General features: G+C 62.0%; 53 protein-coding genes (2 of these 53 cut by a window edge). 27 read left to right on the top strand and 26 right to left on the bottom strand.

Annotated elements, in window-relative coordinates; all coding sequences use genetic code 11:
- Positions 1–583, top strand: the 3' portion of a protein-coding gene (locus GYH35_RS01105) for an imm11 family protein (RefSeq protein ID WP_161827450.1). 158 nt of this gene lie to the left of the window's left edge; only the last 583 of its 741 coding nucleotides appear in the window; the start codon falls outside the window, past its left edge; it ends in the stop codon at positions 581–583.
- A gap of 282 nt (positions 584–865) precedes the next feature.
- Positions 866–1,864, top strand: coding sequence for a sugar phosphate nucleotidyltransferase (locus GYH35_RS01100; RefSeq protein ID WP_161813996.1), 999 nt, complete (start codon positions 866–868; stop codon positions 1,862–1,864).
- On the opposite strand, the gene GYH35_RS01095 is transcribed toward GYH35_RS01100, so the two are convergent.
- Positions 1,827–4,361 carry a cation-translocating P-type ATPase gene (locus tag GYH35_RS01095; protein ID WP_161813997.1) on the bottom strand — a complete coding sequence of 845 codons (2,535 nt, stop codon included), beginning with the start codon at positions 4,359–4,361 and terminating at the stop codon, positions 1,827–1,829. The genes GYH35_RS01100 and GYH35_RS01095 overlap by 38 nt on opposite strands.
- Before the next feature lie 163 nt (positions 4,362–4,524).
- Here GYH35_RS01095 and GYH35_RS01090 point away from each other — a divergent pair, with 163 nt between their 5' ends.
- Both GYH35_RS01090 and GYH35_RS01085 read left to right on the top strand, forming a co-directional pair.
- Positions 4,525–5,241: a c-type cytochrome gene (locus GYH35_RS01090; RefSeq protein WP_161827449.1), complete on the top strand. Its 717-nt coding sequence runs from the start codon at positions 4,525–4,527 to the stop codon at positions 5,239–5,241.
- A 184-nt stretch (positions 5,242–5,425) separates the two neighbouring features.
- Positions 5,426–5,992, top strand: coding sequence for a DUF2087 domain-containing protein (locus GYH35_RS01085; protein WP_161813999.1), 567 nt, complete (start codon positions 5,426–5,428; stop codon positions 5,990–5,992).
- Here the strand turns inward: GYH35_RS01085 and GYH35_RS01080 are convergent.
- Positions 5,966–6,859: a LysR family transcriptional regulator gene (locus tag GYH35_RS01080; RefSeq protein ID WP_161814000.1), complete on the bottom strand. Its 894-nt coding sequence runs from the start codon at positions 6,857–6,859 to the stop codon at positions 5,966–5,968. The genes GYH35_RS01085 and GYH35_RS01080 overlap by 27 nt on opposite strands.
- Positions 6,860–6,962: 103 nt before the next feature.
- Between GYH35_RS01080 and GYH35_RS01075 the strand changes: the two genes are divergently transcribed.
- The 4 genes from GYH35_RS01075 to GYH35_RS01060 all read left to right on the top strand — a co-directional run bounded on the left by GYH35_RS01075 (position 6,963) and on the right by GYH35_RS01060 (position 10,166).
- Positions 6,963–7,823, top strand: a complete 861-nt coding sequence (locus tag GYH35_RS01075; protein WP_161814001.1) for an NmrA/HSCARG family protein — start codon at positions 6,963–6,965, stop codon at positions 7,821–7,823.
- 75 nt (positions 7,824–7,898) lie between these two features.
- The gene (locus GYH35_RS01070) at positions 7,899–8,885 is read left to right on the top strand and encodes a TraB/GumN family protein (RefSeq protein WP_161827448.1); all 987 of its coding nucleotides are present in this window, start codon (positions 7,899–7,901) and stop codon (positions 8,883–8,885) included.
- 79 nt (positions 8,886–8,964) lie between these two features.
- The gene (locus GYH35_RS01065) at positions 8,965–9,570 is read left to right on the top strand and encodes an RNA polymerase sigma factor (protein WP_161814003.1); all 606 of its coding nucleotides are present in this window, start codon (positions 8,965–8,967) and stop codon (positions 9,568–9,570) included.
- On the top strand, positions 9,567–10,166 hold the full coding sequence (locus GYH35_RS01060; RefSeq protein WP_161814004.1) for a cupin domain-containing protein: 600 nt from the start codon (positions 9,567–9,569) through the stop codon (positions 10,164–10,166). Before GYH35_RS01065 ends, GYH35_RS01060 begins: the two co-directional genes overlap by 4 nt.
- Before the next feature lie 38 nt (positions 10,167–10,204).
- Here GYH35_RS01060 and GYH35_RS01055 read toward each other — a convergent pair whose 3' ends face one another.
- Together GYH35_RS01055 and GYH35_RS01050 are read right to left on the bottom strand one after the other, a co-directional pair.
- Positions 10,205–11,458: a DUF2264 domain-containing protein gene (locus GYH35_RS01055; protein ID WP_161827954.1), complete on the bottom strand. Its 1,254-nt coding sequence runs from the start codon at positions 11,456–11,458 to the stop codon at positions 10,205–10,207.
- A 36-nt stretch (positions 11,459–11,494) separates the two neighbouring features.
- The gene (locus GYH35_RS01050) at positions 11,495–12,421 is read right to left on the bottom strand and encodes a DUF4861 family protein (RefSeq protein ID WP_161827447.1); all 927 of its coding nucleotides are present in this window, start codon (positions 12,419–12,421) and stop codon (positions 11,495–11,497) included.
- Between the two features lie 98 nt (positions 12,422–12,519).
- On the opposite strand from GYH35_RS01050, the gene GYH35_RS01045 reads away from it, so the two are divergent.
- The 8 genes from GYH35_RS01045 to GYH35_RS01010 all read left to right on the top strand — a co-directional run bounded on the left by GYH35_RS01045 (position 12,520) and on the right by GYH35_RS01010 (position 22,944).
- Entirely contained in the window at positions 12,520–13,260 is a 741-nt protein-coding gene (locus GYH35_RS01045; RefSeq protein WP_161814006.1) for a FadR/GntR family transcriptional regulator, read from the top strand.
- 221 nt (positions 13,261–13,481) lie between these two features.
- Positions 13,482–16,397: a TonB-dependent receptor gene (locus GYH35_RS01040; RefSeq protein ID WP_161827446.1), complete on the top strand. Its 2,916-nt coding sequence runs from the start codon at positions 13,482–13,484 to the stop codon at positions 16,395–16,397.
- A 69-nt stretch (positions 16,398–16,466) separates the two neighbouring features.
- Positions 16,467–17,774, top strand: coding sequence for an MFS transporter (locus GYH35_RS01035; protein ID WP_161827445.1), 1,308 nt, complete (start codon positions 16,467–16,469; stop codon positions 17,772–17,774).
- Complete coding sequence (locus GYH35_RS01030) at positions 17,771–18,925, top strand: glycoside hydrolase family 88/105 protein (RefSeq protein WP_161827444.1); 1,155 nt, start codon at positions 17,771–17,773, stop codon at positions 18,923–18,925. The genes GYH35_RS01035 and GYH35_RS01030 overlap by 4 nt, the downstream gene beginning before the upstream one ends.
- A 19-nt stretch (positions 18,926–18,944) precedes the next feature.
- Positions 18,945–19,781 carry a 5-dehydro-4-deoxy-D-glucuronate isomerase gene (kduI, locus tag GYH35_RS01025; protein ID WP_161827443.1) on the top strand — a complete coding sequence of 279 codons (837 nt, stop codon included), beginning with the start codon at positions 18,945–18,947 and terminating at the stop codon, positions 19,779–19,781.
- A complete protein-coding gene (kduD, locus tag GYH35_RS01020) occupies positions 19,778–20,533 on the top strand; it encodes a 2-dehydro-3-deoxy-D-gluconate 5-dehydrogenase KduD (RefSeq protein ID WP_161814011.1) in 756 nt (251 codons plus the stop codon). Before kduI ends, kduD begins: the two co-directional genes overlap by 4 nt.
- Positions 20,534–20,816: 283 nt before the next feature.
- Positions 20,817–22,235 carry a carboxylesterase/lipase family protein gene (locus GYH35_RS01015; protein WP_202624009.1) on the top strand — a complete coding sequence of 473 codons (1,419 nt, stop codon included), beginning with the start codon at positions 20,817–20,819 and terminating at the stop codon, positions 22,233–22,235.
- 58 nt (positions 22,236–22,293) lie between these two features.
- Positions 22,294–22,944 (top strand): TetR/AcrR family transcriptional regulator, encoded by a 651-nt coding sequence (locus GYH35_RS01010; RefSeq protein WP_161814013.1) that lies wholly within the window; start codon positions 22,294–22,296, stop codon positions 22,942–22,944.
- On the opposite strand, the gene GYH35_RS01005 is transcribed toward GYH35_RS01010, so the two are convergent.
- Positions 22,910–23,785 carry a TetR/AcrR family transcriptional regulator gene (locus GYH35_RS01005; RefSeq protein ID WP_161814014.1) on the bottom strand — a complete coding sequence of 292 codons (876 nt, stop codon included), beginning with the start codon at positions 23,783–23,785 and terminating at the stop codon, positions 22,910–22,912. The two genes, GYH35_RS01010 and GYH35_RS01005, sit on opposite strands and share 35 nt — an antisense overlap.
- A 180-nt stretch (positions 23,786–23,965) precedes the next feature.
- Between GYH35_RS01005 and GYH35_RS01000 the strand changes: the two genes are divergently transcribed.
- The 9 genes from GYH35_RS01000 (at position 23,966) to GYH35_RS00960 (ending at position 34,181) form a co-directional block, all read left to right on the top strand.
- Positions 23,966–24,262 (top strand): high-potential iron-sulfur protein, encoded by a 297-nt coding sequence (locus GYH35_RS01000; RefSeq protein WP_161827442.1) that lies wholly within the window; start codon positions 23,966–23,968, stop codon positions 24,260–24,262.
- Between the two features lie 31 nt (positions 24,263–24,293).
- Entirely contained in the window at positions 24,294–24,767 is a 474-nt protein-coding gene (locus GYH35_RS00995) for a c-type cytochrome (protein ID WP_161827441.1), read from the top strand.
- Between the two features lie 235 nt (positions 24,768–25,002).
- Entirely contained in the window at positions 25,003–26,679 is a 1,677-nt protein-coding gene (locus GYH35_RS00990) for a DUF1592 domain-containing protein (RefSeq protein WP_161827440.1), read from the top strand.
- Positions 26,680–26,683: 4 nt separating this feature from the next.
- A complete protein-coding gene (locus tag GYH35_RS00985) occupies positions 26,684–28,039 on the top strand; it encodes a DUF1552 domain-containing protein (protein ID WP_161827439.1) in 1,356 nt (451 codons plus the stop codon).
- 10 nt (positions 28,040–28,049) lie between these two features.
- Positions 28,050–29,312, top strand: coding sequence for a hypothetical protein (locus tag GYH35_RS00980; RefSeq protein WP_161814019.1), 1,263 nt, complete (start codon positions 28,050–28,052; stop codon positions 29,310–29,312).
- Positions 29,309–29,572 carry a VOC family protein gene (locus GYH35_RS00975; protein WP_161827438.1) on the top strand — a complete coding sequence of 88 codons (264 nt, stop codon included), beginning with the start codon at positions 29,309–29,311 and terminating at the stop codon, positions 29,570–29,572. The genes GYH35_RS00980 and GYH35_RS00975 overlap by 4 nt, the downstream gene beginning before the upstream one ends.
- A complete protein-coding gene (locus GYH35_RS00970) occupies positions 29,560–29,808 on the top strand; it encodes a VOC family protein (protein WP_161827437.1) in 249 nt (82 codons plus the stop codon). Before GYH35_RS00975 ends, GYH35_RS00970 begins: the two co-directional genes overlap by 13 nt.
- Before the next feature lie 345 nt (positions 29,809–30,153).
- Entirely contained in the window at positions 30,154–32,829 is a 2,676-nt protein-coding gene (locus tag GYH35_RS00965) for a TonB-dependent receptor (protein ID WP_161827436.1), read from the top strand.
- 314 nt (positions 32,830–33,143) lie between these two features.
- On the top strand, positions 33,144–34,181 hold the full coding sequence (locus GYH35_RS00960) for an endonuclease (protein WP_161827435.1): 1,038 nt from the start codon (positions 33,144–33,146) through the stop codon (positions 34,179–34,181).
- A 33-nt stretch (positions 34,182–34,214) separates the two neighbouring features.
- Here GYH35_RS00960 and GYH35_RS00955 read toward each other — a convergent pair whose 3' ends face one another.
- Complete coding sequence (locus GYH35_RS00955; RefSeq protein ID WP_161827434.1) at positions 34,215–36,692, bottom strand: S8 family serine peptidase; 2,478 nt, start codon at positions 36,690–36,692, stop codon at positions 34,215–34,217.
- Here GYH35_RS00955 and GYH35_RS00950 point away from each other — a divergent pair.
- Positions 36,667–37,068: a hypothetical protein gene (locus tag GYH35_RS00950; protein ID WP_161827433.1), complete on the top strand. Its 402-nt coding sequence runs from the start codon at positions 36,667–36,669 to the stop codon at positions 37,066–37,068. The two genes, GYH35_RS00955 and GYH35_RS00950, sit on opposite strands and share 26 nt — an antisense overlap.
- Before the next feature lie 837 nt (positions 37,069–37,905).
- Here the strand turns inward: GYH35_RS00950 and sctV are convergent.
- From sctV to GYH35_RS00850, 20 genes are all read right to left on the bottom strand, one after another.
- Positions 37,906–40,017, bottom strand: coding sequence for a type III secretion system export apparatus subunit SctV (gene sctV, locus GYH35_RS00945; RefSeq protein ID WP_161827432.1), 2,112 nt, complete (start codon positions 40,015–40,017; stop codon positions 37,906–37,908).
- Between the two features lie 29 nt (positions 40,018–40,046).
- Complete coding sequence (gene sctU, locus GYH35_RS00940; protein ID WP_161827431.1) at positions 40,047–41,111, bottom strand: type III secretion system export apparatus subunit SctU; 1,065 nt, start codon at positions 41,109–41,111, stop codon at positions 40,047–40,049.
- Positions 41,108–41,902, bottom strand: coding sequence for a type III secretion system export apparatus subunit SctT (sctT, locus tag GYH35_RS00935; RefSeq protein WP_161827430.1), 795 nt, complete (start codon positions 41,900–41,902; stop codon positions 41,108–41,110). Before sctT ends, sctU begins: the two co-directional genes overlap by 4 nt.
- Before the next feature lie 2 nt (positions 41,903–41,904).
- Positions 41,905–42,171, bottom strand: a complete 267-nt coding sequence (sctS, locus tag GYH35_RS00930; protein ID WP_161827429.1) for a type III secretion system export apparatus subunit SctS — start codon at positions 42,169–42,171, stop codon at positions 41,905–41,907.
- 17 nt (positions 42,172–42,188) lie between these two features.
- Entirely contained in the window at positions 42,189–42,842 is a 654-nt protein-coding gene (gene sctR / locus GYH35_RS00925) for a type III secretion system export apparatus subunit SctR (protein ID WP_161827428.1), read from the bottom strand.
- Between the two features lie 6 nt (positions 42,843–42,848).
- The gene (sctQ, locus tag GYH35_RS00920) at positions 42,849–43,955 is read right to left on the bottom strand and encodes a type III secretion system cytoplasmic ring protein SctQ (protein WP_161827427.1); all 1,107 of its coding nucleotides are present in this window, start codon (positions 43,953–43,955) and stop codon (positions 42,849–42,851) included.
- The gene (locus GYH35_RS00915; protein ID WP_161814032.1) at positions 43,939–44,535 is read right to left on the bottom strand and encodes a hypothetical protein; all 597 of its coding nucleotides are present in this window, start codon (positions 44,533–44,535) and stop codon (positions 43,939–43,941) included. The genes sctQ and GYH35_RS00915 overlap by 17 nt, the downstream gene beginning before the upstream one ends.
- Complete coding sequence (locus GYH35_RS00910; protein WP_161827426.1) at positions 44,532–45,056, bottom strand: hypothetical protein; 525 nt, start codon at positions 45,054–45,056, stop codon at positions 44,532–44,534. The genes GYH35_RS00915 and GYH35_RS00910 overlap by 4 nt, the downstream gene beginning before the upstream one ends.
- A complete protein-coding gene (locus GYH35_RS00905; protein ID WP_235936675.1) occupies positions 45,056–46,405 on the bottom strand; it encodes a FliI/YscN family ATPase in 1,350 nt (449 codons plus the stop codon). The genes GYH35_RS00910 and GYH35_RS00905 overlap by 1 nt, the downstream gene beginning before the upstream one ends.
- Positions 46,392–47,039: a type III secretion system stator protein SctL gene (sctL, locus tag GYH35_RS00900; RefSeq protein WP_161814035.1), complete on the bottom strand. Its 648-nt coding sequence runs from the start codon at positions 47,037–47,039 to the stop codon at positions 46,392–46,394. Before sctL ends, GYH35_RS00905 begins: the two co-directional genes overlap by 14 nt.
- Positions 47,036–47,743 (bottom strand): SctK family type III secretion system sorting platform protein, encoded by a 708-nt coding sequence (locus GYH35_RS00895; RefSeq protein WP_161827425.1) that lies wholly within the window; start codon positions 47,741–47,743, stop codon positions 47,036–47,038. Before GYH35_RS00895 ends, sctL begins: the two co-directional genes overlap by 4 nt.
- Entirely contained in the window at positions 47,733–48,575 is an 843-nt protein-coding gene (gene sctJ, locus GYH35_RS00890; protein WP_161814037.1) for a type III secretion system inner membrane ring lipoprotein SctJ, read from the bottom strand. Before sctJ ends, GYH35_RS00895 begins: the two co-directional genes overlap by 11 nt.
- Entirely contained in the window at positions 48,572–48,958 is a 387-nt protein-coding gene (locus GYH35_RS00885) for a hypothetical protein (RefSeq protein WP_161814038.1), read from the bottom strand. Before GYH35_RS00885 ends, sctJ begins: the two co-directional genes overlap by 4 nt.
- 16 nt (positions 48,959–48,974) lie before the next feature.
- Entirely contained in the window at positions 48,975–49,472 is a 498-nt protein-coding gene (locus GYH35_RS00880; protein ID WP_161827424.1) for a tetratricopeptide repeat protein, read from the bottom strand.
- A 27-nt stretch (positions 49,473–49,499) separates the two neighbouring features.
- Positions 49,500–49,718: a hypothetical protein gene (locus GYH35_RS00875; RefSeq protein ID WP_161814040.1), complete on the bottom strand. Its 219-nt coding sequence runs from the start codon at positions 49,716–49,718 to the stop codon at positions 49,500–49,502.
- A 48-nt stretch (positions 49,719–49,766) separates the two neighbouring features.
- Complete coding sequence (locus tag GYH35_RS00870) at positions 49,767–50,015, bottom strand: hypothetical protein (protein ID WP_161827423.1); 249 nt, start codon at positions 50,013–50,015, stop codon at positions 49,767–49,769.
- A complete protein-coding gene (locus GYH35_RS00865; RefSeq protein WP_161827422.1) occupies positions 50,012–51,127 on the bottom strand; it encodes an FHA domain-containing protein in 1,116 nt (371 codons plus the stop codon). The genes GYH35_RS00870 and GYH35_RS00865 overlap by 4 nt, the downstream gene beginning before the upstream one ends.
- A complete protein-coding gene (locus GYH35_RS00860) occupies positions 51,124–52,041 on the bottom strand; it encodes a hypothetical protein (RefSeq protein ID WP_161827421.1) in 918 nt (305 codons plus the stop codon). The genes GYH35_RS00865 and GYH35_RS00860 overlap by 4 nt, the downstream gene beginning before the upstream one ends.
- A 95-nt stretch (positions 52,042–52,136) precedes the next feature.
- Positions 52,137–54,968 (bottom strand): tetratricopeptide repeat protein, encoded by a 2,832-nt coding sequence (locus GYH35_RS00855; RefSeq protein ID WP_161827420.1) that lies wholly within the window; start codon positions 54,966–54,968, stop codon positions 52,137–52,139.
- Between the two features lie 18 nt (positions 54,969–54,986).
- Complete coding sequence (locus tag GYH35_RS00850) at positions 54,987–55,586, bottom strand: ECF-type sigma factor (RefSeq protein ID WP_161827419.1); 600 nt, start codon at positions 55,584–55,586, stop codon at positions 54,987–54,989.
- A 245-nt stretch (positions 55,587–55,831) separates the two neighbouring features.
- Between GYH35_RS00850 and GYH35_RS00845 the strand changes: the two genes are divergently transcribed.
- Positions 55,832–57,671, top strand: the 5' portion of a protein-coding gene (locus tag GYH35_RS00845; protein ID WP_161814046.1) for a LysM peptidoglycan-binding domain-containing protein. It continues 791 nt past the right edge of the window; only the first 1,840 of its 2,631 coding nucleotides appear in the window; it begins with the start codon at positions 55,832–55,834; its stop codon lies beyond the right edge, outside the window.

Below are 57,671 nucleotides of genomic sequence, written 5' to 3'. Positions count from 1 at the left end.
GGTAATCCGCACAGACTTTGACTACGTGCAACCTTCGAACGTGGTTTGGGTCAATCAGCCCAACCCACCCGGCTGGCTCGGTCATGGCGCCGGCTTCGCGTCGCTTCGAGGTGGGCGGCCTCGTTTCACGGAAGATCAGCCGCGACCGGCTCAGGTGTCGGGCGGGTGGAACTACGCGAGCTGGATGATCGTCTCGCCCAGGTTTGCAGCGACGATTCGCCGGTTCGATCCCGATGTGATCGAGACGGTGGAGATCGATTGGGAGTTCGCCGATGGTCAGAAGCTCGAGGGATATGCGTTCCTCGATGTCACGCGGCTGCTGCATGCCTATGACTACCGACGATCGGTGGCGCACGTGAAGATCCATGAATCGGGACAGAAGTTCATCCACCTCGGCGCGCCAACAGCCCTGAAAGCCGATTTGCCGGCGAACGTGCACGTGTTTCGCGAGGCCTATTTTCGCGGCGATGTCTTCTGCTCGCGCGAACTCGCCAAAGCGTTGCTGGAAGCGGAACCGCATGGATTCTACTTCGCGGATCCCGCCAGCGGGCTAGTCAGCCTCTCCGAGCTCGGCCCGTCGTAAGACTCGGTCCATTCCCGGCCGGCGCGAGCTCGCCTCGATTGCCGTCAACGGCAAGTCTAGCCGGGACGGGTGGCGGCCACCGTTGCGAATCGAATAACAAATGTTATTCGGCGCGGAAAGAACACCGTCGCCGGACTTGGTTGAGCAATCATCAGAAGGACTTTGACCTCCGCTGTCTCCGTCTAACTACGTAGTTGTGCGGTGAGAGTCACAGCTGTTTCTGTAATATGAGAATGAGAGGCTAGCCGTCCAGTACACACAGCGGTCGGAGGAAATTGGGCCATGCCTCGCGAACAGCAACGTACGAAAATCTCATCGGAGACGGGCCATCGCTGGGCCCTGATCCTTGCGGGCGGAGAGGGCAGCCGGTTGCAGTCGCTCACGACGACGGCGTCCGGTATAGCGATACCCAAACAGTTCTGTTCGTTCGGCGGTGAAGCGTCGTTGCTGCACGATGCCCTGTGTCGGGCGCAAACCGTGGCGACGCCGGCGCACACCTGCGCCGTGGTGTCGGAACATCACCGGTTGTGGTGGCAGGCGATGGACCTGCGCATACCCGGCGCGAACGTGGTTCGTCAGCCGCACAATCGAGGCACAGCCATCGGCATCCTGTTGCCGTTATTGCAGATTCTTCACCGCGATCCGGACGCGAGCTTGCTGGTGCTGCCCTCGGATCACTTCGTGCGCGATGAGGCGGTGCTCGGCCGAAGCCTGCAAGCGGCGATGGACCAGATCCAGGATCAACCCGATCAGATCGTGATGCTGGGCATCTCACCCGAGGAAGCGGATCCGGAGCTCGGCTACATCGTCTCGGACTGCGACGAGACGGACGAATTGCGATCGGTCCGCGAGTTCGTAGAGAAACCCACTGCCGCCCTGGCGCATGCGCTGATCGCCCGCGGTGGCGTGTGGAACTCATTTATCTTCGCCGCCCAGGGCCGGACCCTGCTGCGCGCATTCGAGCAGCGCTGCCCCGAGCTTGCCGCGGAAATGCGGGAAATCGTCAGTGCGCCGAAGTCCCGGTCGCAGCAGGCTGATCTTGCCGATTTGTACGATCGCGCGCCGAGCCTGGATTTCTCGCGCGATATTTTGCAGCACTCGCCGGAAATGCTACGAGTGCTTACCGTGCCGTCTTGTGGCTGGAGCGATCTCGGAACGCCCCGACGCGTGACCGAGGCGTTGACTCGCTTCCCGCCGCGGCAGGCGCTCTCCCGACACGCCGGCCACGCGGCGTTCCTCGATCTCACTCAGCACCGGCCGGTCTCGTACGCTTCGGGCTGAAGCGTAGCCACCGGCCTGCCACGAGCACCAGCACGACGGTGGCGATGGCCACCGTCACGATCCATTCCCACTCGGGCGGCGTGAATCGAAACACCGCCGCCGCCGCCGGAATGTAGACGACGAGCGCAAGCGCGACGCACGCGACTGCCGCCATGACCCAGAAGAGGTTGTTGTGGCGTCTCGCAATCGTACGCACGTCGCCGCTGCGGGAGCGGCTGACAAAAATCAGCGCCACATTGGCAAACACCAGGCTGACGAACGCCAGGGCCCGTGCGTTCGAGTCGTCGAGCCACTGCAGGGCGATGCCGTACACACAAACGGTCCAGATCATCACGCAGGCGCCCAGGCCGATGCTTCGCTTCAGCATGTCGTAGGAAAACAGCGGCTCGTTGCGAGGACGGGGCGGGCGTCGCATGACATCGTCCGATTCCGGGTCGGCTTCGAACACGAAGGCGCACGCCGGATCGATCACGAACTCCAGGAACAGCACGTGCACCGGAAATAACAACAGCGGCCAGCCGAACAGCACCGGCAGCAGGCCCATGCCCGCGATCGGGATGTGCACCGAGACGATATAACTCATCGCATGGCGGATGTTCGTATAGATGCGCCGGCCCAGGCGCACGGCGGCAACCAGCGATTTGAAATCGTCGTTGACCAGCACGAGCGAGGCGGCTTCGCGGGCGACATCGGTGCCGCGGCCGCCCATCGCGACGCCGACGTGGGCGGCTTTCAGTGCCGGCGCGTCGTTCACTCCGTCGCCGGTCATCACCACTTCGTTGTCGTCGGCTTTGAAGGCCTGCACCAGCCGGAGTTTGTGCTCGGGCTTGGAGCGCGCATAAATGTTCACGTTGCGAGCGCGCTGTCGCAATGTTTCATCGTCCATGGCTGCGACTTGGGCGCCCGTCAGCACACCGGCGTCGACGTCGAAGCCCGCCTGCGTGCCGATCGCGACCGCCGTGCCGGGATGATCGCCCGTAATCATCACGACGCGGATGCCGGCTTGCTTGCACTCGGCGAGCGCGGGCGGCACATCGGTGCGCAGCGGATCGGCCAAACAAACGAAGCCCAGGAATTGCAGCTCGAAGCTTCTCGGCGTGTCGGGGAAAGCGGCGTTAGGTGTCGTGCCATGGGCAACGCCGAGGATGCGCAAGCCGCGCTGCGCGTTGGCATTGACGCGCTTCATGAGCTCGGCGCGCTGAGCAGATTCCAAACGACACAGCTCCATCACCGTTTCCGGCGCGCCCTTGACGGCGATATAGGATCGATCGGCGCCTGCGGGCTGCCAGACGTGAGTGACCGCGAGCAACTCGGGGGTGAGATCGTACTCGCGGATCAGTTCCATGCCTCGGAGTTGCTCCACTGCCGTCGCGGCGAAGGCTTGGGCGGCCGTGTGGATGGCTCGTTCCATCGGATCGAAAGGCGCGCGCTCGCTGGCGGCGAGGGCGATGCCCAGCACCTGCTGAGCGGCGTCGGTGAGCGATGCGCCAGGCTGCATGTCAGCGCGATCGGTGCGGGTTTCGATCGCCACCACTTGCATCCGGTTTTCGGTGAGCGTGCCGGTTTTGTCGACGGCAAGTATCGTCGCTGCACCGATGGACTCGAGTGCCGGCATGCGGCGAGTCAGCACACCGACGCGCGAGATGCGCCAGGCGCCCATCGCCAGGAACACAGTGAGCACGAGCGGAAACTCTTCGGGCAGTACGCTCATCGCGACCGTGATGCCCGCGAGCACACCGCCGAGCCAGTCGCTGCGGGAGAGGGCGTAGATCACTGCGATCGCAGCACACAGTATTAGCGCCGCGGTGGCGATCCATCGCACCAGTCGATGCACTTCGCCAAACAGTGCGGTCGTCTCGGGCTGCAGAGTCTTGAGCACACCGCCGATCTTTCCAATCTCGGTGCGAGCGCCGGTCGCAGTGACGCGGGCGGTGCCGAAGCCTTGTACTACGAGACTGCCGGAGTAGACGTGTCCATGCTCAGGGGAGTCGGACTTGGTCTTCTCGACCGGCAACGATTCGCCCGTGAGAATGGATTCGTCGACGCTGAGCGCCGTGGCTTCGAGCATCACGCCGTCGGCGGGGACGCGATCGCCTTCGCGTAACAACACGAGATCCCCCGCGACGACATCGCGGCCCGCGATGCGTTGCTCGACGCCATCGCGAATGACCAACGCGCGTGGACTGGATAGATCGCGAAGTTTGGTCAGGGCCCGCTCGGTGCGACGCTCCTGCAGAACCGTAATGCTGACGACCACGACGATGGATGCCGCGAGAATGATCGCCTCGCGAACATCGCCCAGCACGATGTAGACCGAGGCCGCTGCAATGAGCAGCAGAAACATCGGCTCGGTGAGCACCTCGCGGACGATGCCGACCAGGCTGCGCGGACCTTGGCCTGGCAACTCATTCGGACCGTCCGCATTCAACCGTCGTGCCGCCTCGGCGCTGCTCATCGACTCGAGCGCGTGCGGGCTGGCGTCAGTGGTGTCATTCATTCACACCTCGCTGGGGACGCGACGACAAGTTACTTTACCGCCGAGCCGGGTCACTCGGTGGGATCACGTAACTGTTACGGCGTTTCGCGCATGGTGGATGAGGCGCGAGCGCTCGACACTGTACTCGTCTTACGGCTGCAACGATTGAAGGAGCGCAGCGTCCGTGGCCACCGACTCCCGCATGCCCGTTCTACGACTTGTGGCCGCTTCGGCTTTGCTGGCCGCGTTGGTCGGCACTGCCTTCGCGTCGCCGGAGAGCGTCGATGAGAAAGTCCGCAATGCTCTGCAGCTCGATCAGAACACCGAGCGTGGCGCAGCCTTGTACGCAAATCACTGCGCCGAGTGTCACGGACAGCGAGCGCTCGGCAGCGCGAGCCGGGTGATTCCAGCGCTGGCCGGTCAACGGCGTGCGTATCTGGTCAAGCAATTGGCGGACTTCAGCGAATTGGAGCGCGCGAGCCGTCAGATGCATGTCGTGGTCGCCAAACCTGAGCTGGCCGATGAGCAGGCGTGGGCGGATCTGTCCGGATTCCTGAATTCTCTGCCGCGCGCGAGCTTTCCGCAGACCGGTGACGGTCGTGGCCTCGAACTCGGGGAGGCCATCTTTCAGGATCAATGCGCCTCGTGTCATCAAGAGGACGGTCGCGGCGACGATGACGGTTTCATTCCTTCGGTGCGCGACCAGCATTACTCCTACCTGGTGCGTCAGATGCGCACGATCGCTTCGTGGCACCGGCTGAACGTCGAGCCGGATCTGGTGAGATATCTCGACAGCCTGGATACCGAAGAGGCGACGGCGGTGGCCGACTATCTGTCGCGAATGCGCGGCCCGATCCAGGATCACGACCGCATGAACAGCGACGGGACGACCAATAACTGACGGTCGCGTTCGCGCCGCGATGCCGCTATCATGGCGCCACGGTCTGCAGTTCACCGAGGCGTCGCCGCCCCGTCCAGGGGAGCTAAACCTGCCCAATTCCCCATAGACACGCACTTATCCCGTGCCGTTGTCGAAAGCCGGCGACCATCGACGCTCTGAAGCAACGGCGCGAAAAGGATGAGTCATGTCCAGAGTCGCCTTGACCTTACAGATTCCCGACCTGTCGGGCTTCGCCAAATCCGTCCGTGAGCAGCTCGGCAAGCTCGCCGGGCCGCCCAGTCATGTCGAAATGCTCAACCTGCTGTGCCGTTCCGCCGGCTTCAGGAACTATCAGCATTGCAAGGGCGTGATGGAGGCTCAGCAACGTTTGCATCTGCCGCCACCGGCGGCGGCGCCGGTCGATTATTCGCTGGTCGAAAGAGCCGCGCGTCTGTTCGATGAACACGGCCGACTGCTGCGCTGGCCGACGCGACCGGCGCTTCAGGATCTTTGTTTGTGGGTGCTGTGGTCGCGCCTCGCGAGCCGCAAGACCTTCACCGAGAAACAGATCAGCGAGCTGATCAAGGGCTGGCACGTGTTCGGCGATCACGCACTGTTGCGGCGTGCGCTGATCGGCTGGCGCCTGGTTCAGCGCACGCAGGACGGCAGCGAGTATCGCCGCATCGAGCAGAAGCCGCCGGCAGAGCTGCGGCCGCTCATTGCTCGCTTGCCAGCGATGCCTCTGTTACAGCCCGCCGAGTCGCAGACGTGAGGCGAGGAAGTCGATGAACGACCGTATCTTCGCCGGTACGGATCCAGAGTCTTGCCACAGTCCATGGATGGGCACCGGCGTGGGTTCGAACGCTTCGAGGACGATGCGTACTTTGCCGGTGTCGACCAGCTCTTTGATCGGCCACAGCGGCGAATAGCCGAGCCCGAGGCCGTGGGTCACGGCCGCATAGATCGCCGACATGGTGTTCGATCGAAAGGCGCCTTGAACCACGACGCTGTGCGGCTTGCCATCGACATTGAAGCGCCACAGACCGGGACGCGAGTCCACGGTCCTGACGACGCAGGAATGCCGTGCGAGATCGGAGGGATGTTGTGGGATGCCATGGCGCTCGAGATAACTCGGCGCCGCGAACACCACTCGGCGCAACGCGCCCAAGCGTCGCGCTCGCAGGCTCGAATCGGGCAGATCGCCGATACGGATTGCGACATCGAGCTTGTTGGCAGCGAGATCGACAAAAGCATCGGACAGATCGAGATCGACGCGCACTTGCGGGTGCTGGGACATGAAGTCGGCGAGGATGGGCACGAGATAGCTCGGTCCAAACAGCACTGGCGCGGTGATGCGCAACTCACCCGCGGGCTCGGCAATGCCGCGCGCGGCGGCAAGTTTCGCTTCGTTGAGTCCGGCGATGGCAGGTTTCACTCGCTCATAAAAATCCAAACCCGCTTCGCTCGCCGATGAGCCGCGCGTCGTGCGCTGAAGGAGTTCGATGCCGACGTCCTCTTCCAGCGCGGCCAGCGAGCGGCTGACCGATTGCAGGGAACGCTGCAGGCTCGCGGCCGCGGCAGTCAGGCTGCCGTTCTCTACGATGGCTATGAATGCTTCGAAATCTTCGATCCGGCTCATCGGTCTCTCGCAAATCGACAGGCAGCCTCACGCCGCCGGGCGATTGTTGGGGGTGGGCGGGAAATCTACTCTGGGTTTCCACCACAACCAAATGGAGACATGCATGTCGGAGAGTCCGATCGTCCTCGTCATCGGTGCGACGGGAAAATTTGCGCGCCTGGTCGTCCCAGAGTTGCGCCGTCGCGGCGCAGTGGTTCGAGCGCTCGTCAGAGACCAGAGCAGGGCAGAGGTTGCTCGCGCCGCCGGTGTGGAGCAGGTCGCTATCGGCGACCTGCGGGATCCCGCCAGCCTGGATCGTGCGTTGTCGGGAGTGACCGGCGTGTTTCACATCGGCCCGGTGTTCGCGGCCGACGAGGCGGAGATGGGCGTGGCTTTGGTCAAGGCGGCCGAGCGCGCCGGCGTCGAGAAATTCGTGTTCTCGTCGGTGAATCAGCCAACCAACATGGAATTGAAACATCACGCCTCCAAGGTGCCGGTCGAGAGCGCGCTCTACAACTCGCGCTTGCGGTACACCATCCTGCAACCGGCGAACTTCATGCAGAACATCGGGCTCGCCTGGTCTGCGATCGTCTCGAATCGCGCGTTTGCCGAGCCATTTCCTGCGGACGCGCGGATCGCGCGTGTCGATTATCGGGATGTCGCCGAAGCGGCGGCGATCGCTTTGACGGAGTCGCGGCTGGATTTTGCAACCCTGCATCTGAGCGCTGGAATGTTCGATCGTCGTGAGATCGCGGCGATGATCTCGGCCGAGCTCGGTGTGCCGATCGAGGCGGGGGAGCTGGGCTTCGACGAATGGGTGGCTGTGGCGCGACCGCCGTACGGCGAGGAGCAATTGCAATTACTCGCGACGGTTTACGACCACTACGCTCGCTACGGTCTCGGTGGCAACAGCATAGCGCTATCGGCGGTTTTGCAGCGAGAGCCGCGCTCGATGAGAGCGTACATCCGGGAGTGCGCCGCTTAGAGGCTCAGCCGCAGGAGTGTGGAGGGAATCACAGGTGGTTTATCATCTGCGCAGGGATGGCTGGATAGATTCTGAATGCGCACCAAGAGACGGATCGCAAGCGCCGGCGTGGGCTCGGTCGTGTTTGCCTGGCTGCTGCAAGCGGCGCTGTTCGATGCATGTGCATCGGAGGCGGAGGTCGACGCACGTACTCCCGTAGGAGTGCCGGAAGAAGTGCTGGTGCTGGGCGAGCAGCCGGGCCCGGGGCTTTGGAAAGTATCGAAGGGCTCGCATACGTTATGGATTCTGGGAACGTATGTGCCGACGCCCCGGGGCATGGTGTGGCGATCGAAGCAGGTGGAAGCGGTGATCGCGGCGTCGGACGAAGTGCTCGGTCCCTATTCAGCTTCCTTGCGAGTGAAGGATCAAAAGGCTTATCAGTCGCGGCGAGGCCAGCTGAAAGACGTTCTGCCGCGCAAGGTGTATGCACGGTGGCGAACGCTGCGAGACAAGTACATCGGCGAGGATCCGGAAACTGAGAAGCTGTTGCCCACCGCAGCAGCATTGCTGTTGCGGTCACGAGCCTTCGAGGGCATCGGCCTCAGCTACGCCGACGATGTGTGGCGCCGGATCTATGCAGTCGCAGGCGCCAATGCTGTTCCCATTCGGGGCCTGCAATATGAGATGGGGCCGGTGACGCCGGACAAAAACAGCTCGCGACGCTCGCGCGAAAACAGCGTCAGATATCTGGTCGAAACCATGGACCGGCTCGAGACCGACATGACCCAGGCGCGAGCCCGCGCCAATGCCTGGGCGACGGGCGACATGGCGGAGTTGCAAACATTGGTGGACGCGGATGCGTCCTACGCCCAGTCGCTGGCCTATAGCTGGCCCTTCCTCGGTCAGGAGCAAGTCGAGCAATTGCAGCTGGAGGCGGAAAACAAGCTGCTCAGCGCGCTCGAGCGGGCGTTGAATCGCAATGAAACGACGCTGGTGGTGCTGCCGATTCACGTCGTCTCGCGGGGCAAAGGCGTCGTCGCGGGCTTGCGCGCGGCCGGCTATGGCGTCGAAGATCCGCGCTGAATGAGAGACGCATGTTCCTGGACATAATTCGACAGCGCCGGGGCTTGCATCGTGCCAGGCGAGTCGGCAGGATTTCGCGGTGAGCGCCGTCGCAGCCAATCAAAACATGAGTGCCAGTACGCTGACCCTGGGTGAGTTGCTGTACGCCGATCCGGCGATTGCCTGTGTCTCCGAAAAGGAGTGGTTCGCGCTGGTGCGCGCGATCGCGGCAGGCAATGAAAGTGCTCTGCGGATATTGCTCGATAAGTCGTATGCGGTGATGTTTACCTTTCTCATGCGGATGACCGGCGACCGCCGTACCACCGAAGAGGTGATTCTCGAAGTCTTTCAGAACGTCTGGTGCGAGGCCCCGGTATTCGATGCCGTCGAAGGGCCGGTGCTTGGCTGGATCATGAGGCAAGCGCGGGCCCGCGCGCTAACGCGCCCGGCCGGCGCGCCGTCGATGCAGAGCGCTGCCGAGTCCGCCGTCGAGCTGTCGCGCGATGTTTCCGACCTGGTGACCACGGCGTTGACCCGCCTGGATGAAGCGGAACGCTCGGTCATCGAAGCCGCCTTGCTGAATGGCCTGTCCTACGAGGAGGTGGCCCGGCAGTCCGGCCGGAGTGTTGGCGCCGTCAAGAAACAGATTCGCTCGGGACTGGCGAAGCTGCAGCAGGCGCTGCAAGCGCGAGGTAACGAGGCATGAGTTCGTTCGACGCCAAGACCCGTTGCGAACGCGCCGACTTCGTCGCGCCCTATGCACTCTCGACATTGGAGCGTGGCGAGGCCCAAGCGATGCAGGCACATCTGCCTGCGTGCGCCGAATGTCAGCGCGAGTTCGAGGCGCTCGCGCCGGTGACGGACGCGCTAAGCGCATTGCGCACTCAGAGTCTGCCGCCGCCAGTGGCGCTCTGGGAGCGACTGCTGGGGCGGATCGACAAACAAAGTCCTCGAAGCAACGCGCCTTCGATGGCAGCAGCGCCCGCCAGTGTAACTGCCTGGCCCGAGGCCGAATGGCGCAACGTCGCGCCTGGAATTTCGTGCAAGCTGCTGTCGACCGATCCGGAACGGGATTGCGTCACGATGTTCGTGCGGCTCGCCCCCGACACTTCCTATCCTCCGCATCGACATAGGGGTGTGGAGGAGTTGTACCTGTTGGAAGGCGAGTTGTGGATCGAGGACAGAAAGCTCCTGCCCGGCGACTTCAATTACGCGAAGCCCGGCACTGCGGACCAACGCGTCTGGAGTCAGACAGGCTGCATGTGCCTGCTCATCACCTCGCCGTCTGACCAATTGGGCTGATCGACACCGATCGGGCCAGATGAGATTCCGTCCGCGGTTCAGTAGGAAATATAGTTGTCCATTGGAAAATCCTGCCCCGAATAGGCCCGCTGCATGGTCCACGCGACCGGCTCGGCGGTCCAATAGCTGTCGCTCGCGGGCAGGCCGAGAGCGATCAAACTCTCCGACGTAATGTACATGCTGCCGCCATTGGAATAGAGGTTGGCGAGCGTGGGCTGGTGCCGGGTGAAGCCCAAGGTCAGAAATCCGTTCGAATCGAAGTTGCTGGGATCAGCAAACATTCGGCGTTGCGCCGCGACGCTTGCGGCACGCGCTTGACCTTCCGGCAACTGCTCCGGCAATTGCTTGCGCCACGCGAGCAGACCGAGCGGCTGATGGACCGCGGTCCGGTACGTCAGCGAGCGGCCGAGCGGAGCAATCTCGCCATTCGGCCCGATCATGCGTTCCAATTGTTCCGCCAGGCGCTGCATTCGCTTGAGTTGCAGAGCCAGGAGCTCTTTGGTTTGCAGCGATGAGTGCATCGGCGCGCCCGTCGCCACCAGCACGTCGAGAATCTGCGTCAGCATCGGATGGATGACGAAGCTGTTGTAATAATCGAGATGGAAGCGTTCGCCGTCCGCGTACCAGCCGTCGCCGACATACCATTCGGCAAACTTGCGAATCGCCAGGTCGACTCGGATGGGATCCCATTGGGCGCCGACAGAGAGCAGGAACACCTCGTTCATCGCCGCGAACAGGAGCCAATTGGTGTAGGGCGGGCTCACTCGGCGCAGCGACTGAATGTGCTCGACGATCCGTTGTTTGGTTTTCGGGTCGAGCGGCTTCCACAATGCATCCGGCGCACGCAATAGGGCGCTGGTGAAGTAGGCGGAGTCGACCAGCGGCTGACCTTCGGCATTCCAGAGCAGGTAATCCGGACTTTTCGAATCCACGCTGTGCACATAGCTCTCGAGCGCCTGTTGCCGGAGTTTGCTGCGCAATCGGCCTTCCGGGGTTGCATCGTCGGGCAGGCTGAGCCAGGGCGCGATGCCGTCCATCAGACGGCCGAATGCTTCCAGATACGCCACCTTCGCGTTGCGGCCATCCCACGTCGGACTCAACTCGGGAGCCCACTCTCGTTGCAAACGTCCGCGCGACATCCGCTCGAGCACCGGACTCGCCATGCGCTCGAGCAAGCTCATCATGTAGGCGCGGTCGTCGGCGCCCGTTGCAGGTCGAACGAGGGGAGCGGCGCTGTCAGCGGCGGAGGCCGCTGTGGCGGTGACAACTGCGCCGGAGGTCAGCGCCAGCATGAAATCACGTCGTCTCAGGTTCGAATCGGTCAAGGCTCATCTCCCCGTGAAATCCAGTTGTTCGTTGGCTGCGTATCGATCCCAGGCCGCGCGCTCACGAAAGCCGCCGTTGCCTTTATTCCAGGCCGATCCGGAGTAGTAGACGAACGGCTGGTCCGGCGTGACCTTCACGAACACCAGATGATTGTCGGCATCCTGGCCGACATCGATGATCGTTCTGGGATCGACCCGGATCGCGACCGCCATCCGCCCATGCGTGCCGTCCTCCGGCCCCCACCAGGACAACAGCCCTCGTGAACGATCTATCGTCAGTTCTCCATTGCCACCGGTGGTGCGTTTGCCAATGCCGATGCCGACGGTCAATGGCTCGGGCTTGTCGGATGAGATGGTTGAAACCAGCCGCGTGAAATGCGAGCCAAGCGGCAGGGTGAAGCGGCGCGTCTCCCACACCTTGCGATCCACGCTCACCGGCCACGGCGCATAGTCCACTTCGAAGTCTGCGAGCTTGCCGCCAGAGCTCAGGATTCGGTGACGTATGAAGTTACGGGACGTCCAGAGTTTGTTGTCGTACCAGATGCCCAGGCCGCCTGCGCCGCGGCTGGTGCCGACATTGTAAAAATCGAGGCCTTCGCCATGGTACGCGTGCTGGTCGCCCGTGCGCAGTTGCCGATCTGCGAACGGCCACGCAACGTTCTTGCCCCAGGAATCGATGCCGGAACCGGAGGGCGGCTCGGCGGCCTCGAGCGCATGACCGTAGATTCGATGCGCCGTCAGGTCATTTTCCCAGAGCAGATCGTCATAGCGATAATCCGCCAGCACTGCGACGGCCAGCGCTTCGCGAGTGGGCGGGGGCGCCAACGGCTTTTCGACAGCGGGGAGAGCTACGTCGGGCAAAGTCTGTGCGTGGACGATTCCCGCGCAACAAAGCAGGGCGAATAGCGCAGTATCGAGCTTACGTAGCATGCGGCTCGTTCCGGTCGGCTGGTGTGCCATGATAACTTGTATGATAACCCGGTGGCCAAAGTTGTACGATAACTGCGGATCTGCTGCAAGGTAACCCGATGTCGAAAGCTCCCTCACTGGCAGATGCGCTGTTCGCGAAGCTCGAAGCGCGCATCGTTTCGGGCGAAATGCCGGCAGGTTCGCGTTTCCCTTCGCAAAAGGAGATCGCCGAATCGGAGCAGGTCAGCCGCACCGTGGTTCGCGAAGCGGTCGCACGCCTGGGAGCGCAAGGCTTTGCAGTCGCCAGGCGGGGCTCCGGCGTGTACGTGCCAGAAACGGTGCAGTACCGGGCTTTCCAGGTCACCCCCGAAGAGTTGAGCGAGCTTTCGGACGTGGTGAAGTTGCTGGAGATGCGCCTGGCCATCGAGACCGAAATGGCGGCACTCGCGGCAGCGAGACGCACGCTGGCCGACGTGAGCGCAATGCGCCTGGCGCTGCGAAAGATTGCCGAGCTTCGCGACGATCCGGCTGCGGCGGCAAAGGCCGATGCGGCATTTCACATGACGATCGCGCACGCAACCCAGAACCACTATTACGTGCGCCTGATGGAGTTTCTTGGGGTGCGATTGGTGCCGCCGCGCAGCCTGGCTCTGCGCGACCAGCCGGCGCGGGCGTATCAAAAATATGCGGAGAAAGTGCATGCGGAGCACGAAGCGATAGTCGAAGCGATCGTTCGCATGGACCCGGCGCGCGCGAGGGCCGCGGCGCGTCGTCACATGCAGGAAAGTCTCACGCGTCACACGGCAGTCAGCGATCACCTCGATGTAGAGAAAGTCGCGCCTGTAACCAGCAAGAAATAATCGCGCGAACCCGGATCCGGCCGGGTGAAATCAAACACGCTTTGCGCCCTGCCAAGCCGCCGTCCGGCTCGCTTGCGGCCAATATCGCCGCAAAACAAATAAGTACGATAAAACACAGGAGTCGTATTGACTCAGACAAATAGATCTCCTAAGTTGTACTACAACTAGCCTGCGAACGAATAGGCATGCGGCGCCAGCCGCCAACTGATGGGGGAAACGAGATGAGAAGTAAGCTGCTAGCTTCAGCCGTTTCTACGGCATTGATCGCAATGGGAAGCGCGGATGCGATCGCGCAGTCGGCCGAGCCGGGCGCCGATGCGAAGCCTGCCGATACGACAACTCAGTCCGGGGCGGCCCAGCTCGAAGAAGTTGTCGTCACCGGCTTCCGCAGCAGTCTCGAGAAAGGCATCGAGCTCAAGCGCGAAGCGGTCGGTGTGCGCGATTCGATCGTCGCCGAGGACATCGGCAAGTTCCCCGAACAAAACGTCGCCGAGTCGCTGCAACGCATTCCCGGTGTGTTCCTCACGCGCGATGGCGCGAGCAACGAGGGTCAGCGAGTCAGCATTCGCGGCCTCGGGCCCCAGTATTCGCTGACTACGATCAACGGCGCACCCGCTCATACGACCTCATCGCAGAACGTCGGCTCCTCGACTCGCGACTTCAACTTCGACGTGTTTCCATCGGAGCTGTTCGGACGAGTCGACGTGTACAAGAGCCCGTTGGCTCATCTTGCCGAAGGCGGCATCGCCGGCGTCGTCGATCTGCAAACCCCGCGTCCGTTCGATGTGAACGGTCAGCAGATCCGATATGCGGCGTCGACGAACTACAACGACCAGTCCGAAGACTGGGGCCCGCGCGGTTCGTTCCTCGTCAGCGACACCTGGGGCAATTTTGGCGCGCTACTCGGCGTCGCCTATGCGAACAACGTCAACGAGCGCTCGGGTTTCCAATCGACGGGCGGTTACAACTCCTCTGCGCTCGGCTCGCGGCCGTACTACCCGCCGGCGCCCGCGCCAAATACGACGGGCCCGTTCCAATTCGAGCTGGATCTCAATAATCCGAGGGCCAACTTCGGCCAGTACACGCGGGAGCAGGTCGCAAACGCGTACATGCCGCGCTTCTATCGCGTGTTTACATCGAGCAACGAACGCGAGCGCATCGGTACGGTGGCCTCGCTGCAGTTCCAGACCGATCGCCTCGAGGTGAGCCTCGACGGCATCTACTCGCAACTGGAGGATGCTCCCGACGAATTTACGATGGGTGTCGCCGTACGCAACTCACGCACTGCGCCTGGATCCACGGCCGCCCCGGGCACCGGCAACAATTCGGGCCTGATCCCGCTCGATGTGCGCATCGACCAATACAACAATCTGTACGGCACGTTCGGCAACACCAGCTTCATTGGCGAGAGCTTCTATCGCAACTCGAAGACCAAGTTCACGTACGGCATTCTGCGTGGCGTTTACACGGTCAATGACCGCATGAGCCTGTCCGCCTCGGTGAACGCGAGCGAGAGCAATGCCTGGTACTCCGAGAATCGCATCGTCGCCAACCTGTTCGGCGTCGATTCGAGGTTCGATCCGAGCTCGAACGTTTCTTATCCGACGATCTCGACGCCGGTGGATCTCACCGATCCCGACGTGTTCACCGCGCCGACGCTGGGCTTTGCGTTGAACCGTGAGATCGATCGCGAGAACACCGGGCAGATCCAGTTCGATTGGGACATGGGCGAGTTTGCCGGCATCCACTGGTCGAGCCTGGTCGGCGCAAACCGGATCTCCACGACCAAGAGAATCCAGCGCCAGGATGGCAGCAGCATCGCCCGCTCGCGCGAGCTGCCCGGTGGCGGCACGTTCAATACGATCGACGTCTATTCCTACATGAATCCGTACATCCAGTACGGACGCCTGGAAAACGGCGGCAACCCGGGATATCTCTCGCAGTTCGCCACGTTCCCGCGTTCGTTCATCATGGATTTCCTGGGCGCGAACAGTGCGAACAGAGCTGCACCCGTGGCGCTGAACGCGGCCTTCGAGGCTCAGGAAGTCGTTACCGCCGGCTACATCGAGATCAATGGCGACACCAGCATCGCGGGCCATGGGCTGCGCGGCAACATCGGCGTTCGTTACGCAGACACCGAAACAAACATCGACAACTACAAGGCCGTGGGTGGCGGCCAGTTCGCGCCGCAGGAGCTCGAGGGTGGCTACGACAACGTGCTGCCGTCGATGAGCCTGGCGTTCGACATCACGCCCGATCTGATCCTGCGAGCTTCCGCTGGTAAGACGCTCACGCGAGCGGCGCTCACGCAGATTGCCAGCGGCACGAACGTACCGAACATCTTCAACGGCGACATCACCGTCGGCAATTCGAATCTGAAGCCGCAGATCTCGACCTCCATCGATGGCAGTCTCGAGTGGTATTTCTCGGAGGGCGGATTGCTGAGCTTCGCCACGTTCGACAAGACCCTGAAAGACAACGCGGTGGCCGTGACGGATCTGGTCACGTTGGGGTCGACGGGCTTGCCCGACAGCGCCTTCAATGCCGTGTCGCTGGGCTTTCCGGATGGCAATATTCCGGACGATTTCCTGCTGCGCCGGACGACCTTCACCAATCAGGGCGAGATCAAGCTGAACGGCATGGAGTTCGCCTATCAGCAGACCTTCAACTTCCTGCCGGCGCCTTTCGATGGCTTGGGCGCGATGGCCAGCTACACGATGATCGAGACCGACGGCAACACGTTCATCACGACAGCAGGCCGTCGTATCGAAGTGCCGCTGGTGCCCGAAGATTCGTACAGCGTGACCGGCTATTACGAGAAGGGTCCGGTCGGAGTGCGAGCTACGTACACGTATCGCACCGAAGCGGGCACCTCCAACGCCAACACGGGCGCCAACATCAACAACGGCAACGACCAGATTCCCTATCTCTCGCCGCTGGGCTACCTGGATGCCAGCGTAAGTTACAAGCTGACCGATGCCATCGAGCTGCGCCTCGATGCGCTGAACCTGACCAACGAGAACACCTACATCTATTACAAGGATCCGGAGGGTCCGAGTGGTAACGGGGAGTCACGTCGCGACAACTCGTTCTACAACGGTCGAACGCTTTCGTTCGGTGTCCGCGGGCAATTCTGACCGCATGCGCGGGCGTTCGCCCCTGGCTACCCCCTGGAACGTCCGCGCATTTCTTTAGAGGTTCACTGGATGTCCGCCTCTCATCAAGAGACGATCGCCACCGCCGCTGAGCGCGCGAGCAGGTATCGCTGGCTGATCTGCGGTCTGTTGTTTGCGGCCACGGCGATCAACTACATCGACCGCCAGATGATCGGCGTGCTCAAGCCGGTGCTGCAGGCGGATCTTGGCTGGAGCGAGACGGAGTACGGCGACATCGTGTTCTGGTTCCAGGCAGCGTATGCCATCGGCTTTCTTGCGATGGGGCGATTCATGGATCGAGTCGGCGCACGCGTCGGCTATGCCGTTGCCTTCACGTTCTGGAATCTGGCGCACATAGCGCATGGCTTCGTGAGCGGCATCGTGCAGTTCGCGGCCGCGCGCTTTGCGCTCGGCATCGGCGAGGCGGGCAATTTTCCCGCGGGACTGAAGGTGGTCGCAGAATGGTTCCCGCAACGGGAGCGTGCATTCGCGGTTGGCCTGTTCAACGCCGGAGCCAACGTCGGCGCGATCGTAACGCCACTGCTGGTTCCCGCCATAGCGCTGACCTATGGCTGGCGTGCAGCGTTCATTGCAACCGGCGTCGCCAGTCTCGTTTGGGTGATTGCGTGGCTTTGTATCTATCGGCGGCCGGAGGAGCATCCCAAGGTGTCGCCGGACGAACTGGCGCTGATCCGCAGCGATCCGGTGCAGCCGGCGGGCCAGCTGCCCTGGCGTCGTCTGTTTGCTGTCCGCCAGACCTGGGCGTACGCGATACCGAAGTTCTGCACCGATCCCATCTGGTGGATGTTTCTATTCTGGCTGCCGGACTTTCTGGGCAAGCGCTATGGATTGGACTTGAAGAGCTTCGGTCCGCCGCTGGTGGTCATTTATGTGATGTCCGACGTCGGCAGCATCGTCGGCGGTTGGGCTTCATCGCGGCTGATGCGCTCGGGATGGTCGGCAAATGCGGCGCGCAAGGTGACGATGCTGGGCTGCGCGCTTGCGGTCGTTCCCATCTTCATCGTTCAGTCGGTCGATCAGTTGTGGCTCGCCGTCGTGCTCATCGGCCTGGCGACCGCAGGTCATCAAGCGTTCTCTGCAAACCTGCTGACTCTGCCGTCGGACTTGTTTCCGCGCAGTGCGGTCGGCTCGGTGGTCGGAATCGGCGGCATGGCCGGGGCGATCGGTGGCATGCTTATCGCGAAGTTCGTCGGCTATGTGCTGGACACGACGGGCAGCTACACAGCGATATTTACTTTGGCCGCGCTGGCCTATTGGGTGGCGCTTCTGGCGTTTCACTGGGTCAGTCCGCGGCTGGAACCGGCACGGTTGGATAGGATGGAGGCGCACAGTCAATGAGGGTTCGCTTTTTTCTCGGGGCCTTGCTTCTGGTCACGCACGCCAGCTTCGGCGCCAACACCGCAAGCAAAGGAAAATCTCCGCCTGCTCCGATCGAGGCGGCCGTGCGTCTCGCGGATTGGCAACTTGCACGAATGCACGATGGCGCGCCGGTCTCGCGTAAAACGCACGAAACATCGAATCCAAGAGCGTGGGAGCAGGCGGCCTTCTGGGTGGGCATGACTGCGCTCGCCGACGCAGGCGCGCCGCCGCGAATTCGCGAGGCCATTCTGGCGATGGGCCGCGCCAATCAATGGCTGCCCGGCGCCAAACCCTATTTTGCCGATGACCACGCCATCACGCAGTCCTATCTATGGGCCGCGACCCATGGCGCCGGCGCGGAGGCACGCGAGCCGACTCGGAAGTTGTTCGATAAGGTGATCGATGAGCCCGCCGTCACAACCCTCGCGTTTTTTGTTCCGCCGGAAGGTTACGGCGCCGCTGAGTGCCTGAAGCGTTGGTGCTGGTGCGACGCCTTGTTCATGGCGCCCCCGGCGTTCGTCGAGATGACTCGCCAGACCCAGGACGAGCGTTATCGCGCTTTCGCGACGAAGGAGTTCTGGGCCACGACGGATTTTTTGTTCGATCCGGCCGAGCATCTTTATTACCGCGACAGCCGCTTCTTCGAGCGGCGTGACGCCAAGAGACGCAAGATGTTCTGGAGCCGCGGCAATGGCTGGGTCTTCGGCGGCATGGCGCGGATCATTCCCGGCCTCGCCGCGGACAGCCCCGATCGCAAGCGAATGGAGTCGCTGTTCGTGGAAATGGCCGCTCGCCTGAAACAACTGCAGAAGCCCGACGGCTACTGGCCGCCGTCGTTGCTCGCTCCAGAAGAATCGCCGCCTGAAACCAGTGGCACGGCTTTCTTTACCTACGGTCTGGCCTGGGGAATCCGAACGGGACTGCTGCCACGCGAAGAATATGCACCGGTCGTGAAGCGCGGATGGGATGCGCTGCTTCGCGCGATCCAACCCGATGGGCGTCTTGGCTGGGTACAGCAAGTGAGTGACCGGCCCGAATCCGTCGAGCCGGGCGACACGCAGTACTACGGTGTGGGCGCCTTCCTGCTCGCCGCCACTGAAATTGCAGCGTTGAACGAAGCCGGTCGCTGATGTTGTCGAGAGAACCTTAGTGTACGAAAAGACCTATTACGCGACTCATCCGAGCATGATGAGTCGCGCGACGAACGATGAGTTGCGCGATCGATACCTGGTCTCGAAGCTGTTCAGAGCGGGGCAGGTGGTGTTGACCTACTCGCATGGTGAGCGCTTCGTGATCGGCGGCGCCGTGCCGGGGGCGACGCCGCTGACATTGCCTCGTCAGGCCGAGCCGGCAAGCGCCAAGGATCATTCACTGCTCGAGCGCCGTGAGTTGGGTATCGTAAATATCGGCGCGGTCGAAGGCACAGTCGTTGTCGACGGTGAGGCGTTTCGGCTGGCCCGATACGATGCCTTGTACGTTCCGATGGGAACCCGCGATGTCACGTTCTCGGGCGAGGGTGCGCGTTTCTATCTACTCAGTGTTCCCGCGCATCGTGTGTATCCGCTACGCAAGGTCACGCTTGCGGACCGGGAGCCGATGTACCGCGGCAGTCGTGAAGCCTCCAATGAGCGAACCATCCATCAACTCATCCTGCCGCATACCTGCCTGAGTGCCTCCCTGTGTTTGGGACTCACGCGACTCGAGCCGGGCAGTGTCTGGAACACCATGCCGCCCCACATCCATGAGCGCCGCTCGGAGATCTATTTGTACTTCGATCTGAACGACGATCACCGGGTGTTTCATTTCATGGGGCAGGCCGACTCGCTACGGCACATCATCATGCGCAATGAAGAGGCGGTCATTTCGCCGCCGTGGTCGGTGCACATGGGCGCAGGCACGAGCAATTACAGCTTCGTGTGGGCGATGGCCGGCGAGAACCTCGACTACAACGACATGGATGTGCTCGACCTGTGCCAACTCCGATGACGAATCCGTTCGACCTGTCCGGTCGAGTCGCGATGGTGACCGGCGCCAATACGGGCATCGGCCAGAGCGTGGCGCTGGCGCTCGCTGCGGCGGGCGCCGATATCGTCGCCGTGGGTCGTACACCGGCGCACGAAACGGTAGCGGGCGCACAGGCCTTGGGTCGCCGCGCGATGATCATCTCGGCGGATCTCTCGAGCACGAAGCCTGTGCGCCGAGTTGTCGAGGAAACATTGCAGGAGTTCGGCCATCTCGACATCCTGGTCAACAACGCCGGGATCATCCGGCGCGCAGCGGCGCTCGAGTTCACCGAAGAAGATTGGGACAGCGTCATCGACACGAACTTGAAGACGGCGTTCTTTCTATCTCAAGCCGCTGGCCGGCACATGCTGAAGCAAGCATCGGGGTCGATCATCAACATTGCCTCGATGCTCACTTTTCAGGGCGGTGTCCGCGTAGCCAGTTACACCGCGTCGAAAAGCGGCTTGGGCGGTCTCACCAAGCTGCTCGCCAACGAGTGGGCCGGCCAGGGTGTGAATGTCAATGCGATCGCGCCGGGTTACATCACCACCAACAATACCGCCGCCTTACGAGCCGACCCGGTTCGCAACCAAGCCATTCTCGATCGTATTCCGGCAGGGCGCTGGGGTGCACCGGCGGACATCGGCGGCGCAGCCGTTTTTCTGGCCTCCGATGCAGCTCGATATGTGCATGGTCACATTCTCGCCGTGGACGGCGGTTGGCTGGCGCGATGAGGGGGAGCGGCCGCGTGCTGTGCGTGGTGGCGAGTAGCCTCTTGCAGTACTGACGAGCGGAATGCTCGTGGTTCACGGCGATGGTCGAGCGCCGCCACGCTCAGGTCCGATCCCGCACGCTACGGTCGATTCAGCGTTAGCGTAAAAATATGGACATGGCCTTGGTCCATGGTGCAGAAGGAATGCCGCGATCATCCTGAGTGGCGCCTTGCTATTGACGATCACACCATTGCGGACGCACCCTTCACACTACACGGAACAAGTATCCATCGGGGGAAGTGTCATGCGATATCGATTGTTTCTTTTGGCTTCGGCGATGTTGGCCGCCGCGGCGTCTGCGCAATCCGTTGGGGACACCCCCAGGCCTGCGAGAGCGACGATCGACTCGGGAATTCTGGTTGGCGAAACGCGCGGTGGCGTAAACGTTTTCCGGGGTATTCCGTATGCGAAGCCACCGCTCGGCGAATTGCGCTGGCGGGCGCCCCAGAAACCGGACAAGTGGTCGGGCGAGCGCGCGGCGCTGGCCAACGAGCCGCCCTGTCCACAGCCCGTCAATAGCGATGGAACCGTCAACGGCGGGGGTGTTGCTGGCGTGCAGTCCGAGGACTGTCTGTATCTCAGCGTCTACGCGCCGGCGAATGTATCGAAGGCACCCGTGGTCTTGTGGTTCTATGGCGGCGGAGCCTTCCTCGGTGCAGGCCATCTAGGCTCATATAACGGTACGGCGAACGCGCGAGAGGGCGTTGTCACGGTCGCGATCAACTATCGACTCGGTGCACTCGCGAATTTCACGCATCCTGCGCTGACCAGAACGGCAGGTCCCAAAGATCCGCTGGGCAACTTCGCACTTACCGACGCGGTTGCCGCGCTTGAATGGATCAAGCGCAATGTCGCGGCTTTCGGCGGAGATCCGAACAATGTGACTATTGCCGGGCAGTCCGCGGGCGGTGTCATGGTGATGAACTTGCTTTCGATTCCCGATGCCAAGGGTCTTTATCACAAGGCTATCGTGCAGTCGGGCGCGCTTCTCACTCGGGGGCAGACGCTGGCAGAGGCGGAGGAGCGTGGCGTCGCGGCGGCGGCCTCGCTCGGATTGCCTCCAGACGTTACGGCCGCTCAGCTACGCAGCGTATCCGCGCAGACCTTCGTCGCCGGTGAGAAAACCCGTCGAGGCGTCACATCGCCGATCGACGGCCGCTTCCGAACGATTGCGACCGTCGATGCGCTGAACGCGGGTACCGAGATCGACGTGCCGGTGATGGTTGGCTCGAACAGCGGCGAACCCGGATTCGACAATGCGCGCACCGTCGCCAAGCTTGCGGGGGATAGTGGCGCCGGCGCCTGGCTGTATCGCTTCGATTACGTGCCCGGTTTCCGTAAGGACGAGTGGAAGAGTGGGGCGATCCATTCGGCCGAACTCATGTTTACATTCGATTCGATCGAGACCTCGGGTTGGGCTGTCAGCGCTGCGGGCAAAGCCGACGCTGCGGATCGCGAGGTCGCGAAGCGGGTGCACTCCTGCTGGATCGCATTCTACAAGATGAGCGCGCAGGCAAAATCGCTCACGTGCGGTGCGGGTGTGAACTGGCCTGCATTCACCGAGGCAGGCGATGATGTGATGCAGTTCAGAGCCACGCCGCAGCTGGTGAAATCGAAGACGATCCCTGACGGGTCGCCGCGACCATCGCCTCCGAGGACGTGAGGCTCCGGCTGCGATGAGCAGTTGAAGTGCGCAGACTCGCGGGATATAAGAGCTGCGCATGAAATCGCGATCGCCAACGAAGACCGAGAAGAAGACCGAAGCCGGCAAAGGGAAGCGGCTTGCACCGGAGGTTCGTCGGGCGCAGATGCTCGATGCCGCCGCAAGGATGATCGTGGAACAAGGTTATCTGCCACTGCCGGTCGAGGAGCTCGCCCGGCAGGTCGGCGCCAGTAAGGGACTCGTCTACGCATACTTTCCAACCCAGTACGATCTATTCAATACGCTGCTCGAGCGAGAGATCGACAGCCTTCTGCTCGGTGGGTTGGAGACAGCCTCTCAAGTAAAGGATCTCGAGCAGGCCGCGGTTCTGTGCGCGATGCTGTATTTCGAGCACGTGGCGCGCAGCGGACCGTTGTTGAACATTCTGATGACCGATCTGTACATGGCAGGACATTTGAGTCCCAAGGTGCGCCACTCTTGTGAAGCGATCGCGGTGCGCCTGACTCACCTTGCCGCTCGCGAGCTGCCGTGTAGCGAGGAAGAGATCCATGCAGCTATTGAAATGATGACGGCCATTCCCGACGAGGCGGGCCGGCTGGTGTTTCATCGCGAGCTCGATCAGACGACTGCGCGTCAGATCTGCCACGGACTCATCGAAAGTTGTCTGAAGGCGCTCAGAGCGCCCGAGAAGGTGTCCGTTCCCGACTGACGAGATCGCGCGATCCCTGCAGCATCATGCTCAGGCAGAGTCGCTCCGCCGATTCGACGGGAATGCGACCGTCCGCAACGATCTTGCCGGCACGCAGACATAGCGTCGTCAGCACCACGGTCGTGCCAAGCGCCAACGGTTTGGGAATCCCATACAGCGATACGAGCTCCTCCGCATGCGCATGAAGGCTATCGTCCTGTTCCTTTCGCCGCTCGGATCGCAGCAATGCTCGCACTTCCGGATTGCTGATCAGCGTTTGTAAGAGCGCCCCCCGGCGACCGATATGGCGTAGATACGTCCGAGTCATTCGAGTGATGCGCTCGTAGTGATCGCTCGAGCGTTGCACGTCGGCTTGCCTTGCGTCGCGGATGCGTCGGAACTCTCGCCTCGCAAGCTCCACAAACAGTTGCTCCCGGCTCCCGAAGTAGTTGTACGCGAGCGTCTCGCTGATTCCGGCCAAGGCGGCAATACGCTTCATCGTTGCCGCATGTACGCCTCCCTCCATGACGAGTCGTTCAGCGATATCAATGATTTGTTCGCGTCGAGCCTGCGGATCCAAGCGGGTGCGGGTGCGGCGGGATGCGGCCCGTTCGCCAGGGATGATGATGTGGGTTGCCTTGATATCGGGCGCGACGGGCAGGGGCGGTTTGGGCACTGCCTTGCGTGTGGCCGTCTTTGACCAATAGCCACGCGGAGGACAGGGCACGAGCAATCTATTGCAGATTTTTGTCAAGGCGTTGGCGCTCAGTCCGAACTCCTCGGCGACGGAGCTGATGGGCTTCAACCAGACGCGCCGGTACAACTCTTTGCGAGTCAGAGTGATGGGAGATTTGCGGCTCATCTGCGGGCAGTTCGGCGGAAACGAAGAATAAAACCGACGCTAGCCACCTGTCGCGCTCCTGTCAAATGAAGGGCTGCTTGTTGAGCCCGGGCGCTGCGAGGCCCGGCCCCGGCTATAGTTGACTATCGCACCACTAACGATTCAAAGTGGGTATCGGGATTCGGGTAGTGGAGATGACTCATGGCTAGCTGCGGGCGTCGCAAGTTCATCACCGTGGGACTGCGTGCTTCGGTATGGGTCCTGGCAGGCAGTTCCGTGCGTGCGGCCTGCGTGGATCCAGACGAATTGAGCAGCAGCGTGCAAAGCATGCGCGAGTCTCTCGAATACACCGAGATGGCGGCCGAGGCCAACGAAAGTTGCAGGCATTGCTCGTTCTTCAAGCTGGGCAACCCGGAGCAGGCTTGTGCGCCTTGCGAAGTGCTCGCAAGCGCTGTGAGCGCAGCGGGCCACTGTATGTCGTGGACCAAACGCAGCTGATCCGGATTTTGCGCGGGAGCTTTCACTTCGTATGACTTCAAAAGAAACATGCTGCCGACTGCTGATGATCGCTGCGTGCGCGGTTGCAGGCAGCGTTGCCGCTGATGAAGAACTCGATCCGCAGCCGGTGATCGAGGGCCGCCAATCTGCGCTGCGAGACATCGGGGCCGCTTTCAAGGGGATCACGGATGAGCTCAAGAAGCCCACGCCGTCTCTACCGATGATCCGGCAATATGCTCGCCAGATTGACGAGCTGACGAAGTATCAACAGGGATGGTTTCCCGCCGGCACGGGGCCGGAGTCAGACATTCAAACGGCGGCCCGGCCCGAGATCTGGCAACAGCCGGCCGAGTTCAAGACGGCGCAGAAGATCTTCGGCGAGCAGGCTTTCAAGCTTGCGCAAGTCGCTGACAGCAACGATCCCGGTGCGATCAAGGCGCAGTGGCAGGCGCTCGGCAAGACCTGCAAAGGTTGTCACGAGAAGTTTCGCGAGAAGGACGATTGAGCAAGATCGCCGGTCCGCGGCGTTCCTTCTGGCGAGACTGGACTATGTTCGCCTGGTGAATTTTGCGTTGCATTCAGCGAAACACGAGCACGGGCGAGCGTCTGTGATCAAAGTGACAACGTAAAGAATGTTTTTGATGCCACCAACGTAATTGACGATCACTCCAATAATGTACTACGGTCGACTCATGCGATGCCGCGCCTAACCGGTAGCGTCGTTGTCAGGGGGACGAACGTTGAGTACCAAAACTTACTCGGTCGGCGTGCTGCTGACTGCCACCGTTCTGGCTTTTGCGAGCCACGCCGCGACACCCGCGCAACGCCCAGAGCAGGCCGCGGCGATGAAGGTCGGCCTGCGCCGAATTACCGAGACACAATACCGGCACACCATCGCGGACGTCTTCGGTCCCGGGATCAAGGTTGAGGCGCGCTTCGAGCCCGAACGTCGTGAGGACGGCTTGCTGGCCTTGGGCAGCGCGATGCTGTCGCTCACATCGTCCGGGTTTGAGCAGTACTTCGCGCTCGGCCGGTCGATTTCCGAGGAAGTGTTGAGCGAATCTCGGCGCGAGGCCGCCGTCACTTGCAGACCAAGCGATCCAGCGGGTGCTGACGATGACTGTGCTCGTCACTTCGTCACTCACTATGGAGAGTTGTTGCTACGTCGTCCGCTTACGGCCGCGGAGATTCAGAGCCGATTGGAGATCTCGGCTCGTGGCGCGAAGCAGGCAGGAGATTTCTATGCCGGCCTGGAGCTTGCGCTGACGAGCCTGCTGATTGCGCCTGACTTTCTCTTCAGAGTCGAATCCGCCGAGCCCGATCCGGCTCATCCTGAGCAGTACCGCCTCGATGCATTCTCGAAGGCCACGCGATTGTCGTTTCTGCTGTGGGATTCGACGCCCGATCTCCAGTTGCTCGCCGCAGCTCGCAGCGGCGCGCTTCACTCTCAGCAGGAACTGGATAAGCAGGTCGATCGCATGATCGCTTCGCCAAAGTTCCAAGACGGCGCGCGGGCGTTCTTTGCCGACATGTTTCAGTTGGACGGCTTTGGCAATCTGGTCAAAGACCCGGCGATTTATCCGAAGTTCGATCAGTCCGTGGCGGAGTCTGCACGGGAACAGATGCTGCTGCGTTCGATGGATCTGCTGGTTCGCCAGCAAGGCGACTATCGAGACTTGTTTACGTCTCGGCAAAGCTATCTCAATCGTTCGCTCGCGGCGGTCTATCAAGTTCCATACGCGTCCAAGTCGCCGTGGATGGCCTATGAATTTCCCAACGATTCGGAGCGCTCCGGCATCCTGACCGATATCGGTTTCCTTTCCCTGCACGCCCATCCAGGCACCTCATCGCCCACCCGGCGCGGGATAAAGGTGCTCGAGATCTTCATGTGCCAGGCGACGCCGCAGCCTCCCGCCAACGTCGATTTTTCGGCCGTACAGGACAGCACCAAAGGGACGGTGCGCGGTCGCCTGCTCGATCACATGGAGAACGAGGGCTGTTCGGGCTGCCACCGTCGCACTGATCCGCTCGGTCTTGCACTGGAGCATTTCGATGGGCTCGGACAACTGCGCACGATGGAGAATGGCACGCCGATCGATGTCAGCGCCGAGTTGAAGGATGTGAGGATCGAAGGCGCGCGGGGCGTTGCAGAGTATCTGCGTAACGAGCCGAAAGTTCCCGCGTGTCTCGTGCGCAACGTGTATTCGTACGGTGTGGGCTCGAAGACGTACGGCCGAGACAAGGCCTATCTGACGGCCCAGACTCAGGCGTTCATCGCCAGCGGCTATCGCTTCCCGACCCTCGTGCGGCAGATTGCCTCGAGCGCCGAGTTCTTCAAGATCGTTGCGCCGAAATCGAAGTCCAATGCGCCGATTGCCGCGGCAACGGTAACCCAGCTGCAATCCACGGCGGAGTAGTTCGATGAAACTGCGTTGCGATCGTCGCTCGGTCCTGAAAGGCATGCTCGGCGGCTCGGCGGTTTACGTCGGGCTACCGATGCTCGATGTGTTTCTCAACACCAACGGCACTGCGTTTGCGAATGGCGCCCCGTTACCTGTGAGGTTTGGCACCTACTTCTGGGGTTTGGGCCTGACCGACACGCCGGCGGGCGGCACCAGGTGGGTCCCGACAAAGGTCGGCCCGGGATACGATCTCATGCCGGAGCTCGAGGCGCTCGCGGCGGTGAAGGAAAAAGTGTCTGTGTTTTCAGGATTCCGCGCGATTGGCGATGGGCGCGCCAATCTCGTTCATTGGACGGGTCATGCATCCATCCTGTCGGGCGTCGCACCGGCCACGGCCACCAGGTTCGACGCCGCCTCATTCGACACCAAGGTCGCCGATGCGATCGGTACCTCGACTCGTTTCAAGTCCATCGATATCGATGCATCGGTGTCGCGCCAGCCGGTGAGTTACTCCACCCGCACGGGCGCGACCTTCGCCTCCCCGGACTCGACCCCGCTCGCACTGTACACGCGTCTGTTCGGGCCGGACTTCCAAGACCCGAACAGCGACGATTGGAAGCCGAATCCCGCGATCATGCTGCGGCAAAGTGTCCTCTCTGCGGTGACCGAGCAGCGGCGCGAGTTGATGAAAGGGCTCGGCAGGGACGATCAGCTGAAGATGGACCAGTACTTCTCGTCCGTGCGTGACATGGAGAATCAGCTCGCCGTTCAGCTGCAGAAGCCGGAGAAGCGCGAGGCTTGCGTGTTACCGCAGGCGCCGAAGGATCCTGCACGGATCTCATCGGTCGACGTTGTGAACTCCAATACGAAAGTGATGGCGAAGCTGCTCGCCATGGGCTTGGCCTGCAATCAGTCGCGGGTCTTTACCTTCGTGCATACCTCGGGGGCCTCGGAAACGTATCTGCCAGGCCAAAGCAAGATCTATCACCAGATCACGCACGATGAGCCGACCGACGCGCGCCTGGGATATCAGCCAGAGACCAGCAAGCTTGCAAATGAGGTCATGAAGGGCCTGGGCACATTTCTCGCGGAGCTCGACGCAATCAAGGAGGGCGAGGGGACCCTGCTCGACAACGCGATCGTCCTTGCTTTCAGCGACACCGGCTACGCGAAAATTCACGCCATTGAGAACATTCCGATGTTTCTTGCGGGCCGGGCCGGCGGCCGACACAAGGCTGGGCAGCACATTGCCGGCAAAGGTGCGCCGGTCACTCGAGTATCGCTCACAGCCATGCAACTCGCCGGCGCACCGGTTGGCGAGTTCGGCGTGGGCTCGATGAAGACATCCAACCCGATCGGCGAAGTCATTGCGTGAGGCGGGGAACATGAACTCGATAGGTCGAGCGGGGATTGCCTTGGCTGCGTTCGCGGCGCCCTGTGTCGCGATGGCGGCGTGGACCAAAGCGTACGTGGTCGAGTGGAACGAACCGGCCATTTATTACGGCGCGAAGGCCGGCGTGATCGATCCTGGCACGGATTGCCCGCAGGGTACGAATCCCGAGATCGACTGGGTAAAGGTGCTGATGGAGGCAGGCTATACGCGCGAGGAAGCGGAATGGCTGCGCAATCCCGCGAATCCCACTCGCAGCCCCGTGCATGGGCAGAATCAGATGGCGTTTCGCGGCAAGGCTCGCGCGAATGTTTACGTGAATCCAACGTCGACACCGGATCCTGGACTGGTGGGTGTGAGCGGCACCCTCGCCGAGGGTCTCGATCTGGATGGCAACGCGAAGACCGGCTTCACGAGCCCCGACGGTGAGAAGGGCATCGACAACAACTTCTATAAGACTGTCGGCTGTTGGAAGACTTACCGTGGTCCACGACGATTATCCAGCGGTGCGCTGCAGTTCAACGATTCCATGCGAAATGGTGCATGGACGACGCTGATCGTCGTTGCGGGTCAAGGCGACGATCCGATGAACGACAAGGACGTGAACGTCGGCTTTTATCTCAGTGATGACAAGATGGTGAAGGATGGCAATGGCAACATCGCGCCCGACTACACCTTCAGCATCAAACCGCACGCGAGATATGAAGCGATCTTTCCGGCACGGATCAAGAACGGCGTAATCACCTCGACCAAAGCAGTGTCTGGGGTGCTGCGAGAACCGGCCTATTGGCGCGATCTCGAACTGGAGCGTGCGCAGATCAAGCTTACGATGAAAGCGGATGGTTCCTTGAGCGGCTATGTCGGTGGCTACCGACCCTGGGAGCACGTGTACAAGGGATGGGTAAACGCCCGTGGACCGGTTATCGAGGCTCTGACATGGGTGCAACTGCCGGGCGTCTACTACGCGCTGCGCCGTAACGCCGACTACAGCCCGAGTGGCGCGAAAGGTGAGAAGACTCACATCTCGTATGCGCTACGCGTCGATGCGCTGCCGGCCTTCGTCATGAGCCCGGATGCCAGTCAGCAGGTGGCAGCCGTGGCGTCATATAAATCGCTCGCACCGGCCGAGACCGGGCGCGTCTCAGGCCTGTTCCCGCAGGTCGTCGACGGCATCTTCATCGACCCAAAGGCGAAACAACAGGCAGGGCCGAACGCCGTGATCACGCCGCCGGAGAACATCGCGAAGGCGAAAGAATGAACATAAGGGTCGTGACGATGATTCCGAGCATTCGACGGCAGCTATGCGTCGCCGCGCTTGCGCTCGTCTCGATACCGGCGCTTGCCGGGCCCGATGTTCCATCACCGCCCGAGGACGTGAAGCCGATTCGCGTGTCAGGACTAGGGATTCGCGTCAGCGATCTCGAGCGTTCCAAGCAGTTCTACACCGAAGTGTTGGGGTTGAAGGTCGCTGCCCGAGTTCCGGCGCAAGGCGAGGCGCACGAGTATTGCTCGGCCTGACCGGCAACATCCGCGAGGACACTCTCATCATCATTCGCAGAGGAGAGGTGCAACCCGGCGCCACCGAGTTCGGATCCATCACCATTGTTGTGCCGAATGGACGCAAGATGGCGGAGCGGGTGCTGGCTGCCGGCTACCAGGCTGCGCGCCCCCTCGGCGACGGAACAAATTTCGTCCGCGATCCCGACGGCTACCTGATCGAGTTGTATCAGCGGCCAACAGCTCGGGTGCAGTAGCCACAATCGTGCGATTGCGATGGACGCATCGCGCAGCGATTGCTTGCCCGCGACGTTCCCTGAGCCGTGGTCCGGCGCAAGTTTCGCGGAGCGAAAACGCCCATCATCCATCATAAAATCATTTTTTCAGTAGTGGTGTGAACGTCAATAAAGATGTTTAATACGGCAAGGTCGCTCGCACCGAGAACGAGTCGGAGTTCCGAGAAAACAAACTGTAGATACAAATAGCAGTGAGACCGCCGGGAAGCTTCGCCGTCCGGCGGGCTCTCATGGCTAATGGTGTGGAAGTCGACCGGAGCGCGCAGCGAAGTCCTCGCTCGCATGTCGTCAGTCCATGGGGGAGATATGAAATCAAGAATTGCGATTGGCACGCTCATCAGTGCGACGAGCTGCGTATTCGCGCTATCCGCACAGGCTCAGGAAGCAAGGGCGCTCGAGGAGATCATCGTCACCGCGCAAAAGCGCGCGGAGAGCATTCAGGATGTTCCGATCGCGGTGTCGGCGTTTTCCGCCGAGGCGCTTCAGGAGCAACGCCTGGACGGCGCCTACAATCTACAGAATGCCGTTCCCAATCTGGTGTTCTCCGGCGGCACCGGCTCCACGCCCAACTTCAATATCCGCGGTGTCGGCTCGGCAAACGGAACGGGCTCGACCGGCGATTCCGGCGTGCTGCCCCATCACAACAATGTGCCGCTGACAGTCAGTCGCATCGGCGTCGCCGACTTCTATGACGTGGAGCGCATCGAGGTCCTGCGCGGTCCGCAAGGCACCTTGTATGGTCGAAACGCCACCGGAGGCGTGCTGAACGTCATTACCGCGAGGCCGGATCTGACGCAATTCAACGCGTCGACCTCACTCGAGTACGCGGACTACGACACCCGCAAGGCGAAAGGGCACGTCAATATCCCGGTGGGAAGCAAGCTTGGTCTACGGCTGGCGGGTAACTACCTGCAGCGCGAGGGTTACACAGAGAACACGGCCACCGGCAACGACATCGATTCGCGCGATTTGTGGTCCGCCCGCGCGACGATGGCGTTCCAGCCGACGGACAGCATTCGGGCATATGTGCTCTATGAGCGTTTCGAGGAAGACGATTCGCGCAACGGTGGGGCGAGGACCTTGTGTATCAAGGACCCAGGACCGACCGCAGTCGGCTCCACGCCCGTCAATAGTGCCGTTGCACGCAACTACCTGAGCCGTGGCTGCCTGCAAGGCTCGATCTATCAGCCCTCGGCCTATGGCACGGTCAACAGCGTCGCCACCTTCGGCGGAATGTTTTCAAACGTACTTGGCGTGACGACGGGCGATACCTTTGCCGGTCAGATGGGGGATCCCAACTTGCGACGCTCGTCTGCGTATCGCGATCCGAGCTACGACGCGACGAATGAGCTGATCGAGCTCGAAACCCAGTGGGACATCATCGATGGCCTGACGCTGTCGCTACTCGCCTCCTATACGAGCGATCAGGCGCTCGCGGCAGGTGGCAGTCAGCAGTCGCAGATCGGATTCAACAACACCGCCGTGACGCCCGGCGGTGTGTTCAACGATCCGCAGGGTGGGCCGGGCACGGGCGTGCGCACGCTGACTTACTCGACCAACGATGACATTCAGCGCACGGGCGAGCTGCGCCTGCAATCGAGCTTCGATGGCGCGATCAACTTCAACGCCGGAGTGTTCGCTTTGAACCTCGATCGCTCGACTACGACCTTTACCTCGACCAATGCCACGAACGCCTTCCACCGCGCTTCGCGCAATACAAGCTTCTACGACGCGACACCGGGTATCCCGGTGAGCGGGCTAGGTCACAATTACTTCTTTGTGTACACGCCGTACGAGCTCGAGTCTCAGGCTGTGTTTGGCGAGCTGTACTGGAACTGGACCGATGCACTGAAGTTCACGGTTGGCGCCCGCTACACCGAAGATGAAAAGAGCCGCATCTATTACCCGGTCAATCTGCTGGCGGCTGCGGGGGAGGGCGGAGTGGTGGGTGCACCGGGATGGAACGAGGCCCGAGTGCTGCCAGAGAAGATCGAGTCCAATGCGACGACCGGGCGCGTGACGCTGGATTGGGCTGTGACCGCCGATACGCTCGTCTATCTGACGCTGAGCCGCGGCTACAAGGCTGGTGGATTCAACACGCCGACCACGCAGGGATCGGCTGCGCCCTACGATGCAGAGACCGTCGATGCGGTGGAAATCGGTGCGAAGAATTCGTTGTTCGATGGCCGGGTGACTCTGAATGTCACCGGCTTCATATATGACTATCGGGACTACCAGTTCAGCAAGCTCGATGGCTTCGCGAGCCTGGTCGATAATCTCGATGCGGAGGTTCGAGGCGTAGAGGTCGAAGCCGTGTGGTCGCCCATCGAGCCGCTGCGCTTCAACGCGCAGCTCGGGTATCTCGACAGCGAGATCACCGCAGGCACATCGGTGGATCCCTTCGATCGTACTCAGGGCGATCCATCGTTGCACTATGCGAAGTCGCTGGAAGGCGGCTGCGTGGTCAGCGCGTCAGCGTTGCAGCGGGTGATTGCTGCAATCAATGCGGGAGCGTTGCCAGCCGCAGCGCTTGCTCCGTTGCCCGGTGCGGGGCTTTGCGGATCGGCCGCGTTGAATACTGCCTTTGGCTTGAACCGTAGCGCAGGCGTGCCGGTGGATCTTGCTGGCAATCAGCTGCCGGGAGCGCCGGAGTGGACGGCGTCATTAGGCGCGCAATACACGCTAAGACTTGGCGGGGATTGGGAGGTGACGCTGCGTGCCGACTACTACCGCCAGGCTGAGTCCTACTCGTCGCATTTCAATACTACGGATTACGAGTTGGAAAGCTGGGACAACTACAACGCGAGCCTCCTGTTCCGCAATCTCGCTTGGGATGTGGATGTGCAGGTGTATGGAAAGAATCTTGCGGACGATGACGTCATCGTGGGGCTGGAGGTGCAATCCGAGCAACTCGGGCTAACTCGCGGTGTGCAACTGCTCGAGCCTCGCTTGTTCGGCGTGTCCATTACCAAGCGTTGGTAACTGCTTAGCCTGCGCTGATTGGCGTTTTTCCAAGTGTCCGCTGCACTGCTGTAGCGGACACGCGCCAATGCGGCCAGAACAAGGTTACAGCTTAGGGTGCCCGCCAACTCGTGGCACTGACAGCGCTAGCGGCGACACCGTCGACCCCACTGTCGGGTTGTCTGCCGCTGGCGCTGAATTTTTCGCGACTGAGAACCACATTGACGTCGAGGTTTATCGCCGACCTTGACGTGTCGCGACGCAGCAATTGTGGCATGATCCGAGCACCTGGGATGCGCGCAGCCTTCTGTGGGCATCTCACGAACTCCTAGAAGATGGTGCGTCGGAAGCAGCCGCGCGACCTCGATCACGGCTACTTGGTACGCATCCACTTGCACGCATTTCTTGCTTTCCCACTCTTACTATCCGCCGTATTTGGTCAGCTATCGTCGCCCGCAACGTTCGATGAGGCGAAAGTCGCGCTACGCGGGTCCGTCTACCATGACCAGAGCCGGAACAGCGGGGTAGGCAGCGCGTACTGCGGATGTGATTGGGAGTGGGTGGGCCGCTCGGGCGGGCGCATCGATACGAGAAGCTGCGGTCTTCAGGTTCGCGCCGATGCAGAGCGAGCCATGCGTCTTGAGTGGGAGCATGTCGTGCCCGCGCATTCATTCGGCCAGCAGCGAAAATGCTGGCAAGAGGGTGGGCGCAAGCGTTGCGTGGCGGATGACCCTGTGTTCCGCATGATGGAGGCGGACATGCACAACCTCGTGCCGTCCGCGGGCGAGCTCAACGCCGATCGCTCAAACTTCCGCTTCGGGCTCCTTCCAGCGACGCCCAAGCGGCATGGCGCATGTGATTTCAAGGTCGACTTCAAGGCTCGCATCGTCGAGCCGCGCGATGACGTGAAGGGGATGTTCGCCCGGATCTACTTCTACATGCACGATCGGTATGACCTCCGCATGAGCGATCAGCAGCAACGCCTGTTGATGGCTTGGGACAAGAAGTACCCGGCAACCGCGTGGGAGCTCGAGCGCGATCGCCGGATTGCCAGGATCGTCGGCCACTCCAATCCGTTTGTGGTTGGTACGCGGCAGTGGACGCGTGGCCACCGAAACACCGCGGATGGAATCGTGACACCGATCCCGGCGGGACATCGGTCGCTGCGTCCATCTTCCTCGGCCCAAGGAGCGCCGAAGGCCACCCATTCGACACCTGTAGGCGCCGTCCTCGGAAACCGCGGCTCCAAGGTCTACCATCTACCGCAAGGCTGCCCGGGCTATGAGAGCGTCTCGGCAAAGAACCGAGTGCACTTCGAAAATGAGGCGAAGGCGCGGGCGGCCGGCTTCCGCAAGGCTGGCAACTGCCGATAACCTCCTCGAGGCTCAAGGGATGTCGCCGGTAGATCATCTCAATCGACGCAGGCCTTTCTTTTCCAGCAGCGGCGGCAGCGTCTCATTCGTCGCTGCCGAGCCCGGGCTGCTGCGGAATCCCGTCAGCATGTTCAGCCCGGTGAGGTCGGAGCTCACCTCGAGCGGCGTGACTTCGCCGAACAGCGGATACTCGGTGCAAGCTTCGGCTTCATCGCAGATGAACTGGTCATTATTCATGTCCGTACCCGCCGCGAGCTCGTACAGGCCCGGCGCCACGTCGGCGAACGAGTAGTTCACTGAGCTGCCATTCGCATCCACTTCCACCTGCTCGACGGTATCGCCGGTGGCCGAATCGATCAGCAGTACATAGTGATAACCCGCGCTCGGCACGCTGGGCGTAGTGACGACTTGCATCAGCACTGAAGTGCGTACCGGATTGCCGACGTTGCCGCGGAATTCCACCCAGCCATTGTATGTACCGGCGGCGAGACCAGCGCGATTGATGGTGATGCGATAGGTGCCCAGGCCGGCGGCGTCGGTCTGCACTGGCGCAACCGATATCCAGGCTGCGGAAGTCGCTCTCGTCGTCGTGCTGACGCTGCCGGTGCCGGCATTGCCGATCGTCACTTCGTTCACCGTGCCGATATCGCCGAAGTTCACCGTGGTCGGTGTCACGATCAACTGTGGCGGGGCCGGGGGCGGTGTCGCACTTGCCGCCGCACGCACTGCCTTGGCTGCATTGATGAGACCGATACCGAGTGAATCGCGACCGGGCGCCCCGATGTCATCGGTCAACGATCCGGCCGCGAGCAACGTGTCGAAGTTCTCCGGGGTGAGTGACGCATTGACGCTCTTCATCAGCGCCGCCACGCCGGCGACGTGCGGAGTTGCCATCGACGTACCTTGCAACAGCTGATAACTCGAGTAGTAGGTGGCGCCATCGCGAATCGAGTACGTGCTGAAGATGCCGTCGTAGGCGCCGTCGCCGTTGCGATCGACGCTCATGTCGCCGCCCGGCGCGGCCACATCGACGGCGGTGCCGAAGTTGGAGTAGGGCGCACGTGTGCGACCGACGCCGACGGAAGAAACACTGACCACACCAGTGCAACCTGCGGGCGTGTAGTCGCCATCGGCGTTGTCATTGCCCGCGGCGGCAATGACGATGACGCCGGCGGCGCGTGCTCGCGTGATCGCATCCTGCCAGGCGCCTCCACACAGGCCTCGTCCGCCGAGGCTCATGTTGATGATGTCGGCACGTTGTGCCGGCAGCGTGCCGGAACGATTCGCCAGGCGAGCGCTGAACAGGATGCTTTGAATGATGTCTTCGGTGGAGCCGGAGCCGGTTGCACCCAAGGCGCGCAACGGCATGATGCGAGCGTTCCAAGCGACACCGGTGCCGCCTTGTCCATCGTTACCTGAGGCGGCAATCGTTCCGGCCACATGCGTGCCGTGGAATGTATAACTACCGCCGTTCGGTGTGCCGGGATCGCGCGCGTCCGTGTCGTCGTCGTCACCGTCGCCCGCGCCCACTCCGCGTACGAAGTCGAAGCCCTCGACGAGTCGAGAGACAAGATCGAAATGCGGACGCACGCCCGTGTCGATCACCGCTACGATCACGCTGGGTTGGCCGGTGGTCACGTTCCATGCCGACGGCAGACTGATCTGTTCGTAGTGCCAGCGTTGACGGCTGTATTCCGGATCGTTGGGAACGGCCTGGGTGTGCACGATCCAGTTCGGCTCGGCCCAGGCGATGTCCGGATCCTTGGACAATAGTTCGACCATCTGCAAGGTCTGCCACTTCAGGCGCGCCTCGTCGCTTTCGAACTGAGTCTCGAGCTCCTGCTCCTGCAGCTGAGGCTTCGACGAAGCTGCCGCTTGCAAGCTCTGCGTCGACAGCGTCATCAACGCATGCGCGTCCGGCACGTCGTACGAGCGCTTCAATCCATAGGCGTTCGCGACTCGCGATTGTTTCTGTTGCGCGCCTCGTGCACCGTTCGTGGCGGCCTTGGTTCTTACCAGAATTTCGCCCGGCACGAACTCGCGACTCAACACCAGCGGATTCACGAGCGCAGTGGAACCGCTCTGACCGATGGCAAGGTTATAGTTCGATGCGCCGGTGAGCGCGGAAACCAGCACGAAATACGTGCCGGAGGCGGGCACCGTCAATTGGTGCACCTTGCGATTGCCGACCGAGGAATCCACCAGCGTCTGAGTGCTGGAATACAGGTCGAGATTGAGATCGCCCGCGGCCGGGTCGGCGACGACCAGTTCGATCACCTGGCCTCTCAGCAAGCTCACACGGTAGTAATCGCGTGCGTCGCCGGGTGTCAGGGAAGGGCCGTCCTGGCCGGCGCCGGGGCGATTGGCGTAACCGCCAACGACCACTGGATTCGGCAGTGTTTGTGCTTGAGCGAATGTATCGTTTGCGCGGCGCGTGCTGTTGCCGCTGTCGTTCGTGTCGCTGTCGACCTGAGTAGTCGTCGGAATGGAGATCGATCCGGACAACGTCACCGAAGCCGGCGGCACGGTCATCGCGACCGTGGCGGTCGCCGATCCCGATGTGTTCCCGGCGCCTGTGCAGGAGAGCACAAAAGTCGTCGGTGCGTTGATCGGTCCGACTTGTTCGGTCCCGGCCGTGGTTCGTGTACCGGTCCAGCCATTCGAAGCTGTGCAAGCCGTTGCGTTGGTCGTCGACCACGTGAGCGTTGCCGTGCCTCCTTGTACTACCGATGTCGGCTGCGCGGACAACGTGACCGTTGGATTCGGCGTTGGATTGCCACCGCCTCCGCCGCCGCCGCCACCACCGCAACCCGCTGCCAGCAGAGCGCACGCGACTGCGAACGATCGCGATCTCGTTATGAGCATGTCTATCCTCGTGAACGACTAAACTGCGCGCTCTCGTGCCATTCGCTATTTTGGAAATGTCACATCGATCACGCGCTGCGCATTGTGCTTGCGCGCATCTAAATTACAAGCACGCCTTCGAGCGTGTTCGGCTCGGTTGTCTCGCGCCTCGTTGCGCGCCTCGACGGATGTGATATTCAGCGTCCGATCATGCTTCGATCTCACTGATCGTGAGATGATGGCGTGAATATAGCGATCATTGAGATTTGTTTTCTCGGTCTGCCCGGACGATGACGGACCTGTCTCCTGTCCGCGGTGAATCTCATTCCGGTGTTTTGCGCGAAAATGAAGGTGGCGAGTCACGGATCGAACAGGCATTGCACTTCGACGATCAGCCGTGTGCGCGCGTCTCGCTCACACCTGCGCTGCTCGTCTCATTGGCGCTCTCCGGCTGCGATCACGATCGGCGTCATCGCCCGGCCCCGAACCCCCGATATCGACCGGCAATGCCGTCACCGTCACCCCTTCGACGGCGGGGACGGTTGCGGCCGTGGTGGGCGGGGGAGCGCAATCGCGAACGGCACGCTCGAGTTGAGTTACCAATACGTCAATGACGCCAAGGCCACCAAGACGGGCACGGTGGCGATCCCCTTCGCGGCGACCACCGCGAACAACGTGATCGCGACCGCGGCATGCGAAATGGTGTAAACGACTGTTGCAAGGGGGTTGAATTCTTCGAGTTGAAGCCTGATCTCGCTCAAGCGGCGAGCCGCGGTGCCGGTCGAATCGGCAGTTCCTCTTCCTGTCTGCACGCAAAACTATTCTCGATGGATCGCGCCCGCGTTCATCTCACATTTGCCCCCACCAGCGATCACGCGGATTAGCTCACCGATTCGACCGGATCGATGCGCACGGTGGCCTCCAGTTCCTGATAGGAAAGAACGGCGATCCGGCCGAGCTCCGGCTCGATCAGCTTGCGCAGGTGCGGACGAATTTCCAGCGAAGTCAGCAGCACGGTCGGGGCGCGCCCGATTTCGTGAGGCTCGCGGGCCGCGAAGCTGTTTCGCAGCTTGTTGACGATTTCTCGGCGAGTTTGCGGGTCGAGCATCAGCACGGAGCCGGCGGAGGTTTGTCGAAGCGACTGGCGTAGCCGGTCTTCCAGCGTTGGATGGAGCACCACCGCGGTCAATGTGCCATCCGGCTTGGTGAACCGATACGAGATATAGCGAGCCAGGCTGGTGCGCACATACTCGGTAACCAACGTCGTATCTTTCTCACGCGGCGCCCACTCCACCAGCGCGTGGGCGATCTCACGCAGGTTGCGGATCGAGATCTCTTCGCGCACCAAGCGCTTCAGCACGTCGGACAGGCGGGGGACCGGGATGTTTCGTTGCAGCTCGCGTTCCAGGTCGGGATATTCATCCGCAAGACGTTTGAGCAGCAGCTGAGTCTCTTGAATTCCGATGAATTCGTCGGCGTGCTGACGCAGGACATGCAAGACGTGGCGAGCCAACACTTGTTCGAGCGTCAGGTACGGCCGCTGTGCTACGTCGAGTTGCGACTTGCGCTCGACGGACACCCACGCGGCGGGGCGTCCGCCCCAGAATCGATTGTCGCCGTCGGAGCGCGGGCTCCCAGTGGTCAATAGCAACTCTGGCCCATCGACGGCCAGTAAATGATCGACGCGCAGCTCGCCATGGGCGATGGGGATCTCGTGGATGCAAATCCGATAGGCGCCCTCGGCCAGATCCGGCACACGGCGCATGACGATGCCGGGGAAGGGCACACCCAGATCTGTTTCCACCGCGCGACGAATCTGTCGAAGCTCGCTCTCCAGCGCTTCGGGTCGCAGGTGCCGGTCGATCGTGGCAAAGACATCGACGGACAGCGGCACGGCCAGCAGACGATCCGACGAGTCGATCCAGGGCCGCACGAGGTCGCTGCCTTCCCGACGCATCACCGGCATGGGGCGGTCGCCGGCCTGTTTGTAACGTCGTCGATGCGGCAGCAGTGCGAATCCAGTCGCGCCGATCAGGATGGCAAGAACGAGAAACGGCACCTTCGGAAAGCCGGGCACCAGCACGAGTGCGAGAATCACCGCGCTGCCAATCAAGAGCGCGCGAGGATGCGCCTGCAATTGCCCCGCGATCTCATCGCCGAGGCCGGTGTTGTTTGCTTTGCTGGGATCGGAGACCCGAGTGATCAGAATGCCTGCGGCAATGGACACGAGCAGCGAAGGGATCTGCGAAACCAGCGCGTCACCCACCGTGAGCGTCGCGTAGGTCTGCAGAGCGTGATCGAGATCCATGCCTTTGCGCAGCGTGCCAATGGCGAGACCTGCAACGATGTTGACAGCGGCAATGATGAGCGCGGCGATGGCGTCGCCCTTGACGAACTTCATGGCGCCGTCCATCGCGCCGTACAAATGGCTCTCGCGTTCCAGCCGGCTCCGGCGCAGGCGTGCTTCATCCTTGTCGATCAGACCTGCGCGCAGATCCGCGTCGATGCTCATCTGCTTGCCCGGCATGGCGTCCAGAGTGAAGCGGGCGCCGACCTCCGCGACGCGCTCGGCGCCTTTCGCGATCACGACGAACTGGACGATCGCGATGATGAGGAACACGACGACGCCGACGATGATGTCGCCCCCGACGACCAGGTTGCCGAACGTGAAGATGATGTCGCCGGCGTGCGCATGCATGAGGATCTGACGGGTGGAGGCGATGTTGAGCGCCAGTCGGAACAGCGTCGTGAACAGCAGCAGGGAGGGAAACGTCGACAGGCCCAGCGGCGAGCCGACGTAGAGCGACACCAGCAACAGCAATAGCGACATGCTCAGGTTCACGGCGATGAGCAGGTCGAGCATGAATGGCGATAGCGGCAGGATCATCATGCCGATCGCCGCGACGATGATCGCCGTCAGCAACACGTTGCTTTGAAGCAGCGCCGTGCGCCAGTCGATCGAATTGCGAATGTCTTTTGCTATTGCCGACATGGCGGCCGCTCCCTATCGATTTGCCAGGCTCAAGGTTCGCGAGCCAGCGAACTGGCCCATCGCAGCACCTCGGCGACGGGTTCTATCAACTCATCTGGAATGTACTGATCGATGGCTGCGGTCGCTTGCAGACGACGCGCCAGGTCGACATTGCGCATCACTGGAATGCCTTCTTCCTCCGCGATCCGGCGAATCTCGCGGGCCAGCTCGCCTTCACCTTTCGCGACGACGATGGGCAAGGCGGTTTCGCCGGCCTCGTAGTACAGGGCAACGGCGATGTGAGTCGGATTGACGACGATGACATTGGCCCGACGCAGGTTCTGCAGCATGGTCGCGTTCGAAACCTCCTGATGCAGTTGCCGGCGGCGGGAGCGAATCTGCGGATCGCCTTCCATCTCCCGGTGTTCGCGCCTCACTTCCTCGATGGTCATCATGTTGCGGCGGTGATGGTCCCAGCGCTGAAACCAGACATCGAAGATCATGATCAACAAGAAGCCACCGAGTGCCGCCCAGGAGAGGGTCCCCAGCACGTGCATGCTGAGCGGCAACAACTGCGCGGTGCCGAGCCAATGCGACTGCAACAGCGTCGAGATCAACTGACGGCCCAGCAGCCAGATCACCGCGATGAGCAGCAGCGTCTTGACCGAGAGCTTCAGGAGCTCGACCAGGCTCTGCCTAGAAAAGATGCGCTTCATTCCCGCGATCGGACTGACACGCGACAACTGTGGCTTGATGGCCTCGAGCGAGAATACGCCACCGACCTGAAGGAAGCTCGCGAGCGCACTGGCCAGGATGAGCGCGAGGACGAACGGCCAGATGAGATTCGCTGCCTCCATCAGCAAGCCTCGAGTCCAGGCGGCAACGCTCCTCGCCGAATCGAGGGTGCGAAAATCGGCGGTGACCGCTTTCTCCAGCAGCGCGGTCAAACCCGTCACGAATTGGGCGCCCGTGAGCGAGAAGTAGATGACGGCCACCAGCACCACGGCCGTCGCGGGAACATCGGCGCTCTTGGGAACATCGCCCTTCCGGCGCAGGTCACGCAACCGTTTGGTCGTCGGTCGCTCGGTCTTTGCCTGCGTAGACGGCTGGCTCATGGAGTCGCGCGCTGCAGAGGTGCGAGGACGGTGTCGAAACGCATCATAGGCAGCCACTCGCCGTTCGCGGCGACGATGGCTCCATAGGCAAGCAGCAGGAAGGCGAGTGACAGCACCTTCAGCGGCAGCGCCACGAAGAACACGTTGAGCTGAGGGGCGAAGCGTGACAGGTAACCGACTGCAACTTCGAGCAGCAGCATGATGATGACGAAGGGCGCAGCAACCTTGACGGCGACGATCACCAGATTGAGCACCGTCGTGATCAGCAGTTGCACGATCGCAAGGTTGGAGGCAAGCGGTTGCAGACGCCCGAGCGGCCAGACGCGATAGCTGTCGAACAGCATGCCGATCAGCGACAGCAGCCCACCGGCGATCAGGAACAGCGCGGTGAACATTCGCTGGAATAGCGTGCCGACCAGCGAGTCCTCCTGACCCGACATGGGATCGATGGTGGTCGCGAAGGATAGTCCGGCTTGATACTCGATGATGGCGCCGGCCACGTACAACGCCCAGAAGCCGACGCTGGCGATCAGGCCTAGCACGAGCCCGATCAACGCCTCTTTACCGACGTAGAGCAACAAGCTCGTGAGCGGTAGCGAAGAGACCGTGGGGTCCTGTAACGCGACCGGCAGCAGCGCCATCGACAATCCGGCCACAAAGGCGATCCGGATGAAGGCGGGGATGCTGTTACCCAGGAAAATCGGGATGACGCTGAAGGCGATAGCCATGCGCGTCATCAGCAGCGCCACCACCGTCAGAATCTGTTGCCACTGACTTTCCAGATCGATCATGGTCAGCGGACGTTCGCGATGGCATCGAACATGCGGTTGGCGAAGTTGAGCAGCTCACCGCCGAGCCAGGCGGACGTGAGCGCGATGGCGACGGTGGCGCAAATCAGCTTGATGCCGAACGATATCGTCTGGTCCTGGATCTGCGTGACTGCCTGCGCGAAGGCAACCAGCAAACCGACCACGCCGGCGACCAGCACCGCTGGCAGCGACAGCCACAGCACCAGCAGCAGGGCTTGCTGGACGTAAGTCGAAAGTTGTTCGATCGCCATGATGCTTAGCGATGCGCTCAGCGGTACGTCAGGATCAGGCCGTGAATCAGCTTCGACCAACCGTCGAGCAGCACGAATAACAGCAGCTTCAATGGCACCGACACGACTGTCGGCGAGAACATCATCATGCCGAGCGCGACCAGCACATTCGCCACGACCAGATCGATCACCACGAATGCCAGGTACAACAGAAATCCGATGGTAAAGGCGGCCGTCAACTCACTCACTGTGAAGGCTGGAACCAGCACCATCAGATCGTCCGAGCGCAACGTCCGGGCCTGTTCCGCGGGCCACAGTTGCTGCGCCGACTTTACGAAGAACTCTCGCTCGCGCGGCTGCGCGTGCTTGGCGAGGAACGCACGCAGCGGCTCTCGTGCATCCGAGACAATTCGAAAGAAGCTGCCTGCCTCCATGCGGCCGCTCGACAGACCGCTTTCGGCTCGTTCCGCGAGCTGTGCCGCAAGCGGCGCCATGATGTAGATCGACAGCACGAGTGCCAGGCCGTTGAGTACGAGGTTCGGCGGAATTTGCGGCAGTCCAAGCGCATTACGCACCAGCGCGAGCACGATCACGATCTTCGCGAAGGACGTGACCATGACCGCGATCAGCGGCGCGAGCGACAGCAACGCCAGCGTGAGCAGGACGACTACGGGATCGGGAGTGCCAGTCATATTGGCTCAGGTCGCGGCATGACTCGGTGCGGACTCTTCCAGGTACACGCGTGTGATTCGAACGCCGATTCGCTTGCCGATCGCCACGAGTACTCCCTGCGCCACCAGGCTGTCGCCGACGCGCAGTTGGATCGTCGCGTCGCTCACGTCTTGCGGTAGCTGCAGCAGCGTGCCCGGCTGCAGGCGCTCGATCTGAATGAGCGGTAGCGCGAGCTCGCCGAGATCGAAGGTCACTGGTACTTCGAAATCTCGGGATGTCGGCGTGCGCCCGGTATCGATGGCGACGGGTCCAGGCGCTGCAAGAGAGTCCGTCGCGGGTGGTTGCTGGTGCATGGCGAGCCCGTGGATCTGTTTGATATGAAGTTGCCGATGACGAGCCGTGGCGAGCGCAACGCTGTGTCTGGCGATCCGACAATCGACGTCCACGCCCACGCGAGTCAGTCGTGCCGATTGCACCCACACGACGTCGCCGGACGAGAGGTGGCGCAGCGCTGTCGTTTTCAGATGGCTTTGTCCGAGAGCAATTCGGATTGGAATGGGCAGCGATTGCGTGTCTGACTGGCGGCGTGTCGGCTGGGTAGGCAACTGTAGATCGAACCACGCGAGCCCCGCCGCCGAGCGGGCAAGTATCACGCCGCGACTGATACAGCCGCGCTCGCCCCGTTCCAGACGAAAGCCGAGCTTCACCGGCCACTCACGCTCGCTCGGTGCGGCTGCCCACTGTACGCTCGCAACTTGCATGGATTCGGCGACGGCGCGTGGTGCGGTAGAAAGCAGCGATGCAACCGCGCGCTGTACAACGAGAGTGCGCAGCGATGGAGGTAGCAACAGGAACGGCTCGCCGATCAACAGCGGATCGATGGCGGCGAGACTGTCCAATCCGATGAGCAGGTCATGAGCGCCGCAGGCGAGTGAGATCGATATGGCATGCTCGCGCAGTTGGACATCCACCCACGCGAAGCGGACCTCGTGCCCCTGAATGCGCAGCAGGCATGGACCGCGACGCTGCAATATTCCCTGCACCACGGGTAATACCGCCGGATCGACCGTCTCGAGCGTCAAGGCCGCCACCTCGGCTTCAGGTATGGCGAGCAGCTCAGACTGTGCCGCCATTGCCATGAACCTCGACGATTTCGATGCGGGTGGTCAGGCCCGTGCTGGCGGCGAGACGCTCCTCCAGCTCGGCCCGGTGTGTCCACATGGTGCGATACGCGGCGTCATTGCGAGTATGCAGCCGAACGTGCAGGAATGCGCCGTCGCGAATGAACTCCGCGGACGCGCCGCCTGCTATCGCGTGATCGAGCGACACGACGAAACGACACTCATCAGCTCGCGTTGCGCGTCCGAGCATCACGCTGGTCGCCTGTTCGATCAGGCGTGCGGTATCGGGGGCCTGCGTCGGGATGGCTTGATGTGCCGCGGCGGGCTCGGCAAATACAAACGAGGAGGGCTGCGATCCGCTGCTTGCGCTGACTGTCGGCATCGCGGCGGGCAGGTCACGATCCTCGAAATCGCGCGGACTTCTGCAATGAAGATTCACAGGCGCGGGCTCGGCGTCGGTGGTGTTCGGCTTGCTGCTTTCCCATGTTTGTTGAAAGCGGGCGATCGCATCTTCTCGCGGATGGCGACGCTCGGCGGAGTGTGTGAGGGCGTCGTTGGCGGGCTTGGCCGAATTGACCGGGGGCGCGCTCATATGGTGTCGCTCGCGGGCACGGAGGACCAGGCGGCGCGAACTTGTTGGGCTGCGATTGTCGCGCTCTCCGCTGCATCCCGTTGACGGCGAAGATCCCGGGTACTGAGGAGCGAACGCCGGCTCTGGCTAATTCTTTCATCGAGCGCGGCAAGTCTCGCCTCGGCCTTGCGCACGACGCGCCGCGCAGCGTCGACCGCATCGCCCGCGGCTCGCTGACGCACCTGGATCTCGGCCAATTGTTCCTGCAGGTCGCGTTCCCAAGCAGTGAGTGCGATGTGATAGCGATTGTATTCTTCACCTCGACTCAGCACGCCGTGAGTGCGCAACCACGATTGCCATTCATTTTCCCACGACTCGCGCTGTCGATGCGCTTGCTCGAGTTCGGATTGGCATGCAGCCGCCTCAGCCTCGACTTCCCGGAGCGCGGTTATCTTGGTCCGCAGATCGCTCTCGAGCGCGACGAGGCGGGCCACTCGTACGCGATGCAACTGGGCCAGCTTCAGAATATCGTTCGCGCGCATCACGACTCCGCGGCGCGCCTCAACAGCGCGATGGTTTCAGACAGGGACATGCGCTCCCCGACTTGTTGCCGCAGGAGCTTGGTGATGTTTGGCTTGCAGCGAATGGCCTTGTCGGCGAGGGCATCCGCTCCGGCCTGGTACTCGCCGATCTGCAGCAGAACCTGAATGTCCGCGTGCTTTGCCAGTAGTTCTCGCAACTCACCGGCCGCCTTGCGATGTTCCTTTGTTGTCACATGACTCATGACTCGGCTCCGGCTCGCGGCGACATCGATGGCGGGATAGTGATCCGCGGCTGCCAACTCGCGCGACAGCACGACGTGTCCGTCGAGCAGGGCGCGCAGTTCTTCTCCAATCGGATCGCCTTCTTCGTCGTCGACCAGGACCGTGTAAAACGCTGTAATCGCGCCGTTGGCACTTTGTCCTGCGCGTTCCACCAAAGTTGGCAGCGCTGAGAAAACTGAGGGCGGGTAACCGCGGCGAGTCGGCGGCTCGCCCGCAGCCAAGCCGATCTCTCGTAATGCTCGCGCGTAGCGCGTTACTGAATCGATGAGGAGCAGAACGGAGCGGTTCTGCTGCCGGAAGTACTCGGCGATCGCCGTCGCGACGTTCGCAGCCTCGACGCGCTCGCCAGCGGGACGGTCAGAGGTTGCCACGACGACGACCGTGTTCGCCGCACGTCCTGGAGCAAGCACGATGTCGATGAATTCCCGCACTTCGCGGCCGCGTTCGCCGATCAGTCCGACGACTGTCACATCGGCGGCCGTCCCTTGCGCGATCATCCCCAGCAACGTGCTCTTGCCAGCACCGGCGGGCGCGAAGACGCCCATGCGCTGACCTTCGCCGCAAGTGAGCACAGCGTCGATGGCGCGGACGCCGGTCTGCAGGGAACGTTGGATTCGTTTGCGGTCGAGCGCGTTCGGCGGTCGGTTGTGGACCGGGAATTCTTGCGTGTCTTTCAAGGGACCCATGCCATCCATGGGCTGTCCGAATCCGTCGACGACTCGGCCCAGCAGCGAGTTGCCCACACGGATGCTCGGTGCGGTTCCGCAGTGGACGACCTCGGTTTGGACGCCAATGCCTTCGAGCTCGCCAAAGGGCATCAACAGCGTAGTGTGTCGCTGCACGCCAATGACTCTGGCATGCATGCGCCAGCTGCTGTCTTGCGATCGCAGCTCGCACAGATCGCCGATGCGAGCCTGCACGCCGGTTGCTTTGACGACAGTCCCCAGCGCTTCGAGCACTCGTCCGCGAGATTCCACAGGCGCGACATCGAGCAGCGCGTCGTCGAGCGCGTCGGCGAGATAGTTGGGGCGCTGTTGCTGGATGCGCACGACGTCAGTCCGGAGCACGCAAGTCGCTGGCGAGCCGTTTGCCGACGAAGGCGTTGAGAAGGCCCCGGCGCAGGGCTGCGAGTTGCGTGTCGATGCTGCCATCGATCACGCCGAATTCGGTTTCGAGCACACACGTCCCGCGCGTGGCGTTTGGATCCTTGGCGACGTCGATCCATTCGACTTGAGGAAATTCCTTCAGCAACGAGGCGACAGCGTCGTTCGCCGCGTCGAACTGTTCTGCGCTGACTCGCAAACGCATCGGAGTCGTGCTGTTGGATTGCCCGAGAACGCGCCGTATCAACGGTTCGAGCAGCGCTCGATCGTTGGTGTGCCCGAGGATCTGCTGCACGGCCTTGAGCACGGTCTGTACGATGCGACCTTCGAGAGAGACGAACGCATGTTCGAGCTGGGCCTTGGTTTCGGCGATTTGCGTGGACAGTTCGGCGCGCGCCTCCCGCAGTCCTGCTTCATAACCACGAGCACGTGCTTGTTCGATCTCCGCGTCGACAGTGGCGCGCATCTGTTCGGCGGCACGTCTGGCCAGCCGAAGTGTTTCGCGCGCTTCTACGAGCGTGGCGAACTCGTCAGCTTTGATGACCACGTCGCGTCCGGCCGCGAGCGAAGCCCGATCGATGGAGAGCAGCGCTGTCACGCGGCGACCTCCGCGACTGCGTCGTCATGCAGAAACAACCACGACCAGCTCGGCGCGATCAGGGAGAGAACTTTCAAGCACACGTCGCCGTTGAGCTGCCGGTGCTCGGGCTCGTTGGTTAGGCTGAAGCTGGCCGCTGGCCACTGAGATGGAAACTTCAACCGCAAACGGCCGTGCAGGGCGGGCATGTCGATGGGGAGGGCAGAATAGAGCGTCGCGACGCCACGGCGTGCCCACGCGTCGCTGTCGGACCAGATCGAGCGCCAGTCGGCGGACCAGGAAAGCGGCGAGGCTGCGATCGGCACTGGCTCGCGCCATTCGAGCACCAGCCGGTGAATATCGGGCCCAAGGCAACGTTGGATGAGGTTCGCGTCGTCGCGACTGACGAGCAGGCGCAGATGGTTGCGGACGAGCAAGCCGACCAGGGCGAGGCACAAGCGGTGCAGCGTCGTCGCATCCAGCAGTACCAGGCGCTTGAGTCGATCCGTGAACTCGAAGTCGAAGCGATCGTGAAGTCGCAGCTCACGCAGAATCGTTGTCGACAACGCGCGTACCCACAATGGTTGCGAGCTCGAGTCCGGATCTCCCGGGCCGATGCGCGCGGTCAATTCCTCACGCCAGCTGTCGTGCCAGTATTCACCTGGAAACAGATTGAAGCGAGTGATCGCGGCCCACAGCGCCTCGCTGTTCTTCTCAGGCCGCACGGCGATCCTCCCTGCCGGCCGGAGCCTCGTCTCGCGACGCACGGATCTTGCGAGCTCCAAGCAGCCGTGCGAAACCTGAGCCCACGGCGGAAGCATGCAGCAGCATCACCAGCGTCGCGGCAACCAGCAGCCAGGGAACCGCAAGCAGGATCCACAGCGCGGTCGTGCTCGACGAGGCAACGGTTGCACCGAAGAACTTCGTGAGCGGGATTTGCGTGCCTGCTGTCGCCGCGCCACGGGCCGGGAACAGGCTCACCGAGACGTTGTCTGGGCCGAGCCCTTCGATACTTCGTACCACCAGGTCCTTCACGGCTGGCACGAACAGTTGCATGTTCAAATCGGGGCGGTGTTTGACGAAGACCGAGGCGGAGGAGGGCTTTACAGTCGTATCGAGCGCATCCCGAGCCGGTACGACGATGTGCACGCGTGCGACGACGACGCCATCGATCTCGGACAGCGTATGCGACAGCTCTTGTTGCAAACCGTGGATGTAGCGCATGCGCTCTTCGGTTGGGGAAGAGATGAGGCCGTTGCGCTCGAACACCTCGCCGAGGCTCGAGTAGCGTTGCGCGGGCAGAGCGTCCGCGCGCAGCAGCTCGATCGCGGTCGCGACATCGGCTTCGCGAACGTAGACGCTGAATTGCTTATCGTCAGTGGGGCGCTTCTCCGCCTCGACGCCACCACGCAGCAGCGTGACCAGGACGTCGTTGGCTTCGCTTTCAGTGAGCTGCGAATAGACTGCCTCTTTGCAACCGGCCAGGGCGCAGATCGACAGCAGTAGCGCGAGCGTCCGAATGACGCCGCCGGCGCGACCAGAAAACGGGTTGCTCATGCACGCTGTGTCAGCGTCTGCACGCCGTTCTCGAAGACCGACGCGCACTTCGACGAGACTTCCACGTCCAGCGCGCAGTTGATCATTTGCATCTGAGTCACGATCAGATCCTTGGCGCTGACATCGTTGCGACTCGCCAGGCGGTTCACGGCGCTCTGGCCGGCTTCCCAGCGGTCCGACAGTCGTTGCAGGTGCACTTGCAATCGATTGTCGCCGACGCCGCCCAGCGTCAGCGCACCGGGCGTCGCACTGGCCGCGGCGTTGCCGTTCGGCGCGAACATGAGCTGCTCGAAGCGCGCCACCGACTGAGCCGAAGGCTGCATGTGATTGGGAGTGTTTTGCGGGGCAAACGCCAACTCGGGCAGGACGACGGTCGTGCTCACGTGGAAATCTCCGATATCACGGACTGACGTTGTAATGACGATGATAGGCAAACGAGCTCGACGGCTCCGCGGGCGCGTATTGGGACGCGCCGTGCTGCTCGCGAGCTTGCTCGATACAACAGGTGGCGATGCTGATCGCTCCGGCATCGGTGCCGTCCGCGATGATCTTCTCAAACAGCTCCAGCGCGCCCGGTTTGCCGGCGTGGACCAGCATCGTGCCCAGCACGGCCCGGGCGACTTCGCAATCCGGGTGCGTCTCGAGCAGCGCATTGATCTCGACGATCGCTTGTTCGATCGAGCCGCGACGGGCGTGCACCATCGCGAGCGCGATGCGCGGCGAAGCCTTGCCCGGGCGCAACTGTTCGAGGCACGTGAAGATCTGTTCGGCTCGATCGTGCATGCCAAATTCGGTGGCGAGAAAGCCTGTCTCAGCAAGGCGCTCGAGCAAGAGCGGATCCGGCGCTTTGATGCGCCGGGTGGGAACGCCGATGCTCGGAACACCTTGCTGCGACATGAATGCTCTCCTGAAAAAGAGCGAGGCTTAGCGCGAGATCGCGCGAGCCGGGGCCGACTTGGCTTCCGAGTCCGCCTTGATGATCGCCGACACCGCGGTCGAGACGATTTGATACTGGTTCATTTTCAAGCTCGCCTGTGTCAGCTCCGCGGCAGTGGAGTTGGGACCAAGGCCGTTCACCGCGCTCGAAGCTGCACTCTCGGCGCCACCGACTGTATTCGCCAATCCGTTCAGGGAAATTGTCATCGTCGTCTCCTGGTTACACTAGGCCCGTCAACTTGGGCAATCCAACTATCAACCTTCGCGCAGCGTGGCATGCACTGCGTTCAATACCTCGATCGAGAGGTCGGTACATTGCGCAAGCGCCTGCTGCGATCGGAACTCATCGGCCGGCAGAGGCTCGTGCAGACGCTGTCGAGCACTGTCGCGTGCCTGCTCGAAACTGCTGCGATATTCGCTGAGCACGCTGTCGTTCGCGTCGTCGCGCAAACGACGAGCGAGCTCGCCATAGGTGTCTGGATCGTTCGGTTTGACGACAGTCATGAGCGTTTGCCCAAGGCGGCGACAAAGAATTCGTAGTCGTTTCCGTCGCGGGCGAACACCACACGATCCAGCTCGATGCGCTTGATGTTGAAACCGTCGAATTCGTCGCCTTCGCGATAGCGCTTGCCCTGCTCGTTGACCAGATAACGCTGCTGGCGCCACATGAGAATGGCGAAGCGTTGTGTGATCTGAGTTGGCTGCAGCCTGGGGGTCGGGTTCGAGGCTGGCATTGGCGGCAGCCATTTGAGATCCAGAGTGCGCAGACCAGGCACGTCCTTGGCGAGCATGCGCAGGCGCGTTGCGTCCTGCTCCGAGGGCAGCATCTGGGTGCAGGCGAGCTGCCCGCCGCCCCGATATTGAGGCTCGCATGCAACTTGAGCGAGGGACGCCATTCGTGACATCGCGTCCAGCATCTCGGTGGCCGCGAATACTTCGACACGCGGCCGATACGGCGACGCCGCGGCATCGCCGGTCAACTTGATGCGGTGATCGTTGTGAGACACGTAGCCTGAGAGCAGCAGGTCGCGGCCATTGCGTTGATCGACGCCGATTTCCAATTCGCTGCCCTGGGGCGCGATCGTGGTCAGCCAACGTCGCGCCGCATCCACCTTGGAGGGCATATCCGCGAGCTCGGGGCCGGAGAGTGCCGCGTAGGTAATGCTCAGCGCGCTGGTCAGCCCCACCAGCAAGCTGGCGAACAAAACATAGGGGTTCACTTTGCGCAGCGAACGCAGCGTGTGGGGTTCATTGCCGCGCGTGGCCAGGCGTTGCCGAAGTCGTTGCCAATCTGTCGACACCGGTCCGACGCTGAAGGCGGCCTGGCCGCATTCGATGATCTGTCCGTCGCGCAAGGCCGCGATCTCACCCGTCGGCAGCGGCTTCCCGTCGATCGTGATCACCTCGTCCAACGCGCGGCAGCTCATGCCAAACTGATCCAGGCTGATCTGGCAATGCGCCTTGGCGACGCCGCGATCACACAGCACCACGCCGGCCGAGAGCTCGGAACCGATCACGAGTTTGCCCTCGGTGGGCAACTCCGCGGTCGCGCCGGAATGCAGCCCGCTCAGAACATGAACATGTCTGGCGACAGGGCTCGCGGTAGCGACGTTCATTGCTCGACAGCGCTCACATCAGTGGAGGTGCGGCAAACGTTAGCTGTGTTCTGAGACACCGCCAACGGATATCGCCGGTCTCGCGGCAAAACGTCCGGAGTACCGGATGTTTTCGGACTGCCACTGTTCAGTCCCGAGCAACCGCTCAGACCCGACGCATCGGCGATGATCTCGCGCGCGCTCTGAATCGGCGTCATTCGCAGCCGATCTGTCAGTAGCGTCAGCAAATCCTGGTGCCGGTGATTGAAACGAAAGCACATCTCGCCGAGATAGAGATGAAAGAAATCACACGGAATCTTGCGAAGTGCGCGCAGACGATCTTTCGCGAAATCCCAGAATTCCTCGATGGCCGTCGAGCCGACAGTCCGGCTGCGAGGAGTGTTGACGATCACATATCTGCCGCGGACCTGGAGGTTGGCGAGCGCCTGGTGATGATCGATCGTCCATACGCCGCCCACCGCCGTGCGTTCGCGCAGCAGAGGAATGCTTGCGTCGGCGGGAACGTACGGGCTTCCAACGACCACCGAGCCTTCATGCTCGGCGATGCCCAGGACGAGCACTCGCGTGGCGGTCGCCCAGCCTCGAAAACCGCTGCGCTGTAGCGAAGGAGCGGACCGGCAGTGCGCGAGAGCGAAGGCGGACCGGCTCACGCGTGATTCGATTGCACAGCAGGCCCGGATGAGACGATAGAAGCGCTCTTTGGTGTCGACGCATGCGTCCGATTCGTTGCGCTGGCTGTACACCGAGGCGCCTTGGACGAACGCGCTCAACAGCTGCATCTTGGCGGCCTCGGTGAGGCGCACGGATTCCCAAACTGAACGCCAGCTGTAACGGCGGCCGCAACCGTGGCATTTGTAGCGTCCGTCGCCCAACTTCCAGCTTTGCTCGCACGAGCAATGCGGACATGCAGACATGCCTGCTCCTTCGATATTCGTCAGTCGACGCCGCGCGACGCGCGGCTCTACTGCTAGATACGAAATCTAAGAGCCAAAAGGCTCTCGAGGAGGGTTCACAAAATCCGATCGCGCCAGCGGGCGGCTTCCGCTGGCTTGTTCCAGGCGGTGTAGAGCTCGACGAGCGCCTTGGCGGTGCGCTTGCGTAACCGCCCCTCGTAGGCGGGCAGGCGACTTGTTAGTAACTCGTCATAGGTGTGCATTAATATCTTCTCGGCACTCGCACCCATGCCGGTGCCCGCCAATGCCGCGCCCAACAGGACTTGAGCATTCAATGTCTTCCAATGGGTCGGCGCATTACGTTGTCGTTGCGCTGTCGTCTCGCGCAGCAGCTCGAGCGCAGCTGCGAATTCTCCGCGCGCGATGAGCACGGAAGCCAAGCAATCGTTGAGATCGAGCGTGTAGGAGTTGTTTGCGCCGAACGCTGCGACCGCGAGCGGCGCTTGCTTGCGCAGCAACTCTTCCGCCTCCGCCAGTCTGCCTTGCTGCTGATAGGTTTCGGCGAGATGCGTGGAGGTGATTATCGCGATGGGATTGTCGCTACCGTACGTTGCCGTCGCGCGTTTAATGACACTCTCGTGCAACGACGCGGATTGATCCAGCTTGCGGCGATCCCGATAGATCTGGCCCAGAAAAGATTCGGCTCGCAGCGTGTTCGTGTGAGTCGGGCCGTTGACTTTACGCGCGCGCTCGACGGTGTCGGTCTGCAGGCGCTCCGCGCTTTCGAAGTCGCCGAGATCGCGATAGTTCGCGGCGAGGCTGTGCTGCAGGATGAGCGTTTCCGGATGATTCTCTCCCGCGGCCCGACGCGACTTTTGGAGCGCTTCGAGGTTGAGGGCGCGCGCTTCGTCGAACAGGCCCAGATCCGACCTGGCGTTCGCCAGATTGTTCATCGAGGTGAGTGTGCCGGGATGCTCTGGCCCGAACGCCTTGCGGCAGATTGCGAGCTCGCGCGTGTGCAACTCCGCCGCTTCCGCATACCTGCCCAGATTGCGATACGCGATCGCCAGATTGTTCATCGTCGACAGCGTCGCTTCATGCGCGTCGCCCAGTGCGCGCTGTTGCAGAGGCAGGAGGCGAGCAAGCAGTTCCGCCATGTCTTCGAACTTGCCGCGCTCATACAGCAGCAAGCCAAGATTGCCCGTGTGCGCCAAGGTCTCGGAATGCTCGGGGCCGAGCACGCGTGTCATGCGCTCCAAAGTCTGCTTCGCCAGCGGCTCGGCCTCCTCGAAGCTGGCCTCGGCGATCATGATGCTGACGAGAAAAGCCTGCGACTTGAGTGTGTCCGGATGATCCTCGCCGAGATGCTTGCGCCGTAGCTCCAAAGCCCGCTCGTGATGTTGCCGGGCTTGGCCGTAATCGCCCAAGGCGTCGTATGTTGTCGCGAGCGTCTGCTGCACATTGGCTTCGAGCAACGGCTCGCTGGTGAAGCGTTCGCGTGCCTTGGCGGCGGCACGGTCCAGCACGGTGCGCAGCTTCACATCGGGGTCCGGCTGTTCGTCCGGTCCCGCCTGGGCGAGCAAGTCGTCACGCAGAAAGTTGATGACTTGCTCTCTCGATGCGGCCTCGGTCTGCGCTCGCTGTTCGGCTTGGGTTGCGCGTACGGCCAGCCACGCACTCACTACCATGGAGAGCAGCAGCATGAGGATGAACGCAGAAAATACCGCGACCAGGCTTCGATGCCGGCGCGCGAACTTCGCCATCGCGTAGCTGGCGGTCTGTGGCCGTGCGAGCACTGGCTCGTGCCGCAAGTGACGTTCCAGATCCTGTGCCAGCTCGGTGGCGCTGGCGTAGCGTCGGCCCGGTTCCTTTTCCAGACAGCGTAGTACGATCCAATCCAGCTCACCTTGCAGATGTTTGCTCAGCTGCGCGATCGGGCAACGAAATCGCGCCTCGGTCCGAGTCGCTTCTTCGGGCGTGAGCGAACGCAATTTTTGCGACGGCCGCTGCGGCTCGTCACCTCGAATGCGCTGCTTGATGTCGGCGATCTGCGAATCCGAGCCGACCGTGCCTTGAAAGGGCAGGTGGCCTGTCAAAAGCTCATATAAGAGCACGCCCAGACCATAGATATCGCTCTGCGCGTCCACCGCACCGGTGGCCGAATAAGTCTGCTCGGGACTCATGTAGGCGGGCGTGCCCACGAACTGGTTGAACGCCGTGAACCCGGTGTGATCGTCCAGGCGGCCTTGCGTCGCCTTGGCTACGCCGAAGTCGATTACCTTGGCGAGCGGCGCGCCCGCATGCAACGTGACCAGGATGTTCGAAGGCTTGATGTCGCGATGAATGACCCCTTTCGAATGGGCGTGCTGAATCGCGTGACACACTTGAATGAACAGCCGGATCCGTTCCGGGATCGTGAGCTGACATTGCGTGCAGTAGTCGGTGATCTTGATCCCCCGCACCAGCTCCATCACGAAGTAGGGGCGACCGGCCGGTGTCGAGCCGGCATCGAACACCTTGGCGATGCCTGGGTGATCCATGATGGCGAGCACTTGCCGCTCCGCCTGGAAGCGGGCGATCACGGCTCGCGTGTCCATGCCGAGCTTGATGACTTTCAGCGCGACCTGTCGTTGCAGGGGCTCGGACTGCTCGGCCAGATAAACGACGCCACAGCCGCCCTCGCCGATTTGTTCCAGCAGCGTATAAGAGCCAATGCGTTCGCCATCCACCTGATCGTCGAGCCAGTCCGCGGACGCGCGCGCCTCGAAGGGGAGGAGGGGTAAGATGAGCTCCGCCGCGGGCTGCACACTGGCAAGCAGTGCTTCGATACGCGCCCGCAACTCTTTATCGCTCCCGCAGGCCCGATCGAGAAAATGAACGCGCTCGGCTTCGGGCAGCGCCATTGATGAAGAGAACAGCGCTTCTTCCTGCTGCAGCCTCTGGTTCATGTTAGATGGGCCGCGGGGTCAGGAACTGCGCAGCTCGCTATAGATCCACGTTCTCGCGAACGTCCACCAACGATTCGCCGTCGCGCGCGAGACATTTAGAGCCAGCGCTGCTTCCTTGACCTCCAGGCCGACGAAGTACCGAAGCTTCACCAGTTCGGCGACTTGCGGATGTTCGCCTTCCAGTTTGTCGATGGCCGTGCTGACGGCAAGCAACTGGTCATCCTCTTCCGAGGTTGCGGCAAGATCGACTTCATCCACATTGACGTGATGATTTCCGCCGCCGTGTCGTAATGCCCGACGCCGGCGAGCGCGGTCGATCAATATATGCCGCATGGCTTCGGCGGCCGCCGCGATAAAATGGGCACGACTTTCCCAGTCGGCGGATTCTGAGCGGGTCAGGCGCAGCCAGGCTTCATGTACGAGGGCCGTGGGTTGTAACGTCGCATCGTGCGCACGCCTGGCTATTTGGGTCGCCGCAAGTCGCCGCAGCTCGTCATACACCGCGGGCAATAAAGCCTCGATCGACGGTTCAAGCTCATGACGGCGATGGCTTTCCAGCACTCGAGTTCCCTTAACTTGCGAATATCCGTCGCGTTTTTTGGACGCTGCTGCCGGCATCGAGCCGCCAACCTCCCTATCGCACACCGATTGTTGTACGTGATGTTGAGCCTGTACAGCGGTGCATACGACGCCGATTGGCGACGGAGTCCCTTGTAAAGGTTGCCGACGACCGCCAGTCCGCAATCGTCGGGGGCTAGGCGTTCTTTTGCGGGCGATTCGTGGCGATGGCGTACATGTTAGGTAATGTCGAGACCTGTCAAATATCGATGTGATCAAGTCGCTCGTTCAACAGGTGCATACCCATGGCATTTATCGATGCGTTCACTTCCGTAGCGCGCACCTTTCAGGCTCTGGTCGACACTGTAAAGCCGACGGTGACACATACCATCAAGCGCGGTGAAACCGTCGCACTGATATCGGACCAGTACCGCGGCGAGACGCCGCGTCCGGTATTCGAACAACGTATCAAAGACGCCAATCCGCAGATCCTCAACTGGGAGACGCTGTATCCGGACGAGACGTTGCAGATCCCCGTGGATGAGTCCGAGACAGTCGAGGTATTCAACATGGCAGCGCCTGCGGACGGACGTACGCTGTCGCCAAAGGAACGAGTCGACGCGGCGGTTCTGAAGTATCAGCAGTCGCCGACGCCAGAGGCGCGGGCGGAATTGAAAGCTGCCATCGAGGCGGAGATGCAGGACCGATACGCCGCGGAATACCGCGCGAGACCGACGGGTGCTGTGTATGACACCGAAGGGATCGAGCACTACGGCATCAGCATCGCGGCACGCTATGGCAACGATCCGCAGACGGTGTCCGTGGTGAAGGAAATTGTTGGCGAGCTGAAAGTCGATCACGAAGTCACATTCGCGCTCGATGTCGCGCGAGGCGGCGGCGACGCCAAAGCCGTGATGAACATACTCAAGAGCCAGTGGGAGTCGATGTCGCCGGAGGCGCGTGCACGACTGGCCACGAGCCCAGAGCTTGCAAGCTTGATGCGCGATCGGGTTGAGCCGTGGGTCGCTGAGCCATTCGCGAACTTCAAGGACAACGGCGACCCCAGGGCCTGGGTCACACCGGCGAACGACGCATCCGGACGATTGGCTCAGCTGACCGCCGGCCTGCCGCCAGAGCTGGCCTACGCCGTCGTGACGCAGAACCTCGACACGATCATGAAGATCGCCGAGGTCAAACCGATGTACGCGGGCGAAAAGTTCGGCGGCACTTCGTACACGAACATGGCGCGTGTCGTGGGTTCGTTGGGCGACAGTCCCGAAGCGAAGCAACTCACCAGCGACATCGCGAGCACCTATCTGGCTCATGCGGGCGACTGGCGCGGACAGTGGGTTCCGCTGAGTGAAAACATTTCCAATTCCATCCGCGACGGGGCCAGTCCCGCACTGGGGCTGGAATTGGCGCGGCAGCTGGAAGCGAAGGGACGCACTGAAGAAGCTGGCGTCATCGTGCGCGGCGTCCTTCAAGGCGCGCAGGCTGTGGAGCAACGGGCCAAGGCCGACCTGGCCGAATATCAGAGCATGCTCACCGAGCTCGGCCGGGTGCTGAAGTACGCCGAAGGCTTGCCGCCGGAGGCGCTCGCCAAGGCGGTTGAGGAGTATGTCAACGGCAAAGATCCGCAGTGGCAGACGAAATTTCGTGAGTTGGAACAGCGCCTGGTCGACAGCGGCAACCAGCTCAAGCAGGCGCTCGTCGGCCTCAACGACCTGCCCGCCGACGTGAAGGCGACGTATCCCGAGCTGGAATCGCAGCTGAAGGATCTCGCCAACAAGGATTCGGTCTTGCAGGCGATCGGTCTCGCCGCTTCCCGCGATCGCAGTTTTCTGGTTGGCCCCGAGGCCGACTCGATGTTGAGCCTGTTCGATGTCAACAAGGTGTCGAAGGAAGGCGCGGAACTGCTCAAGCGCCTGGCCACGGACGCGATCCAACAAAACGCATTGGCGGTGTTCGCCGGCCTCGACCGAACCGATCCTGCCAGTGTCGCCAACGCCAAAACTCAGTTGGAACAACTGGGCAAGCGTTACGCCAATATGCTGGGCAAGGACGCCTCGCAGTATCAGCAGGCGATCTCGGCGCTCGAGAAACTGGTGGACGTGCCAGGGGACAATGCGCTCCTGCTGCAAACAC

It is taken from the genome of Steroidobacter agaridevorans, from assembly GCF_009932555.1.
GTDB classification, from domain to species: domain Bacteria; phylum Pseudomonadota; class Gammaproteobacteria; order Steroidobacterales; family Steroidobacteraceae; genus Steroidobacter; species Steroidobacter agaridevorans.
Note: the sequence above shows the minus strand (reverse complement) of the source record. Positions and strands in the feature narration are given on the sequence as shown.

What these genes read in the sequence shown, in the direction of transcription:
- GYH35_RS01100 (WP_161813996.1), top strand. Translation starts at nt 866, where the DNA reads ATGCCTCGCGAACAGCAACGTACGAAAATCTCATCGGAGACGGGCCAT.
- GYH35_RS01095 (WP_161813997.1), bottom strand. Translation starts at nt 4,361, where the DNA reads ATGAATGACACCACTGACGCCAGCCCGCACGCGCTCGAGTCGATGAGC.
- GYH35_RS01085 (WP_161813999.1), top strand. Translation starts at nt 5,426, where the DNA reads ATGTCCAGAGTCGCCTTGACCTTACAGATTCCCGACCTGTCGGGCTTC.
- GYH35_RS01080 (WP_161814000.1), bottom strand. Translation starts at nt 6,859, where the DNA reads ATGAGCCGGATCGAAGATTTCGAAGCATTCATAGCCATCGTAGAGAAC.
- GYH35_RS01075 (WP_161814001.1), top strand. Translation starts at nt 6,963, where the DNA reads ATGTCGGAGAGTCCGATCGTCCTCGTCATCGGTGCGACGGGAAAATTT.
- GYH35_RS01070 (WP_161827448.1), top strand. Translation starts at nt 7,899, where the DNA reads ATGCGCACCAAGAGACGGATCGCAAGCGCCGGCGTGGGCTCGGTCGTG.
- GYH35_RS01060 (WP_161814004.1), top strand. Translation starts at nt 9,567, where the DNA reads ATGAGTTCGTTCGACGCCAAGACCCGTTGCGAACGCGCCGACTTCGTC.
- GYH35_RS01055 (WP_161827954.1), bottom strand. Translation starts at nt 11,458, where the DNA reads ATGCTGGCGCTGACCTCCGGCGCAGTTGTCACCGCCACAGCGGCCTCC.
- GYH35_RS01050 (WP_161827447.1), bottom strand. Translation starts at nt 12,421, where the DNA reads ATGCTACGTAAGCTCGATACTGCGCTATTCGCCCTGCTTTGTTGCGCG.
- GYH35_RS01045 (WP_161814006.1), top strand. Translation starts at nt 12,520, where the DNA reads ATGTCGAAAGCTCCCTCACTGGCAGATGCGCTGTTCGCGAAGCTCGAA.
- GYH35_RS01040 (WP_161827446.1), top strand. Translation starts at nt 13,482, where the DNA reads ATGAGAAGTAAGCTGCTAGCTTCAGCCGTTTCTACGGCATTGATCGCA.
- GYH35_RS01035 (WP_161827445.1), top strand. Translation starts at nt 16,467, where the DNA reads ATGTCCGCCTCTCATCAAGAGACGATCGCCACCGCCGCTGAGCGCGCG.
- GYH35_RS01030 (WP_161827444.1), top strand. Translation starts at nt 17,771, where the DNA reads ATGAGGGTTCGCTTTTTTCTCGGGGCCTTGCTTCTGGTCACGCACGCC.
- kduD (WP_161814011.1), top strand. Translation starts at nt 19,778, where the DNA reads ATGACGAATCCGTTCGACCTGTCCGGTCGAGTCGCGATGGTGACCGGC.
- GYH35_RS01015 (WP_202624009.1), top strand. Translation starts at nt 20,817, where the DNA reads ATGCGATATCGATTGTTTCTTTTGGCTTCGGCGATGTTGGCCGCCGCG.
- GYH35_RS01010 (WP_161814013.1), top strand. Translation starts at nt 22,294, where the DNA reads ATGAAATCGCGATCGCCAACGAAGACCGAGAAGAAGACCGAAGCCGGC.
- GYH35_RS01005 (WP_161814014.1), bottom strand. Translation starts at nt 23,785, where the DNA reads ATGAGCCGCAAATCTCCCATCACTCTGACTCGCAAAGAGTTGTACCGG.
- GYH35_RS01000 (WP_161827442.1), top strand. Translation starts at nt 23,966, where the DNA reads ATGGCTAGCTGCGGGCGTCGCAAGTTCATCACCGTGGGACTGCGTGCT.
- GYH35_RS00995 (WP_161827441.1), top strand. Translation starts at nt 24,294, where the DNA reads ATGACTTCAAAAGAAACATGCTGCCGACTGCTGATGATCGCTGCGTGC.
- GYH35_RS00985 (WP_161827439.1), top strand. Translation starts at nt 26,684, where the DNA reads ATGAAACTGCGTTGCGATCGTCGCTCGGTCCTGAAAGGCATGCTCGGC.
- GYH35_RS00980 (WP_161814019.1), top strand. Translation starts at nt 28,050, where the DNA reads ATGAACTCGATAGGTCGAGCGGGGATTGCCTTGGCTGCGTTCGCGGCG.
- GYH35_RS00975 (WP_161827438.1), top strand. Translation starts at nt 29,309, where the DNA reads ATGAACATAAGGGTCGTGACGATGATTCCGAGCATTCGACGGCAGCTA.
- GYH35_RS00965 (WP_161827436.1), top strand. Translation starts at nt 30,154, where the DNA reads ATGAAATCAAGAATTGCGATTGGCACGCTCATCAGTGCGACGAGCTGC.
- GYH35_RS00960 (WP_161827435.1), top strand. Translation starts at nt 33,144, where the DNA reads ATGGTGCGTCGGAAGCAGCCGCGCGACCTCGATCACGGCTACTTGGTA.
- GYH35_RS00950 (WP_161827433.1), top strand. Translation starts at nt 36,667, where the DNA reads ATGGAGATCGATCCGGACAACGTCACCGAAGCCGGCGGCACGGTCATC.
- sctV (WP_161827432.1), bottom strand. Translation starts at nt 40,017, where the DNA reads ATGTCGGCAATAGCAAAAGACATTCGCAATTCGATCGACTGGCGCACG.
- sctU (WP_161827431.1), bottom strand. Translation starts at nt 41,111, where the DNA reads ATGAGCCAGCCGTCTACGCAGGCAAAGACCGAGCGACCGACGACCAAA.
- sctT (WP_161827430.1), bottom strand. Translation starts at nt 41,902, where the DNA reads ATGATCGATCTGGAAAGTCAGTGGCAACAGATTCTGACGGTGGTGGCG.
- sctS (WP_161827429.1), bottom strand. Translation starts at nt 42,171, where the DNA reads ATGGCGATCGAACAACTTTCGACTTACGTCCAGCAAGCCCTGCTGCTG.
- sctR (WP_161827428.1), bottom strand. Translation starts at nt 42,842, where the DNA reads ATGACTGGCACTCCCGATCCCGTAGTCGTCCTGCTCACGCTGGCGTTG.
- sctQ (WP_161827427.1), bottom strand. Translation starts at nt 43,955, where the DNA reads ATGGCGGCACAGTCTGAGCTGCTCGCCATACCTGAAGCCGAGGTGGCG.
- GYH35_RS00915 (WP_161814032.1), bottom strand. Translation starts at nt 44,535, where the DNA reads ATGAGCGCGCCCCCGGTCAATTCGGCCAAGCCCGCCAACGACGCCCTC.
- GYH35_RS00910 (WP_161827426.1), bottom strand. Translation starts at nt 45,056, where the DNA reads ATGCGCGCGAACGATATTCTGAAGCTGGCCCAGTTGCATCGCGTACGA.
- sctJ (WP_161814037.1), bottom strand. Translation starts at nt 48,575, where the DNA reads ATGAGCAACCCGTTTTCTGGTCGCGCCGGCGGCGTCATTCGGACGCTC.
- GYH35_RS00880 (WP_161827424.1), bottom strand. Translation starts at nt 49,472, where the DNA reads ATGTCGCAGCAAGGTGTTCCGAGCATCGGCGTTCCCACCCGGCGCATC.
- GYH35_RS00875 (WP_161814040.1), bottom strand. Translation starts at nt 49,718, where the DNA reads ATGACAATTTCCCTGAACGGATTGGCGAATACAGTCGGTGGCGCCGAG.
- GYH35_RS00870 (WP_161827423.1), bottom strand. Translation starts at nt 50,015, where the DNA reads ATGACTGTCGTCAAACCGAACGATCCAGACACCTATGGCGAGCTCGCT.
- GYH35_RS00865 (WP_161827422.1), bottom strand. Translation starts at nt 51,127, where the DNA reads ATGAACGTCGCTACCGCGAGCCCTGTCGCCAGACATGTTCATGTTCTG.
- GYH35_RS00860 (WP_161827421.1), bottom strand. Translation starts at nt 52,041, where the DNA reads ATGTCTGCATGTCCGCATTGCTCGTGCGAGCAAAGCTGGAAGTTGGGC.
- GYH35_RS00855 (WP_161827420.1), bottom strand. Translation starts at nt 54,968, where the DNA reads ATGAACCAGAGGCTGCAGCAGGAAGAAGCGCTGTTCTCTTCATCAATG.
- GYH35_RS00850 (WP_161827419.1), bottom strand. Translation starts at nt 55,586, where the DNA reads ATGCCGGCAGCAGCGTCCAAAAAACGCGACGGATATTCGCAAGTTAAG.